This window comes from Nocardioides terrigena (genome assembly GCF_003047265.1).
GTDB lineage: Bacteria > Actinomycetota > Actinomycetes > Propionibacteriales > Nocardioidaceae > Nocardioides > Nocardioides terrigena.
In genome coordinates this window covers 112,982-168,119 of sequence record NZ_PZYY01000003.1, presented here as the reverse complement: position 1 = coordinate 168,119, position 55,138 = coordinate 112,982, and the positions used below count along the sequence as shown (strand labels likewise).

Here is a 55,138-nt window from a genome sequence, read left to right as displayed (position 1 = left end):
CGCATCTTCGTGATGGTCGCCGGGCCGTTGTTCCTCGCCGGCGTGCTGCTCGGCTACCTCACCCTGCCCAAGGGCCTCGAGGTGCTCATCGGCCTCAACCCCGAGGGCGTCACCAACCTCGTGGACTTCAACGAGTACCTCCAGTTCTTCACCCGCACCCTGCTGGTCTTCGGGATCGCCTTCGAGATCCCGGTCTTCGTGGTGATGCTCAACCTCGCGGGCGTCGTGTCGGGCAAGAGCCTGGGCGCGCACCGGCCGTGGATCATCGTCGGCATCTTCATCTTCGCCGCGGTCGCGACCCCGTCGGCGGACCCGTTCACCATGACCTTCATGGCCGTCCCGATGGTGATCCTGTTCCTCATCTCCGAGGTCATCGCCCGGGCCCACGACCGGCGCAAGGCGGCCCGCAGCGCCAACGCCGGCCTCAGCCCCGATGAGCTCTCGCCCATCTGAGGTCTGACAGGCTGGGCGCATGCACGTGCAGCCGCTGGTCGACATCGACCCGTTCGACCTGCCCGACTGGCTGGGCACCGCCCAGGTGGTCTGGCACGCCGACGGCGGGCTGCGCGACGGGCACCTGGTGGCGGGACGGCTCACGAGCGGTGGCCACGACGACCTGGTGTGCGACCTGCTCGGGGTCGACGACGCCTACCCCGTGCCGGTCACCGACGACGCCTCCCGGCTGCGCGCCCACCAGGCCTGGCGCCACGGCCAGGTGTTGCTCGGGCAGTACGACGGGCGGATGACGCTCGCGGTCCCCGGCACCCGCTTCGACGCCGGGCTCGTCCTCGACGCCCTGGGCCGGCTGGCGAAGGCCGTGGGTGCCTCGCCCGACCACTACGCGGCGCTGCTGCGGATCGGCCAGGACAAGTCACGCGGGTCCCGGTGAGGCACTGCCCGTGAGCGGGCCTTCCCGGCGCTAGGGTCGGCCCATGGACGCGGGTGCTGGACCAGTCGCCGGGGCGGGCCTCCACGAGATCGCCCTCCTCACCAACCCGACGGCCGGTGGCGGCAGGGGCGCCCGCTACCGCGACGCTGCGCTGCAGCGGCTGCGCGACAGCGGCCTGGTGGTGCGCAACCTCGAGGGTCGCGACGCTGACGAGGCTGCCGACCTCGCCCGGGCCAGCGTGGCCGACGGCGTCGAGGCCCTGGTGCTGTGCGGTGGCGACGGCCTCGTGCACCTGGGCGTCCAGGCGGTCGCCGGGACGGGCGTCCCGCTCGGGATCATCCCGGCCGGCACCGGCAATGACGTCGCCCGCTACCTCGACCTGCCCCGCAAGGACCCCGTGGCGGCCGCGGACCGCGTCGTCGCGCGGCGTACCCGCACCCTCGACCTGGCCCGCAGCGGCTCGCGCTACTTCGTGACGGTGATGGCGGCCGGCTTCGACGCGATCGTCAACGAGCGCGCCAACGCGATGCGGTGGCCCAAGGGCCAGATGCGCTACAACCTGGCCACCGTGGCCGAGCTGCGCACCTTCCACCCGCTGCCCTACACGCTTGACCTCGACGGGGCCACGCGACGGGTCGACGCGATGCTCGTCGCGGTCGGCAACGGGCCCTCCTTCGGGGGTGGCCTGCGCATCACCGAGGGGGCCCTGCTGGACGACGGTTTGCTCGACGTGGTCATCATCAAGGAGATGTCTCGAGCCAAGCTGGTCCGCACCTATCCCAAGCTCTTCTCCGGCACCCACACCACGGTCGCCGAGTACGAGCACCATCGCGTGCGCCGGGTGACCGTCGCCGCGCCCGGGATCGTGGCCTACGCCGACGGCGAGCGCTTCGGCGAGCTGCCGCTGACCGTCGAGGCCGTGCCCGGTGCCCTGGTGGCGCTCGCATGAGCGGCGACCCGACGCCCGCCGAGCGCTACGCGGCGTACTCCCGGGACAAGGCCTATCCCGCCTTCCGGGACTTCGCGGGCCACTACGACTTCCCGCTCGACGACTTCCAGGTGCGCGCCTGCAAGGAGATCGAGGACGGCCGCGGTGTGCTCGTCGCGGCGCCCACCGGGTCGGGCAAGACGATCGTCGGCGAGTTCGCGGTCCACCTCGCGCTCGCGACCGGTCGCAAGTGCTTCTACACGACGCCCATCAAGGCGCTGTCCAACCAGAAGTACAACGACCTCGTCGCCCGTCACGGCGCCGCCAACGTCGGCCTGCTGACCGGCGACAACGTCGTCAACGGCGAGGCGCCCATCGTCGTGATGACGACCGAGGTGCTGCGCAACATGCTGTACGCCGGGTCGCGCACCCTGCTCGGCCTCGGCTACGTCGTGATGGACGAGGTGCACTACCTCGCCGACCGGATGCGGGGCGCGGTCTGGGAGGAGGTGATCATCCACCTGCCGGAGTCGGTGTCGCTGATCTCGCTCTCGGCCACCGTCTCCAACGCCGAGGAGTTCGGCGAGTGGCTGTCCACCGTCCGCGGTGACACCGCGACCATCCTCGAGGAGCGCCGCCCCGTGCCGCTCTTCCAGCACGTGATGGTCGGCCGGCGCCTGCTCGACCTGTTCGCCTCGTCCGACGTCGACGCCAGCGCCGGCTTCGTGCGCGAGGGGGCGCCCGTCAACGACGAGCTGGTGCGCCTCGCCCGTGACGACTGGGCCAGCTCCCGCCTGATGCGCGACCGGCGCTCGCCGCGCAAGGGCAAGCCCGGGTCCTCGAAGAACCCTCGCCAGGTCGGCAACGGCCGCCGGGTGTGGATCCCCAGCCGCGTCGACGTCATCGAGCGGCTGGACCGCGAGGGGCTGCTGCCCGCCATCGTCTTCATCTTCAGCCGGGTCGGGTGCGACGCCGCGGTCACCCAGTGCCTGTCGGCCAACGTGCGGCTCACCAGCCCGGAGGAGCGCGACGAGATCTACGCGTACGTCGAAGAGAAGTGCCGGCACCTGCCCGACGACGACCTGCACGTGCTGGGCTACCACGAGTTCCTCGACGGGCTGACCCGTGGCGTGGCGGCCCACCACGCGGGCATGCTGCCGACCTTCAAGCAGATCGTGGAGGACCTCTACGTCCGGGGCCTCTGCAAGGTGGTCTTCGCGACCGAGACGCTGGCGCTGGGGATCAACATGCCCGCCCGCACGGTGGTCATCGAGAAGCTGTCGAAGTGGAACGGCGAGACCCACGCCGACATCACGCCGGGGGAGTACACCCAGCTGACCGGTCGTGCCGGTCGTCGCGGGCTCGACGTGGAGGGCCACGGCGTCGTGCTGTGGCAGCCCGGGATGAACCCCCGCGAGGTGGCCGGTCTCGCGTCCACCCGCACCTACCCGCTCCGGTCGTCGTTCCGCCCGTCGTACAACATGGCGGTCAACCTCGTCCACCAGTTCGGTCGCGCGCGCTCCCGCGAGCTGCTCGAGCAGTCCTTCGCGCAGTTCCAGGCCGACCAGGCCGTCGTCGGGCTCGCCCGGCAGCTGCACAAGGCCGAGGAGGCGCTCGACGGGTACGCCGAGGCGGCCACCTGCCACCAGGGCGACTTCATGGAGTACGCCGCGCTGCGTCGCCGGATCAGCGACGTCGAGAAGGGCGCCGTGCGCGAGCGCCGCCAGGACCGTCGCCACGAGGCGATGGAGTCGCTGTCCAAGCTGCGCCCGGGCGACGTGATCATGGTGCCGTCGGGCAAGTTCTCCGGCTTCGCCGTCGTCATCGACCCCGGCCTGTCCGGGCACGAGCCGCGGCCCTACGTCCTCACCCAGGACCGGCAGGCGCGGCGGCTGGCGCCGATGGACTTCCCGACGCCGGTCGAGGCGATCACCCGGATGCGGGTGCCCAAGTCGTTCAACGGACGCAACCCGGCGATGCGGCGCGACCTCGCCTCGGCGCTGCGCTCCAAGACCCACGACTTCACGCCCCCGCCCCGCCGGCGCGAGAGCCGCGACTCCTTCGCCGACTCGCCGGTCGACCGGGAGATCGCCGAGCTGCGCGAACGGCTCAAGAAGCACCCCTGCCACCAGTGCCCCGAGCGCGAGGAGCACGCCCGGTGGGCGGAGCGGTGGTTCAAGCTCTCGCGTGACGCCGAGACCCTCAAGCGGCGGGTCGAGCAGCGCACCAACACGGTCGCGCGCACCTTCGACCGGGTGTGCAACGTGCTGACCGCGCTGGACTACCTCGACGGCGACAAGGTCACCGAGCGGGGCAGCCACCTGCGGCGGATCTACACCGACATGGACCTGGTGGCCGCCGAGTCGCTGCGCGAGGGCCTGTGGGACGACCTCACGCCCTCCGAGCTCGCGGCCGTGCTCTCCGCGCTCGTCTTCGAGGCCCGGCGCCCCGACGACGCGTCCGCCCCCCGGGTGCCCGGGGCACGGATCCAGCGGGTGCTGGGCGAGATGGTCCGCGTGTGGGGGCAGCTCGACGCCCTGGAGCGCGACCACAAGCTCGACTTCCTGCGCGAGCCCGACCTCGGGTTCGCGTGGGCGGCCCACCGCTGGGCCGAGGGCGACGACCTCGACGAGGTGCTCGACGGCACCGACCTCGCAGCCGGGGACTTCGTGCGGTGGATGAAGCAGCTGCTCGACCTCGCCGGACAGGTCGCCGACGCCGCGGGCGGGACACCGCTGCGGGCGACCGCGCGGGAGACCGTGGGGCTGCTCAAGCGTGGGGTGGTGGCCTACTCGGCGCTGACCGAGTAGGACGCGTGCCTGCGTCCGTGCGTGTCGCCCGGTGCCCCGTCAGCGGGCGGCGAGGACGCCGGTGAGGCGCTCGACGGGGCTGGCCAGTCCCCACCGCTCCGCGAGGGCGGCCAGCGCCTCGGCGTCGGCCGGCTCGGCCGGGAGGGCGTGGTCCCGCTCGCCCAGGTCGATGTCGCGGGCGACGGCGACGACGGTCGGCGCCACGTCGAGGTAGTCGGCCGCCGCGATGATCTTGGAACGCGGACCGGGGCCGAGCGCGGAGTCCGGGTCGGCGGCCGCGGCACGGACCCCGGCCAGGTCGCCGTACGACAGGAGCAGCGAGGCGGCGGTCTTGTCGCCCACGCCGGCCACGCCGGGGAGGCCGTCGGAGTTGTCACCGCGCAGCGTCGCGAAGTCGGCGTACTGCTGGGGGAGCACGGCGTACTTCTCCACCACCGTGTGCTCGGTGACCTTCTCGTGCTTGCCGACGCCGCGGGCGGTGTAGAGCACCCGCACCTCGGCGGCGTCGTCGACGAGCTGGAAGAGGTCGCGGTCGCCGGTGACGATGTCGACGGGCATGCCCGCGCCGGTGGCCAGCGCGCCGATGACGTCGTCGGCCTCGTAGTGGTCGGCGCCCACGACGGCGATGCCGAAGGCCTCGAGCACCTCGAGGATGACCGGCACCTGGACCTGGAGCGGATCCGGGACCTCCTCGATGTCGGGGGTGTCGCCGGGGCGCACGGCGACGACGCGGTGCGCCTTGTACGACGGGATCAGGTCGACGCGCCACTGGGGCCGCCAGTCGTTGTCCCAGCAGCACACGAGATGGGTCGGCTGGTACTCGTCGACGAGGCGGGAGATGAAGTCCAACAGCCCGCGGACCGCGTTGACGGGGGTGCCGTCGGGGGCCTGCACGGAGTCGGGGACGCCGAAGAAGGCCCGGAAGTAGAGGGACGCCGTGTCGAGGAGCATGAGTCGCTGTGCGGTCACTCCCCGATCCTTGCACGATCCATCGCTAGCCTGTCGGCGTGACGACCTCAGAGGTGGAGTCCACCGACCGCAAGATCCTCGCGCTCCTGGCCGAGGACGGCCGGATGTCCTTCACCGACCTCGGCAAGGCCACCGGCCTGTCGACCTCGGCGGTGCACCAGCGCGTCAAGCGGCTGGAGAGCAAGGGACTCATCACCGGGTACGCCGCGCTGGTGGACCACGAGCAGCTCGGCCGGCCGCTGACCGCCTTCATCTCGGCCACGCCGATCGACCCCGCCCAGCCCGACGACTACCCCGAGCGGCTGGTCGGCATCACCGAGATCGAGTCCTGCTGGTCGGTCGCGGGGGAGGAGTCCTACATCCTCAAGATCCGGGTCGCCACCCCACGCGCCCTCGAGGACCTGCTCGCCCGCATCCGCTCCGCCGCCAACGTCTCCACCCGCACGACCATCGTGCTCTCCACGGCGTACGAGAACCGCCCGCTGGGCTGAGGGCGTGTCGGGCGCGGCAGAGTCCCCGCTCAGCCGGGGACTCTGTCACCGTGTGACTGTTGCAACCGTCACACGGTGATGGAATCGCCGACACAGTGGCGGGTCAGGCGCCCTTTCGACTGCGGCTCTCCAGGAGAGCCTGGATGCGACGTGCGGTGCGGAGCGGGTTCTCGAGGTCGGGCCAGGTGATCCTGACGCAGGTCCACCCCGTCAACAGGCAGATCTTCTCCTCGCGCTTCTTCTCCCGCATGAGGTAGTCCTCGAGGGTCTCGCCCGGCCGGCGGTACTTCGTGTACCTGATCCTGCCGTCGAACTCGAGGAAGACACCGAGCTCGCGCCACAGGAAGTCGACGATGCCGACGATGCCGACGATCTCGCCCTGCTCGTCCGGGACGGCCACCTGCGGCTCCGGCCGAGGGATGCGCTGCTCGTGGAACAGATGCCAGGTGCGGGCCTCTGCGACGCTCGTGAGTCCAGCGTCAGCGCGTGCCAGGACCAGACGGGCGTTGAGGCTGTTCGGCCAACGCTCGGCGGCCTCATTGGCTGCCAACAGCTGTTCCCGGGAAGCCAGTCCCCGCGAGAGCACCCCGGAGACCGCGACCAGACCGACTTCAGGGGGATGCGTCAGGACGACCTCGAGCGCCGCCCGCGGAGGATTCATCACCGGAATGCCGTTGACCATGCGCCAGTCGTCCGCGTCGAGCCTGGCCCGGTGATGCACGACTCCGGCCTCACGACGCCCGCTCTTCCCGTCGGTGCGGGTCAGGTGTGTCTCAGACAGGTCCACGCCCCACAGTGGCACCTCGTACTCCGACAACGCGTTGTGGTTGGTGAGCACCGAGGTCGCGTGCGCCGTCCGGAGCACGGCGCGTGAGCGGACACGAGCGTGCCCGACCGCGTCCATCTGGGCCATCAGCGCCGCCCGCACGTAGGCGCCGTACCGCACCTTGCACATCTCGCCGGACCGGACGGCGTACGCGATGTCGCGGTCGGTCCAACCCTCCGCCACGAGCTGTCGTCGCAAGTCGATGTCGTCGATGCCGACCGGGAAGTCACCACTCATGCCCGATGGGATGCCCACGTCGACCGCATCAGGAAACTCGCGATCGACATTCTGTGGACAACCTGGGACTGCCGAACTGTGTCGGCGAGTCCGACACTCTGTGACCGTTGCACCCCCCCCAACGGTGACGGAGTCCCCACCTGAGCGGGGACTCCGTCACAGCGGGGACCCCACCTGAGCGGGGACTCCGTCACAGCCGGGACTCCAACGCAGGGCAAACCCCCAGCCCTCACCAGGCCTGGAGCGCCGCCGTACGCCGGGAGGCCTCGGCGACCTCGGCCGCCTTGAGGGCGGACTCGTCGAGGTTGCCGTGCTCGGCCCACCACTGCTGGCCGGCCTCGGGGAGGGTGTGGATCGGGTCGTAGTACTCGTAGGTGCGCGAGAGCGCGTCGTCGGAGGTGGCCTCGATCGAGGTGCGGTAGTTCTTGGTCCAGTAGGAGATGCCGCGCTCGGTGTCGTAGTCGGCGAGCTGGTGCACCCAGCGCTTGCCGACGAACGGGACGTCGCACACGATGCGCGGCGTCGCGAAGCCCGGCAGGTAGCCCATGATGTGGTGCTGCAGCTTCTGGGCGTCCGCGACCGAGACCCGCCAGTGCTCCGAGAACGGGATCATGTCGCACATGTAGAAGTAGTAGGGCATGATCCGGGCGCCGTCGAGGAGGCGGAAGCACAGGTCGAGCAGGGCGTGCGGGTCGGCGTTGACGCCGTTGAGGAGCACGCCCTGGTTGCGTACGTCGCGCAGGCCGGCGTCGAGCATCGCGCCCGCCGCCTCGGCCACGATCGGCGTGATGGAGTTCGCGTGGTTGGCGTGCGTGTGCATGGCCAGGGAGACCCCGCGAGCGTTGGCCAGCGTGGCGACGCGGCGTACGCCCTCGACGACGTCGGGCTGCAGCCAGTGCTGCGGCAGGCCGATCAGCGCCTTGGTGGCGAGGCGGATGTCGCGGATGTTGTCGATCTCGAGCAGCCGGGTGAGGAAGTCCTCGAGGCGGGGCCAGGGCATGTTGGCCACGTCGCCGCCGGAGACGACCACGTCGCGGACCTGGGGCGTGCGGCGCAGGTACTCGAACATGGAGTCGAGGCGGTCCACCGGCTTGGCGGTGAACTTGAGCTTCTCGATCACCGGGGTGGAGTTGCCCACGAGGTCCATGCGGGTGCAGTGGCCGCAGTACTGCGGGCAGGTGGGCAGGAGCTCGGCCAGCACCTTGGTGGGGTAGCGGTGGGTCAGCCCCTCGGCCACCCACATGTCGTGCTCGTGCAGCGAGTCGCGGGTCGCGTGCGGGTGCGAGGACCAGTCGGTGCGACGGTCGCTGAAGACCGGGATCATGTAGTGGCGGACCGGGTCGGCGTAGAACGCCTCGGTCATGGAGCCGGCGCCACCGGGGGAGAAGGTCGGCACCATCGTGTTCATCATCTGCGGCGGCACGAGCATCGACATCGTGGCCCGCTCGGCCTGGTCGCGCTCGAGGTCGGCGTAGAAGCGCTCGTCGAGCAGGTCACCCATGAGCTCGCGCAGCTGCTTGAGGTTCTTGATGCAGTGGGCGCGCTGCCACTGGACGGAGGCCCAGTCGTCGGCCGTGACCGACGCCCAGCCCGGGAAGCGGGTCCAGTCCGGCTCGACGAGCTCGACGCGCTCGTACGGGTACGGCTGACCGGTGGTCAGGCCGATCGCGGTCTCGATGCTCATGGGAGGTGCTCCTGGTGCGGGCGGGTGCGGGCGGACGGCAGCGGCGCGTCGGTTGTGTGACGTGCGGCTCCTCTGTCAGAGTAGGCGGAGATCCTCCGGTGCGTCCAATGGCGCGCCGCAAGATATCCCGTCATATGCTCCAAGCAGCGAAGGAAACAGCGGTCATGTCGACCTCGCCGACCATCACCACCAGTGACCCCACGGGGCTCCACCGGGTCCTCGACGAGCAGACGGTGCTCCCGCAGGCGGCGCAGCGCCTGGACACGCGTCGGGACCTGTGGCCCGACGAGGTGCGGATCCGCATCGAGCGGCTCAACCTCGACGCCGCGTCGTTCCGGCAGCTCGAGCGCACGCACGACGACGGCGACGGCGTACGCCGCGCGGTCCTCGACATCGTCGCGACCCGCGGCAAGATGCAGAACCCCGAGACCGGCTCCGGCGGCATGCTGGTCGGCACCGTCGAGGAGGTCGGCCCCGAGTCACCCCTCGGCCTCGCGGTGGGCGACCGGGTCGCCACCCTGGTCAGCCTCACCCTGACCCCGCTGGTGATCGAGGACGGGCTCGCCGCCTGGAGCGGCACCACCGAGCAGGTCCCGTGCGACGGCTACGCCATCCTCTTCGGCCGCTCCATCGCGGCCGTCCTGCCCGACGACCTCACCCCCGAGCTCAGCCTGAGCGTCATGGACGTCTGCGGCGCCCCGGCACTCACCCGCCGTGTGGTCGAGGAGTGGTCGCGACTGCGTCCCGGCGGCGAGGGCGGACCGACCGTCGCGGTGGTCGGGGGAGCGGGCAAGTCCGGCTCGCTCAGCCTCGCGGCCGCCCGTGACGCCGGCGCCGCCCGCACCATCGGCGTCGTCCCCCACGAGGCCGAGGCCGACCTGCTCCGCGGTGCCGGGCTCGCGGACGCCGTCGCCGTCGCCGACGCCCGCGACCCGATCGCCCTGCGCGACGCCGTCACCGCCGCCGGGGGACCGGCCGACGTCACCGTCGTCTGCGTGGACGTCCCCGGCTGCGAGGGGGGCGCGATCCTCGCGACCGCCGACGGCGGCACCGTCGTCTTCTTCTCCATGGCCACCTCCTTCAGCGCGGCCGCCCTGGGCGCCGAGGGGCTGGCCGCCGACGTCCGGATGATCGTCGGCAACGGCTACGTCCCCGGCCACGCGGCGTACGCCCTGGACCTGCTGCGAGCCCACGAGGGCGTGCGCGGGCTCTTCGAGCGGAGGCTCTGATGGGCAAGCTCACCCTCGACGCCGCAGACGTACGACGCGCGCGCACCCTCGCGCGCCAGGTCGGGCGCCCGATCGTCAAGACCGCCCAGCGGCACACGACCGTCAGCGTGGAGCGCGCGACCCTGCGCCTCGCCGGGCTCAGCGGGGCCGACGCCGAGGGCACCCCCTGGGTCAACCGGCTCTCCGACGTGGTCCGTGCCGACGTGGGGCTCGAGCACGGCGTCTCGGCGCCGGTGTGGGACGCCCTGCTCCGCGGCGAGGCCGAGGACCTCGTGACCCTCGCCCAGAAGGCCAGCGCCGGGTCGGTGACCTTCCGCCTGCCGGAGGGGCGCGACCTCACCCGGGCCCGCACCGCCGCACGCAAGGCGGTCGGCAAGGGCATCACGCAGATCGACCGTCGCCGCGTCGAGCGGGAGCGGATGATCGCCAAGGTCGGCGACGCGCCCCGCAAGCCGTGGATCTACCTCATCGTCGCGACCGGCGACATCTACGAGGACATCCCGCAGGCGCAGGCGGCCGCCCGTGAGGGCGCCGACGTCATCGCGGTCATCCGCAGCACCGGCCAGTCCCTGCTCGACTTCGTGCCCGAGGGCGCCACCCGTGAGGGCTTCGCCGGCACCTACGCCACCCAGGAGAACTTCCGCCTGATGCGGGCCGCGCTCGACGAGACCAGCCGCGAGCTGGGCCGCTACGTGCGCCTGACCAACTACGCGTCCGGCCTGTGCATGCCGGAGATCGCCGCCCTGGCCGGTCTCGAGCGGCTCGACATGATGCTCAACGACTCGATGTACGGGATCCTCTTCCGCGACATCAACCCGATCCGCACCTTCGTGGACCAGCGCTTCAGCCGCCAGGTCCACGCCCGCGCGGGGATCATCATCAACACCGGCGAGGACAACTACCTCACCACCGCCGACGCGGTCGAGGCTGCTCACACGGTGACGACCAGCCAGCTCCTCAACGAGTACTTCGCCAAGGAGGCCGGTCTCGAGGACTGGCAGCTCGGCCTGGGCCACGCCTTCGAGATCGACCCGGCCGTCCCGGACTCGTTCCGCCTCGAGCTGGCCCACGCGCTGCTGGCCCGCCAGCTCTTCCCCAAGGCGCCGCTCAAGTGGATGCCGCCGACGAGGCACATGACCGGCGACGTCTTCCGCGGCTACCTCCTCGACGGCTTCTTCAACCTCGTCGGCGCGCTCACCGACCAGGGCATCCTGCTCGTCGGGATGATGACCGAGGCGGTGGTGACGCCGTGGATCTCCGACCGTGACCTGGCTCTGCAGAACGTCCGCTACGTCATGGACTCCGCCGGCAAGCTGCACGAGGACTTCCACCCGGCGCCCGGCGGGTTCATCAACCTGCGCGCCCGCGAGGTGCTGGGGGAGTCCATCGGCCTGCTCGAGGACATCAAGGCCCACGACAACGGCCTCCTCGACGCGATCGCCGACGGCACCTTCGGCCTGATGAAGCGTCCCGCCGACAAGGGCCGGGGCCTCGAGGGCGTCGCCCGCAAGGCCGCCGACTACTACAACCCCGCGACCGAGATCCTGGAGGGCGACCCCGCATGAGCATCGTCCGCCCCTATGGCGACACCACCGGCGACGGCATGGTGCAGCTGTCCTTCACCCTGCCGATCAAGCACTCCAAGGTCGCCGAGGGCGCGGCCGCCCAGCTGGCCAACAAGATGGGCATGGACCCGGCCCTGGTCGTGCACGCCAAGCCGATGGGCGACGGGTTCACGTTCTTCGTCGTCTACGGCCGGGTCAACCACCTCGTCGACACCGACCAGGTCGAGGTGGTCGAGCGCGACTACCCGCTGCTGACGCCCAAGGAGGCCAACGCGGCGATCAAGCGCTCGCTGCGCCGCCGGATGGTCGTGGTGGGCGGGTGCATCGGCACCGATGCCCACACGGTCGGCATCGACGCGATCCTCAACATCAAGGGGTTCGCGGGGGAGAAGGGGCTGGAGTACTACCGCGAGGTCAAGGTGGTCAACCTCGGCGCCCAGGTGAGCGTCCCCCAGCTCGTCGACGCCGCGATCACCGAGAAGGCCGATGCGGTCCTGGTCTCCCAGGTCGTCACCCAGCGCGACGCCCACCTGCTCAACACCCGCGAGATGTCGGCCGCATTCCGCGAGTCCTACCCGGCCGCCAAGCGTCCGCTCCTGGTGGTCGGCGGCCCGCGGTTCGACGAGACGATGGCCGACGAGCTCGGCGTCGACCGCGTCTTCAGCCGGGGTACGACGCCCGGCGAGGTCGCGTCCTACCTCGTCCACCGCCTCACCACCCGGAAGGCCTCATGACCACCCCCGAGACCCGTGTCGGCACCGTCGTCACCCACCGCCGCTACGTCCCCTACAGCCACGCGCACTACGCCGGCAACCTCGTCGACGGCGCCTACTCGCTGGGGCTGTTCGGCGACGTGGCGACCGAGCTGTGCATCCTGCTCGACGGCGACGAGGGCCTGTTCGCGTCGTACTCCGACGTGCAGTTCGTCGCCCCCGTCCGGGCCGGGGACGTCCTCGAGATCACGGCGACGCTGGTCCGGGAGGGCACCCGCAGCCGGGTGATGGACTTCGCGGTCCACGTCGTCGCCCGCGGTGCCGCGACCCTCGACGCACCGGGTGCGGCGACGCCGCTGGACCCCCCGGAGGTGGCCACCACGGCGACCGGCACGGTCGTCGTACCGCCCCGTCGAGCCTGACCTCCGGCGTGTCATGTCGCGACACGCCGCGACGCCGTGAAATTTGTTGCCCGATTGTCGGTATCCGTCCCCGCGTTGACCTGCGATTTCTCGCGAACGTGCAGGTCAGGGCCGTGTTGACACCTCCGCCCCGGCGAGACAGGGTTCCACGGTCCGCCTGTGCAGATCGTGGCGAGCGGACCGACGTCCGGGTGGCCGGTTGGCCGGTGTGAAGCCAGCATCTGAGCCAACTTGTCCACGGAGGTCGGTCTCGCACCACGAGGGCGGATACGGGGGGCCTGCTGGCTCCGTAGACAACTTCCCACTGCCGGCAGCCGGTCGGTCGTGGGTTGGTCCGAAGGGTCAGCGTGCCCCCCGTCCCCCTGCAAGCACCCCGCGCGTGGTCGCGCCGGATAGCGTGGGGCCGTGATGCTCCGCTGCCTCGCCGCCTTCTTGGGCGGCGTCGTGCTCTCCCTGGCCTTCGAGCCCGTCGGTGTCGCCGCGCTGATGCCGGTGGCGCTGGCCGTCCTCGTGCTCTCGGTCCGCGGGCTGACGGTCGGGCGAGGGGCGTTGGTGGGCTGGCTGTTCGGCCTGGGCTTCATGGCCACCCTGCTGTGGTGGATGCGCGCGGTCGGCACCGATGCATGGCTCGCGCTGACGTTCTTCCAGGCCCTCTACCTCGCGCCCCTGGGCATGGTGCTGGCGCTGGTGACGCGACTGCGCGCCTGGCCGGTGTGGGCGGCCTTCGCGTGGGTCGCCGTCGAGACCTGGCGGGGCGCCTGGCCGTTCGGTGGGCTGCCGTGGGGTCGCCTGACCTATGCCACCGCCGACACCCTCTGGCAGCCGGTCGTCCCGTGGCTCGGCATGACGGGCACGAGCCTGCTCATCGCGCTCTCCGGCACGACGCTGGCCTGGCTGGTCACCAGCCGCCTGCGACGCCCGGTGGCCGCGCTGCTGGCCGTCGGCGGCCTCGCCGCGCTCACCCTGCTCCCGCTCGCCGGCTCGTACGACGCCGTCCCCGGCGTGAGCAGCCGGGGCGAGGACCTCACGGTGGCGGCCGTCCAGGGCGACGTCCCCGGCGACGGCACCGACGTGCCGGCCGTGCACCGCGAGATCACCGCCAACCACGTGGCCCTGACCGAGCAGCTCGCCGACGACGTCGAGGCGGGCACCGTCCCGCGCCCCGACCTCGTGGTGTGGCCGGAGAACTCCACCGCCGTCGACCCCTTCACCGACGCCGAGGTCAACGCCGGGATCGTCGCGGCCTCGGACGCCATCGGCGTGCCCATCCTGGTGGGCGGCATGGCGGACTCACCCCGCGAGGGCGAGGTGCTCAACCAGGGGATCGTGTGGCGCCCCCGTCTCGGCGGGGGAGACCGCTACACCAAGCGGCACCCGGTGCCCTACGGCGAGTACATCCCCTTCCGCGGCTCGATCCTGCCCGACACCTACGGCCAGCTCGCCCTCATCCCGCGCGACATGGCCCGCGGCACCAGCCTCGAGCCGCTGCGGGTCGGTGACGCGCTGGTGGCCGACGCCATCTGCTTCGACGTCGCCTACGACGACGTCATCCACGGTCAGCTGGCCAACGGGGGAGAGCTGGTCACCGTGCAGACCAGCAACGCCATGTTCATCAACACCGCCCAGATCGACCAGCAGTTCGAGATCAGCCGGCTCCGGGCCGTCGAGACGGGCCGGTACGTCGTCGTCGCCGCGATCAACGGGGTCTCCGGGATCGTCGCCCCCGACGGCACCGTGGTCGAGAGCGCCGCGCCCCGCACCCAGGACGTCCTCGTCGCCGAGGTCCCCCTCGCGCACGGGCTGACCCCCGGCGTCTGGATGGGGCCGTGGCCCGGACGCGTCAGCGTGGCGATCACCGTTCTTGGCCTCGCATTCATCCTGGTTCCGTATCGTCGTCCCACACAGCACGACAGCGACACGACGACCGGGAGGTCACGGACCATGACGCGGGTCTCCGCATGAGCACCCCGAGGAGCACGCCCGGGCTGGGCCGCGTCGTGATGGTCGTCCCGACCTACAACGAGGTCGACAACCTCGAGTGGATCGTGGGTCGGCTGCGCGCCGCGCAGCCCACGGTCGACCTCCTGGTGGTCGACGACGGGTCACCCGACGGCACCGGCGCGGTGGCCGACCGGCTCGCGGCGGCGGACCCCGCCGTGACGGTGCTGCACCGCAGCGAGAAGGCCGGCCTGGGCGCCGCCTACCTGCACGGCTTCCGGGTGGCCCTCGACGAGGGCTACGACGTCATCGGGGAGATGGACGCCGACGGGTCCCACCAGCCCGAGCAGCTCCACCGGCTGCTGGACGCGCTCCACGACGCCGACCTGGTGATCGGGTCGCGCTACGTCCCGGGCGGGTCTGTGGTCAACTGGCCGCTCTCGCGTCAGGCGCTGTCCCGCGGCGGCAACCTCTACGTCCGGCTCCTCCTCGGGATCCACGTCCGGGACGCGACGGCGGGCTTCCGCCTCTTCCGGCGCGAGGCGCTCGACAAGATCGACCTGGCCAGCGTGCAGAGCACCGGCTACGTCTTCCAGACCGACCTCGCCTACCGCGCCGTGCGGGCCGGGCTGCGGGTCGTCGAGGTGCCCATCGAGTTCGTCGAGCGGGTCCGCGGCGACTCCAAGATGAGCGGGCCGGTCGCCTCGGAGTCGCTGCGTCGCATCACCCGCTGGGGCCTGCGCGAGCGTCGTACGCAGCTCGCCCACGCGCGGCAGGGACGGAGGGCCCGATGAGGCGCGTGCGCATCCCCGGCTGGCTGCTCCTGGTGGCCTTCGTGGTCGTGCCGTTGGTCGAGATCTTCGTGCTCATCCAGGTCGGCCAGGTGATCGGCCCGTGGTGGACGATCCTGCTCCTCATCGGCGCCAGCGTCCTGGGCACCTGGCTGATCAGGCGGGAGGGTTCGCGGTCCTGGGCTGCCCTCCAGGAGGCGCTGCAGACGGGACGGATGCCCGCCCGCGAGCTCGCGGACGCCGGTCTCATCCTCATCGGCGGCACCCTGATGCTCACGCCGGGCTTCGTCAGCGACATCGTCGGCGTCCTGCTGATCCTGCCCCTCACCCGACCGATCGCACGGGGCGTGCTGACCAAGGTGGTCGCCGGGCGGCTGCTGGGCCCCCTGGGTGGCGGGCTGGCGGGACCGGGAGGCGGACCCGGAAATGCACGACGCCCCGGACCGGGCCCCGAGGGGCCCGTGGTCCAGGGCGAAGTGGTCGACGACTGAGTCGTCGGCTGCCGGTCAGGCGGCCTGGTCGGACAGTGCCGATCAGGCAGTCGCCTTGCGCTTCTTGGCATTGGCGCGGTGCAGGTGCGCCGGGCCGATCTCGCCGCCGCGGAGCAGCTCGAGACGCTCCTTGAGGATGTCCTCGAGCTCCTTCTCCGAGCGTCGCTCCAGGAGCATGTCCCAGTGCGTGCGAGCCGGCTTCTCAGCCTTCTCCTCGGGCTTGATGCCCGCCGTGCTGAGTGCCTTCGCCCCACAGCGCGGGCACTCCCAGATGGCCGGGATGTCGGCCTCGACCGACATCGTGACCTCGAACTCGTGACCCTGCTCGCAGCGGTAGCCGACCTGCTGTCGGGCTGCGAACTCGATCCCGCGCTCGTCTTCGAAACTCTGGCCGCCGAGCCGTGCGCCACGTAGCGTGCGCTCCGCCATTGAGCCACCTCCAGATGATGTGTGCTGACCCCGAGTGAGTCGGGAGTGGGACGATCGGAGTGTGCATCCGTGACGCCATTTCGGGAGCGTCGCTCGTCCCCTGTTCCTTCCAAGGTAGCGGGGAACGCCAAGGTTCAACCAATCACGCGGTCGTGGACCACCCGATCGGGTGCAGTGCACGGAGAACGGGTCAGACCACGGCGGGCAGGGCGTTGCCGGCGTCGCGGATGCCGCGCTCGGTGTCGACGCGGGTGAGCAGGTAGCCGCCGACGAGGAAGAACACGATGAGCGCGAAGACCGCCGGCCGGTAGGAGCCGGTGAACTGGAACGTGAGGCCGAACACCAGGGTCCCGAACCACGACGTGCCGCGGTCCATCGCGTGGTAGAAGCTGAAGTACTCGGCCTCCTTGCCCCGCGGGATCAGCAGCGAGAAGTACGACCGCGCCAGTGCCTGGGTGCCGCCGAGCACGATGCCCACCGCGACGCCGAAGACCATGAAGAGGGCCACGTTGCCGGCCGGCAGGAACAGGGCCGCCGTCACGATGACCATCCAGATGACCAGGCCCATGAGGATCGTCTTCTTGGCGCCCTGCCGCTGGGCGAGGCGACCGAAGAGCAGCGCCCCGAAGAACGCGACGAACTGCACGAGCAGGATGGTGCCGATGAGGACCGACTGCCCGTGGCCGAGCTCCTCGGAGCCGTACGTCGAGGAGCTGGCGATGACGGTCTGGATGCCGTCGTTGAAGAAGAGGTAGGCCAGCAGGAAGGTCAGCGCCATCGGGTAGTTGCGCATGTCACGCAGGGTCGCGACGAGCTGTCCGAAGCTGCGGGCGACGACGTTGCCCTCGGCCGGCTCCACGTTGGCCGGCGGGTGGTTGCTGAGCCGCACGAACGGGATGATGGTGAAGCCCGCCCACCAGATCGCGGCGGAGAGCATGCAGATGCGCGCCGCCTCCCCGGTGGTCAGCCCGAAGGGCAGCAGCGTGACGATCGCGAGGTTGACGGCGAGCAGCAGGCCGCCCCCCAGGTAGCCGAAGGCCCACCCGCGCGAGGACACCCGGTCGCGGTTGGCCTCGTCGGAGATGAGCGGCAGGATCGAGTCGTTGACGACCATCGACGCAGCCAGGCAGAGGTTGGCGCCGATGACGGCGACCGCGCCGATCTGCCAGTTCTCCCCGCGGGCGAACCACAGCAGCGAGGCGAACGCCGCGCCGGTCCATGCGAAGCCGGCCAGCCACTGCTTCTTCTTCTCGGTGCGGTCCATCATCGCGCCGAGCGGGGGGAGGATCAGCGCGGAGAGGATCGTGGAGAACGTCACGAGGTACGACGGGAGCGAACCGGGCGCCACCGACAGCCCGAGGACGCTGATGCGGTTGTCGACCGCGGCCTCCTCGGCGATCGCGATGAGGTAGGGCGCCAGCAGCACCGTCGCGATGGTGGTGACGTAGGCGCTGTTGGCCCAGTCGTACCAGTACCAGGCCTTCTGCTCCCGGGCCTGCTCGAGGGGCCGCAGGTCGGCGACACCGGCCGGCACGTCAGAGTCCTTCACGATGATTCCTCCCACAGGCCACGGCTGCGCAGCACGTCCCTGAGTATGTCGGTGCGGTCGGTCATCAGGCCGTCGACACCACGGTCGACCAGCACGTGCATCTCGTCGGGGTCGTCGATCGTCCACACGTGGACCTCCACGCCGTTGGCGTGCGCCCGGCGCACCAGGCCGGGGGAGGCCACCACGAGCCGTCCCTGGCGGTGCGGGATCTGCAGGGCCCGCGGGTGGTCGCCGGTGAGCCGCCGGACCAGCCGGGCGCTCGGCACGACGACGTACGCCGCCACCTCGAGGGGGTGCGCCGACGTCGCGACCCGACCACCGGTCAACCGGCGGAAGGCCCGCATCCGGCGGACGGAGAAGGACCCGACCACGACGCGGTCCCACGCCTCGCGCTCGTCGAGGAACGAGGCCAGCGCCGGCACCGACCCGTCCGACTTGAGGTCGATGTTGAAGCGCGCCGCCGGGAACGCGTCGAACAGCTCGGCGAGGGTGGGCACCCGCTCGCGGCCGCCGATCAGGGCCTGCTGCACCTCGGCGTACGACGTCTCGGCGATCGAGCCGACCCGGTCGGTGACCCGGTCGAGGACCGTGTCGTGGAAGGCGAGCAGCACGCCGTCGCGCGTCACGTGGACGTCGGTCTCGAGGTGGCGGTAGCCGAGGGACACCGCGTGGCGGAAGGCCGCCATGGTGTTCTCGAGGCCCTCGACCTCCGGGTGGTAGGCACCACCGCGGTGGGCGAAGGCGAGCACCGTGGGGCGCCTGCGGGACTCGGGCCGTGTCACGCGAGCAGTATGGGCCCCACCGGGAGTACCGTCTGGGAAATGGAGCCCCTCACCTGCCCGCGTTGCGGGACCGAGATGCGCGAGCGCTCAGTGGGCCTCGCCACCGTCAGCCAGTGCCCTGAAGGTCACGGAGTCTTCCTCGACCGTGCCGACCTGGGCACGCTCGTCGAGGCCGAGACCGACTGGCACGCCGGATCGGCCACGCGCACTGCACCCCTGCCCCGCATCACCCCGGACATGACCGCGCCCCCGGCCGCCGCCAAGCGGTCGAGGGCGTGGGTGGAGACACTCTTCGGCTGAGCCGACGGGTCGGGTCGGAGCGTCACATCGGCGCGAGGACCTCGCTCATCGGCTGCACCTCGATGCCGCGCGCCGCGAGGTGGTCGAGGAGACCGCCGAACTTCTCGGTCGTCCAGTCCAGGCCGTCGCCGGTCTCGTCGCCGACGCGGTGGAAGGTCAGCACCAGCCAGTCGCGGGCGTCGACGCTCGCGTCCACGATCCGGATGACGTCCTCGAGGCTCTGGTCGGAGTAGACGTTCAGCGACTTCACGGCGTAGGGGTCGATGTCGCCGACCGGCTGCACGTTCTCGTTGATGGTGCGGCCGACCGAGAAGTAGTCGGCGACGACGCGACGCACCTCCGGGTCGACGGCGCCGTTGGGGTAGGCGTAGAGGTGGCTGCCCCGCGACCCGCGCTCGCGCAACCAGCGCGCCGTGGCCTCCACGTTGTCCTCGAGCGCCTCCGTGCTGAGCTCGGTCAGCGGGATGTCGCTGTGGCCGCCGAGGTCCCACCCGAGATCGTCGAGGGACTCGAGGTCACCCCCGTCAAGGAAGCCCGGCTCGTCCACCAGGGCGGGCACCACGAACGCCGTGCCCCGGAAGTAGTGCTCGCGCATCAGGCGGGCGGCGTCGGCGACCGACTCGTCCCCGTCGTCGAAGGACAGCGTCACGACGCCGGCGCCCGGCGCCGACCGGTCGAGGCGCGGATGGGTCTGGACCTCGTCGACCAGGACGGTCGGCGAGGTCGGCCCGTCCTCGCCGTCGGTGAACCCCCACACGGCGAACGAGACGGCCTCGAGACGGCGCCAGTCGGGCGCGCCGACGGTGAGGAAGTCGGCCCGGGAGAGCTGCACGCGCTGCCACGCGTCGTCCACGAGCGCGGTGCGGGCCGTGCGGTCACGCACGTTGGCGTAGAAGAAGTCGTCGTCGGTGGTGTGCAGCCGGAACTGGATGTTGGCGACCTGGCTCCAGTCCGCGGTCCGCACCGAGAACGACCAGGAGAACGGGGAGCCGTCCCGCAGTGGGACGAGCGCCTTGCGGGCGTTGGCCTGCAGCCCGCCGGGCTCGGCGGTGATCTCGAGGGCGGCCCGGCCGGCCTCGGTCGCGCCCACGTGCCGCATCGACCCGGGGCCGTACCAGTCCGAGAAGCCCGCCGCCGTGCCGACGAACCGGGCCCCGGGACCCGTCTGCACGCTCAACGAGGGCGGCGGGTCGAGCTCGGGCTCACGGGTGAGCGCGCTGCACGAGGCGGCCACGACGGCCACGACGGCGGCAAGGCCGAGCAGCCGCCTCGTCGGCGTGTTCATGATCCCCCCGGATGCTGGTACGCCTGACGTCCGTCAGGCGGCCACTGCGACAGTAGTGAGCGCGGTGCTCAGATGTCGCGGAACGTCTCGATGTTGGCACCCAGCTGGTTGAGCCGCTCGGCCAGGTCCTCGTAGCCGCGGTGGATGACGTACGTCGACCGCAGCACCGAGCTGCCCTTGGCGGCCAGCATGCAGATGAGGATCACGACCGCCGGTCGCAGGGCCGGCGGGCAGACGATCTCGGCGCCGGACCAGTGCGTGGGCCCCTCGACGAGCACCCGGTGCGGGTCGAGCAGCTTGACCTGGGCGCCGAGCTTGTTGAGCTCGGTGAAGTAGATCGCGCGGTTCTCGTAGACCCAGTCGTGCAGCAGCGTCTGTCCGTCGGCCACGGCAGCGATGGCCGCGAAGAACGGCAGGTTGTCGATGTTGAGGCCGGGGAACGGCATCGGGTGGATCTTGTCCAGCGGCGCGCGCAGCGAGCTCGGGTGCGTGGTGATGTCGACCAGGCGGGTGCGGCCGTTGGCCGCGACGTACTCCTCGGAGCTGGTGTAGAGGAAGCCCATCTCCTCGAGGATCGCGAGCTCGAGCTCGAGGAACTCGATCGGCGCGCGCGTGATGGTGATCGACGACTTGGTGACGATGGCGGCGGTCAGCAGCGACATCGCCTCGATCGGGTCCTCGGAGGGGGAGTAGTCCACGTCGACGTCGATCCGCTCGCAGCCGGTCACCCGGAGCGTGGTGGTGCCGATGCCCTCGACGGTCACGCCGAGCTTCTGGAGGTAGAAGCACAGGTCCTGGACCATGTAGTTGGACGAGGCGTTGCGGATCACCGTCGTGGCCGGACGCAGCGCCGCGGCCATCAGGGCGTTCTCGGTCACCGAGTCGCCGCGCTCGGTGAGGACGATCGGACGCTCCGGCTCGATGGTGCGGTTGACCATCGCGTGGTAGCTGCCGTCGGTGGCCTTGACGTCGAGGCCGAAGGGGCGCAGCGCCGACATGTGCGGCTCGACCGTGCGCTCACCGAGGTTGCAGCCGCCGGCGTACGGGAGGTCGAACTCGTCGTAGCGGTGGAGCAGCGGGCCGAGGAACATGATGACCGAGCGGGTTCGCCGCGCGGCGGCCTCGTCGATGTGGGCCAGGTCGAGCTCGGCCGGGGGGATGATCTCGAGGTCGTTCTGGTCGTTGAGCCAGCGGGTCTGCACGCCGAGGGAGCCGAGCACCTCGAGCAGCCGGTTGACCTCCTCGATGCGCGCGACCTTGCGCAGCGTCGTACGGCCCTTGTTGAGCAGCGAGGCGCAGAGCAGCGCGACACCGGCGTTCTTGGAGGTCTTGACCTCGATCGATCCCGACAGCGTCGTCGGGCCGTTGACCCGCAGGTGCGTGGGGCCGGCGCCGAGGGCGACGATCTCGGAGTCGAGCGCGGCACCGATGCGCGCCAGCATCTCGAGCGAGAGGTTCTGGTGGCCCTTCTCGATGCGGTTGATGGCACTCTGGCTGGTGGCCAGCAGCTCGGCGAGCTGGTGCTGGGTGAGGCCCCGGTGCTTGCGGGCGTCCCGGATCAGGTTGCCGATGCGTCCCTTGTAGTCGGTCTCCATGCCGGCCACGGTATCTCAGATATGAGATACGACAACACTTGGCGAACGCCGTGTCGCGCGCCTCCTCCGGGGGCGTGCAAGGATCGCCGACATGCGCGCTACGACCATCCATGCCCCCGGCGACATCCGGGTCGAGGACGTCCCCGACCCGACCATCGAGGCCCCCACGGACGCCATCGTCAAGGTGGCCGCGGGCTGCATCTGCGGCTCCGACCTGTGGCCCTACCGCGGCCACAACGACATCACCGCCGGCGACACCATCGGCCACGAGTGCATCGGGGTCGTGGAGGAGGTCGGCAGCGAGGTCACCGACTTCCGCGCCGGCGACTTCGTCATCGTGCCGTTCGACCACTGCGACAACACCTGCGTGCACTGCCGCGCCGGCGCGCACTCGGGGTGCGTCAACCTCGGCTTCACCTCGAGCGGCCAGGCGGAGTACACCCGGGTCACCCAGGCCAACGGGTCGCTGGTCAAGACCGACGGCCTGCCCGACCGCTCGCTCTACCCCTCGTTGCTCACCCTCTCCGACGTGATGGCCACCGGGTGGCACGCCGCCGTCTCGGCCGGCGTGACGCGGGGGAGCACCGCCGTGGTGGTGGGCGACGGCGCCGTGGGCCTGTGCGGCGTGCTCGCCGCCGCCCAGCTCGGCGCCGAGCGCGTGATCGCCATGTCGCGCCACGAGCCCCGCCAGGAGATCGCCCGTCGCTTCGGGGCCACCGACGTCGTCGCCGAGCGGGGCAAGGAGGGCGCCGAGCGGATCGCCGAGCTGACCGACGGCGTGGGCGCCGACGCCGTGCTCGAGTGCGTCGGCACCGACGAGTCGATCAAGCAGGCCTTCTCGATCGCCCGACCCGGTTCGACGGTGGGCTTCGTGGGCGTGCCGCACGGGGTGGAGCTGCCGGTGCGCCGGATGTTCCAGCGCAACATCGGCCTGGCCGGCGGCATGGCCCCGGTCCGCAAGTACCTCCCCGAGCTGCTCGAGCTCACCCTGAGCGGCGCGATCGACCCCGGGCTGGTCTTCGACATGACCCTGCCGCTCGAGCAGTCCCCGGAGGGCTACCGCGCCATGGACGAGCGTCGGGCCATCAAGGTCCTCCTGGAGCCGTGAGATGACCGCCACCTCGGCCGACCTGGTGGTCGGCCCGCTGCTGCGCCACGTCGACGAGACCTCGGCGTCCGTCTGGGTCGAGACCCGCGACCGCGCCCGGGTCACGGTGACCCGCGACGGCGAGTCCTGGTCGGCGGGCACGTTCGTCGTGCACGGGCACCACTACGCCCTCGTCGAGCTCGACGGCCTCGAGCCGGGTTCGCGGGCGGCGTACACCGTGGCGATCGACGACCGGACGGTGTGGCCGCCGGAGGACTCGGCGCTCCCGGACCCGGTGATCGCGACGCTGGTGCCGGACAAGCCGCTGCGCCTGGCCTTCGGGTCCTGCCGCACCTCGGTCGGGCACGACAAGAAGGGCAACGACACCCACGGCATCGACGCACTGCGCACCTACGCGCTGCGGATGGCCGGTCAGGCCGAGGCGCACGACGCCGACGGCGACACCGACCTCCTCGAGCCGCGGTGGCCCGACCTGGTGCTCTTCCTCGGCGACCAGGTCTACGCCGACGAGACCACCGACGAGATGCGGGAGTTCATCAGCGCCCGCCGCGACATCGAGCAGCCGCCGTGGACCGAGCTCCAGGACTTCCAGGAGTACGCCCACCTCTACTCCCTGGCGTGGACGGACGCCACCAACCGCTGGCTGCTCTCGACGCTGCCGACGGCGATGATCTTCGACGACCACGACATCCGCGACGACTGGAACACCTCGCAGGCCTGGCGCGACGAGATGGAGGCCACCTCGTGGTGGCACGGCCGGATCGTGGCCGGGCTCGCGTCGTACTGGGTCTACCAGCACCTCGGCAACCTGTCGCCCAGCGAGCGCCTCGAGGACGAGATCTGGCAGCGAGTGGTGGAGCACGAGGGCGACGACGAGCTCGACCTCACCGACGTGCTCGACGCCTTCGCCGAGCGGGTGGACCAGGAGCCGACGACCTACCGCTGGAGCTACGCCCGCGAGTACGGCGACCAGGCCCGGCTCGTCGTCGTGGACTCCCGCGCAGCGCGCGTGCTCGAGCCCGACCAGCGGGCGCTGCTCGACCCCGACGAGCTGGCCTGGCTCGACGAGCACATGCGCGGCGACGTCGACCACCTGATCATCGGCACGTCCCTGCCGTTCATGCTGGCCCGCGGGCTGCACCATCTCGAGGCGGCCGGCGAGGCCATGGCCGCGGGGGCGTGGGGCAAGCGCGGCGCCAGCGTGGGGGAGTGGGCCCGTCAGCTCGTCGACCTCGAGCACTGGGCGGCCTTCCAGGACAGCTTCAGCCGGGTGGCGGAGATGGCGATCGAGGTCGCGTCCGGCCAGCGCGGCCGGGCACCCTCCAGCGTCACCTTCCTGTCCGGGGACGTGCACCACAGCTACGTCAGCGAGGCGCGGCTGTCGCGTCGTACGGCACGCCGGAGCCCCGCACTGCAGAGCCGGCTGATCCAGGCGGTCTGCTCGCCGATCCGCAACCCGCTCTCGCGCAACATGCGCTTCGCCACCGCCGTCCTCAGCTACGGCGTGGCGGGGCCGCTCGGTCGGCTGGCGTCGCGGTCGACCAAGGTGCCGACCAGCCCGATCACGTGGAAGTACGCCGAGGGGCCGTGGTTCGACAACAACCTGGCGTTCCTCGAGCTGGCGCCGGGGTCGCTGCGGATGTGGTGGGTGAGCAGCAAGGTGGTCGGCGGTGACCACGACTCGCCGCGCCTGACGAAGGTCGCCGACTACGCCCTCGGCGACTGACACCCGGAGGGGCCAGCGGGCAGCGGGGTCAGCTGGCGGCGGCGAGCATGCGCCCATGGGCGCAGGTGCACGCGTCGGAGCACGGGAGGTAGCTGTGCGCGGCGTGGCCGCAGCCGGTGCACGGCATGTCGTGCGAGAGATGCGTTCCGGTGGTGTCGACGGTGTCCCACATGGTCCTGCTCCTGAGCTTCGTTGCTGTCGGGCGTGTCTTCACCGTGACACGCGAGATGGCCGGTCCTGACGCGATCCCCGCGCAAACACGCCGTATGCGGTATGAAGATGACCCGTTCGGGCCATGCCCCCTGGTCACGCGGGGTGGTACTCACCTCGACGGATCGCCGAGGCCCCGGTCCTGATACGTCCCGCGGCTCAGCTCCAGGCGGGGCCGGTGCCGCCGACGCGCTCGACGAGCCGCGCGGCGACGTGCGTCGCGTGCGCCCGGTGCACCTCGAGCGGCACGGCCGGGAGGTTCTCCTCCCAGTCCAGGAGCGGTGACCCGCGGAGCTGGAGCATCCGGGCCGGGCGGCCGAAGAGGAACAGGTGCAGGTGGGCGCCGCCGTCGCCGTACTTGGCGAGCTGCACGCGACCCACGCCCGGCAGCGACTCGATCGCGGCCGAGACCGCCACCACCAGCCGGCCCATCTCCCCGGCCAGGTCGTCGGGGACGTCGGTGAGGTCACAGTGCTCGCGGGGGAGCAGGTTGACCGCGATCGGCAGGCGCATGGAGGTGTCGAGCGTGAGGATCCAGCGCTCGTTGCTCCAGACCGTCCGCTCCGGGTCGTCGGCCGGCGCCGCGGCACACCAGCAGTCTGCCGGGTCCTCGCCCCGCCGCGGCGGCTCCGCGTCCGCGAGCGGCTGCAGCGGCTTGATGCGCAGCGAGTCGATCTCGAAGGGGAAGATGTCCCACCCCGGCATCTCGGTGACGGCGACCGGCAGCCGCCCCTCGGCGTCGGTCGCCGCCGCGACGCGGGCGTGGAACTCCTCGGGTGTCTCCAGGTGGTCGCTCATGCGACCCATTACAGCGTGACGGTGTCGTTGTCCCCGAGGTCGGGCTCGGCGTCGCTGACCAGGCCCTTCGCCAGGCCGATCGCCATCGACACCTTGCCCGGGGACTCCCAGTACTCGGCGGTCACGCCGCTGACCTCGAGCAGCACGTTGCCCTCGTCGTCGGGACCACCGGACATGAAGATGCCGGCCGAGGCGTCCCACAGCTCGCGGAGCTTGGCGCGGTCCTCGTTGACCCGGGCGGTGCCGGTCAGGGACACCCAGCCCGACTTGCTCGAGTAGGAGACGTTGACGCGGGGGTCGGCCGTGATCGCGTGCACCTTGTCGGTGTCGCGCTCGGTGATGAACCACACCGTCGACGGGGTCTCGAAGTCCTGGGTCCCCATCGGGGTGGACACCAGGGTGCCCTCGGCGGAGTGGTAGGTCAGCACCGCGATCCGGGTGTCGCGCATGATCTCGGTGACGGTGCCGAGCTGGTCGTCGTGGCTTGTCATGGCCCGACCCTGTCACCCGGGACCGACGCTCGCCTCACCCCTGGGAGGCGGACGCTGCGTCAGGGCGTCGTACGACGTCCGGCGCGGGTGACGAGGAGCACGAGACCACCGATGACCAGCGCCCAGAAGGCCGGGCTGACGCCGGCGAAGGAGAGCCCGGAGGCGGCCACCAGGAAGGTGACCGCCCCGGCCTCGCGGTGCAGCGGATCGGCCAGCGCCGCGGTCGCCGATGCGGCGAACGTCCCGAGCAGGGCCACCCCGGCGACCGCGGTGATGATGCCCGCGGGAGCCGCCGCGCTGAGGGCGGTGACGAGCACGGAGAGGGGCGCGAGGCAGAGGTACGCCGCCCCGCAGGCGACGCCGGCGATCCAGCGGCGGTCCCGGTCGGGACCGGCCTCGGGGCCGGCCGCCAGCGCGGCCGAGATCGCGGCCAGGTTGATGCTGTAACCGCCCGCGGGCGCCGTGGCGACGGTGGCCACACCGGCCCACCCGAGCGCGGGACGCAGCGGGGCGCGGTAGCCGAAGGACTCGAGCACGGCCACACCGGGGATGTTCTGCCCGGTCATGGTGACGAGGTAGAGGGGCAGCCCGATCGCGACCACGGCACCCCAGTCGAGCACCGGCGTGGTCCAGGTCAGGGCAGGCAGCAGCGACCCCTCCGGCAGCGGCTGACCGGCCACGGCGATCACCACGCCGGCAGCCAGCAGGGCGCCCGGGACGGCCCAGCGCCGCGCCACCCGCAGCAGGACCAGCCAGGTGAGCAGCACCGGCGCGATCGTCGCGGGGTCGTCGGCCAGCGCCCGGAAGGGCGCCACGCAGAGGGTGAGGAGCACCCCGGCCAGCATGCCGCTCGCGATGGGGGCGGGGATCCGGCTCACCCAGGTGCCCAGGGGCCGGACGACGGCCGTGAGCAGGTAGAGCAGTCCCGCGAACGCGAAGGCCCCCACGGCGCCGGCCCACCCCGCAGCCGGGACGGCGGCCCCGGCGAGTAGCGCGGCTCCCGGCGTCGACCACGCCATGGTCACCGGGATCCGGTGGCGCAGCGACAGCAGCAGGCAGCCGAGCCCCATGGTCACCGACACCACCGCCAGTCCCGACGCGGCCTGCTGGCGGTCGGCACCGACAACGGTCAGCCCCGTCAGCACCACCGCGAAGGACGACGTGAACCCCACGAGGGCGGTGACCACGCCGGCAACGACGGCGTCCGACGTGCCCGCGTTGGTCGTCGTACCGCTCATGCGTGGAGGCTAGGGGGCCCGGGCTCCCGGCTGGTGCGCGGTCCGCGCGACGGGACCGGGAAGATCCTCGGCGCCCCGGTGTTGTACCCGGCATGAAGAAGATCGGGTTCCTCAACTTCGGCCACTGGTCCGACACGCCGCACTCGCAGGTCCGCACCGCGTCGGACACGCTGCTCCAGTCCATCGAGCTGGCCGAGGCCGCCGAGGAGCTCGGGGTCGACGGGGCCTACTTCCGTGTGCACCACTTCGCGCGGCAGCTGGCCAGCCCGTTCCCGCTGCTGGCGGCCGTCGGGGCCCGCACCAGCCGGATCGAGATCGGCACCGGCGTCATCGACATGCGCTACGAGAACCCGCTCTACATGGCCGAGGACGCGGGCGCCGCGGACCTCATCTCGGAGGGTCGGCTGCAGCTCGGCATCAGCCGCGGATCACCGGAGCAGGTGATCGACGGGTGGAGGCTCTTCGGCCACGAGCCGGAGGAGGGGGAGACCGACGCGGACATGGCGCGACGGCACACCGAGGTCTTCCTGCGGATGCTCTCGGGAGCCGGGTTCGCCCGACCCAACCCGCGCCCGATGTTCCCCAACCCGCCCGGCCTGCTGCCCCTGGAGCCCTACTCCGAGGGCCTCCGCGAGCGCATCTGGTGGGGAGCCGGCTCCGACTCGACCGCCCGGTGGGCCGGCCGGATGGGCATGCACCTGATGAGCTCGACCCTCAAGCAGGACGAGAGCGGGGAACCCTTCCACGTGCAGCAGCGCAAGCAGGTCGAGGCCTTCCGCGACAGCTGGAAGGATGCGGGTCACGACGGCGAGCCGCGGGTGTCGGTGAGCCGCTCGATCATGCCCATCACCACCGACCTCGACCGGGCCTACTTCGGCCACCAGGGCGACAGCACCGACCAGGTCGGGCAGATCGAGCCGCAGATGCGGGCGATCTTCGGCCGGACGTACGCCGCCGAGCCCGACGTGCTCGTGCAGCAGCTGGCCCAGGACGAGGCGGTGGCGACCGCCGACACCGTGCTGCTGACGGTCCCCAACCAGCTCGGCGTCGACTACAACGCCCACCTCCTCGAGACGGTGCTGCGGGACGTCGCCCCCGGTCTGGGCTGGCGCTGAGGACTGCCCCTGTCCGCGATCTCTGGTTGGATCGGGACCACACGGAGGGGTGACCGCGGGGCGGTCGGACGCACGGAGGGACGCTGAGACATGGCCACGACCGGGGCGCACGCCGCCGACAGCCACGACCTGATCCGCGTGCAGGGCGCGCGGGAGAACAACCTCAAGGACATCAGCGTCGAGCTGCCCAAGCGGCGGCTGACCGTCTTCACCGGGGTGTCCGGGTCCGGCAAGAGCTCGCTGGTCTTCGCGACCATCGCCGCCGAGTCCCAGCGGATGATCAACGAGACCTACAGCGCCTTCGTGCAGGGCTTCATGCCCAGCCTCGCCCGGCCCGAGGTGGACTTCCTCGAGGGACTCACGACGGCGATCATCGTCGACCAGGAGCGGATGGGGGCCAACCCGCGCTCGACGGTCGGGACCGCCACCGACGCCAACGCGATGCTGCGGATCCTCTTCAGCCGCCTCGGCACGCCCCACGTCGGCCCGCCCACGGCCTACTCCTTCAACGTCCCGACCCGCAAGGCGAGCGGCGTCATGTCCACCGACAAGGGCGGGCGCACCGAGAAGAGCGTGGTCAAGGACGCCGTCTACCTCGGCGGCATGTGCCCGCGCTGCGAGGGCATGGGCAACGTGAGCGACATCGACCTCACCGCGCTGTACGACGACTCCAAGTCGCTGAGCGAGGGTGCCCTGACGATCCCGGGCTACTCGATGGACGGGTGGTACGGCCGGCTCTTCGAGGGCGTCGGGCTGCCGATGGACAAGCCCATCTCGTCGTTCACCAAGAAGCAGCTCGACACGATGCTCTACGCCGAGCCGACCAAGATCAAGGTCGAGGGCATCAACCTCACCTTCGACGGCATCATCCCCAAGATCCAGAAGTCCATGCTGTCCAAGGACCCGGAGGCGATGCAGCCGCACGTACGCCGCTTCGTCGAGCGCGCGGTGACCTTCCAGCCCTGCCCCGAGTGCGAGGGCACCCGGCTGACCCGGGAGGCGTTGTCGTCCAGGGTCGAGGGCAAGAACATCGCCGAGCTCTGCCAGATGCAGATCAGCGACCTGGCCGACTGGGTCCGCGAGCTCGACGAGCCGTCGATCGCCCCGCTGCTCAAGGGGCTGCAGCACCTGCTCGACTCGTTCACCGAGATCGGTTTGGGCTACCTCTCGCTGGACCGGCCTGCCGGCACGCTGTCCGGGGGAGAGGCGCAGCGCACCAAGATGATCCGCCACCTCGGTTCGTCGCTCACCGACGTCACCTACGTCTTCGACGAGCCGACCATCGGGCTCCACCCGCACGACATCGAGCGGATGAACCAGCTGCTCCTCCAGCTGCGCGACAAGGGCAACACGGTGCTCGTGGTCGAGCACAAGCCGGAGACGATCGCCATCGCCGACCACGTCGTCGACCTCGGGCCTGCGGCCGGGACGGCCGGCGGGGAGGTCTGCTTCGAGGGCACCGTCGAGGGGCTGCGGGGGAGCGACACCGTGACCGGACGGCACCTCGACGACCGGGCGACCCTCAAGGACACCCTGCGCGAGGCCTCCGGGCGGCTCGCGGTCAAGGGTGCGTCGACCCACAACCTCAAGGACGTCAGCGTCGACATCCCGCTCGGCATGCTGTGCGTCGTCACCGGCGTAGCCGGCTCGGGCAAGAGCTCGCTCATCCACGGCTCCGTCGCTGGCCGGGACGGTGTGGTCGTCGTCGACCAGGGGGCCATCAAGGGCTCGCGCCGCAGCAACCCCGCGACGTACACCGGGCTCCTCGAGCCGATCCGCAAGGCCTTCGCCAAGGCCAACGGGGTCAAGCCCGCGCTCTTCAGCTCCAACTCCGAGGGCGCCTGCCCGACCTGCAACGGCGCCGGAGTGATCTTCACCGAGCTCGGGGTGATGGCCACCGTGGAGTCGCCCTGCGAGGAGTGCGAGGGCCGGCGCTTCCAGGCCGCGGTGCTCGAGTACACCCTCGGCGGCAAGAACATCGCCGAGGTGCTGGCCATGTCCGTCCTGGAGGCGGAGGAGTTCTTCTCCGACGGCGAGGCGAGGACGCCTGCGGCGCACAAGGTGCTCGACCGGCTCCGCGACGTCGGCCTGGGCTACCTCAGCCTCGGGCAGCCGCTCACCACGCTGTCAGGCGGCGAGCGCCAGCGGCTCAAGCTCGCCACCCAGATGGCCGAGAAGGGCGACGTCTACATCCTCGACGAGCCCACGACAGGCCTCCACCTCGCCGACGTGCAGAACCTCCTCGGCCTGCTTGACCGCCTGGTCGAGTCGGGCAAGTCGGTGATCGTGATCGAGCACCACCAGGCCGTGATGGCCCACGCCGACTGGATCATCGACCTGGGCCCGGGCGCCGGCCACGACGGCGGCCTCGTCGTCTTCGAGGGCACTCCCGCCGACCTCGTCGCGAAGCGTCCGACCCTCACCGGCCAGCACCTTGCGGCGTACGTCGGGGCCTGAGCCCGGGAGACGGCGGCCTCAGCCGGTGGCGTGCGAGCGTCGCCGTGCCTCGGGACCGGGACCCGGCTGGCAGCGGGGACACCACCACGTCCGTCGGTTGCCGGCGTCACCCGGGATCTCGGCGACCACCCGGACCGCGGTGCCGCAGCGCAGGCAGCCGCGTCGCTGGCGGCCGGTGACCCAGTGGTCCGTGCCGGGCCACATCGACCCGGTCGTCACCTGGTAGGCCTGCGGCACGGTGGCCGAGTGGTGCAGCATGGTCGCCGCCCGCTCGACCAGTCGTCGTACGTCGACGTCGCCGACGGGCGTCCAGGGGCTCACCCCGGTGAGGAACGCCAGCTCGTTGGCCCAGAGGTTGCCGAGCCCGGCCACCAGCCGCTGGTCGAGCAGCGCACTCACCAGTGGGAGCGTCGGATCGGCGCACAGCCGGCGGACCGCCTCGTCGGCGTCCCAGTCGTCGCGCAACGGGTCCGGGCCGAGGTGGCCGACCAGGCGGGACTCGTCCGCGGTCGGCACCAGCTCGAGGTCGTGCAGCTTGATCCCGTGGGTCGTCTGCCCGTCGTCGAGGGCCAGCACCAGCCTGACGTCTGCCATCACCCGGGCCGGGAGGCGCTTGCCCGGTCCGGTCGTGGTCCACGACCCGTCCATGCGCAGGTGGCTGTGCAGGGACCGGCGGGGAGTCGTCGAGCCCGCCCAGCCGGGTGAGCAGGTGCTTGCCGTGCGTGGCGTGCCCCGCCACGGTCCTGCCGGACACGTCGCGGGTCGCGAGCCGCGGCGTACGGAAGTCGGAGCGCAGCACCGTGCGGCCGGTCAGCTGGCGGTCGAGCCGTCGGGCAAGCTTCCAGACGCTGTCTCCCTCGGGCACGCGTCCATCCTGCCCGCCGGGCGGTCACCACGTGGCAGGGTCGAGGCATGACGGGGGAGAGACGCTTCGTGCTCCACGACCACCGCAGGCCAAGCCCGCACTTCGACCTGCGGCTCGAGGAGGACGGCGTGCTCCGGAGCTGGGCGGTGCCCAAGGGCCTGCCCGACGACTCCGCCCACGACCGGCTGGCGATCGCGGTCGACGACCACGAGCTCGAGCACGCCGGTTACGAGGACGAGCACAAGACCATCGCCGACGACGGCACGTGGGAGGAGCTGGACCGCACCGAGCGCCGGCTCCTTTTCGCGCTGCACGGTCGCCACGGCGTACGCCGGTATGCGCTGATCCACACCGGCGGCACGCAGTGGCTGCTGCACCTCACCCGGGACCAGCGGGGGACGGACGGATGAGCGGTGCGTTGGTCGGCACCGCGATGATGGGGACGTGTTCCACCGTCATCCCTTCCTGAGCCTGCTCACCTTCGCCTACCTCGGCTTCGTCGGCCTGGTGACCCTGACCCCGGCCTCCGAGCAACCGGACTACTCGGCCCTGGCGGCGCGGGTGCTGGCCCGGCTGGAGCGGTATCCCGACCTCGACCCCGTCACGGCGCGACTCAGCGTGGATCGGGTGGAGTTCCTCGCCAACATCGGTCTGTTCGTCCCCGTGGGTGTGTTCGTGCTGCTGCTGTTCGGCTCACGGCTGTGGTGGGTGGCCGTGGCGGGCAGCATCGCCCTCACCTCGGCCATCGAGACCGCGCAGCGCTCCATCCCGGGCCGCGTCCCGGACCCCCGCGACGTCGTGGCCAACTCCATCGGGGCTGTCATCGGTGTCGCGCTCGCCCTCATCCTGACCCTGCCGAGCACGCTGCGCCGTCGTCGGCGCCGCACCGCACGGGTCCCGGCGCCGACCTAGGGGACGGTCAGGACCACTAGCCGCTGGGTGGCGCGTGTCATCGCGACGTACCGGTCCACGGCCCCCTCGATGCCGGTGCCGAACGCCTCGGGATCGACGAGCACGACCAGGTCGAACTCGAGCCCCTTGGCGAGCACGGGGGAGAGCGACCGGACCCGGTCCGTCGCGGCGTACGACGGGTCGCCGATGACGCAGGCCGTGCCCTCGGGGTGCTCCCTGAGCCACTGCTCGACCACGGCGTGCAGCTCGGAGACCGACCCGCGGTGGACGGGCACCCCGGTGCTGCGGACCGAGGTGGGGACGTTGGCATCGAGCAGGGCGGCGCGGATCACCGGCTCGGCCTCCGCCATGACCTCCTCGGGCGTGCGGTAGTTGAGGGTGAGGGACGCGAGGCGCACCCGGTCGAGTCCGACGCGCTCGAGCCGTTCCTCCCACGACTCCGCGAACCCGTGGCGGGCCTGGGCACGGTCGCCGACGATGGTGAGGCTCCCGGACGGGCACCGTTGGAGGAGCATCTGCCACTCGGCGTCGGTCAGCTCCTGCGCCTCGTCGACCACCACGTGGGCGAAGGGCCCGGCGAGCTGGTCGCGCTCGCCGCCGGGCAGCGCAGCGTCGTCGACGAGGGCGTCGCGGATGCCACCCTGCGTCAGCTGCGCCATGAGCCCCTCCTCGTCGTCGAGCTGCAGGAGCTCGTCGACGACCCGGTCCATCCGGGCCCTCTCGGCGGCGACGGCCGCCTCGTGTCGACGTCGTCGCCGCGAGGCCTCCGGGTCGCCGAGTCGCCGGCGGGCCGCGTCGAGGAGCGGCAGGTCGGACACGGTCCACGCGCGAGCGTCCGTGCGCTGCAGGGCACGGACCTCCTCGGGCGAGAGCCAGGGCGCGCACATGCGCAGGTAGGCCGGCACCTCCCACAGGTCACCCACGAGGTCCGTCGCCTCGATGAGAGGCCATGCCCGGTTGAAGGCGGTGGCCAGGTCGGCGTCCTGCCTCAGCGACCGGCGTACGAGGTCGGGGGAGACGTCCTCGTCGGCCTCGTGCTTGTCCACGAGGATGGTCAGCAGCTCCTCCCAGACCTCGTCGCGGGCCTCGTTGTGGGGAGTGCCCGGGGCAGGTGTCTCGAAGGCCTCGGCCCAGTCGCTCGGGCTGAGCCAGACGTCACCCCAGGGGGTCTCCAGCTCCATACCGGTGGTGGGCGGTTCCTCGTACAACCGGACGGCCGGCTCGATCGCCCGGACCATGTCGGCCGAGGACTTCAGCCGGGCCACCGCGGGGTCGGTCTCGGGCACGGCCGTCGCGCCCTCGGGCAGCAGGTCCAGGAGGGTGCTGGTCCGCACGTCCTCCTCACCGAGGCTGGGCAGGACGTCACCGACGTACGTGAGGTAGGGCTGGTGCGGGCCGACGAAGAGCACACCGCCACGGCGATCGCCGAGCCGAGGGTCCGAGTAGAGCAGGTACGCCGTGCGGTGCAGCGCGACGACGGTCTTGCCCGTGCCGGGCCCGCCGTCGACGACGAGCACACCACGCGATCCGGCCCTGATGATGGCGTCCTGGTCGGCCTGGATCGTGCCGAGCACGTCGCGCATCTGTGCAGAGCGGCTGCTGCCCAGGGTGGCGATGAAGGCGGACTGGTCGTCGAGTGCCGCGTGCCCCTCGAGCCCGTCGGACGTGAAGACCTCGTCCCAGTAGTCGGTGACCCGGCCACGCGTCCAGCGGTACCGCCGGCGGCTCGCGAGGCCCATCGGGCGGGCGTGGGTGGCTCCGAAGAAGGGTTCGGCCGCGGGGGAGCGCCAGTCGACGAGCAGCCGCTGCCCGTCGCCACCGGTGAGGCCGAGGCGCCCGATGTAGAGGGTCTCGCCGTCCGTGCCGACGACGCGACCCAGGCACAGGTCGAGGGAGTAGCGGCTCAGGGTGCGCAGCCGGACGGAGATGCGGTGCACCTCCTCGTCGCGGTCCATGGCCGCCTGGTCGGTGCCACCCGGGAGCCTCAGCGCGGCGTCGCGGCGGTCCGCCAGGTCGGCGAGGGAGAGCTGGAGGCTGTCGGCGATGGCCGCGAAGTGGGCCTCGTCGGCGGCGATGAGTCGTGGGTCGGCCTTGGCCGGGTGCTCGGCCAGGGAGAAGACGTCGGTGGTCTGGTGTGTCACAGGTGGTGGCTCCGGTGGTTCTGTACGGCGGGCTGGAGCCGGGATTCTGGGCCATGACCAGGGTCTTGCGGCAAGCCCCGTGGTGGGTTATACCTTGAACACGGAGGGCGTGACATCGACCGCCCGCCACATGGCTGACGGACGCGGGGTGCCTTCATGGGCAAGGACGACGAGCGGGTTGTCGGCGAGATCGCAGAGCATGACGGCGTCAGCCCTCGCGAGTCCTTGGTCCGGCCAGACTCCTGTGCGTCACCCGGGCGTCTGTACGAGACCGATGTGCGCGAGCTGTCGGCCCAAGCACGCGACAGGTACGACGAGGTGTTGCGACGTCTGGGCGAGTGAGCGACCACTCGATCCCATGGTCACGCCCTGTCGTACCGTGACCGACGTGTTGCCCGCTGCCACACCCCGGCTCCGATTTCGAGAGATGACCGAGGCAGACCTCCCCGACATCGCGACCTTGGAGATCGGCGGCTCCCGCGGCGCGACGGGCTGGATCGAGTGGAATCTCAACAACTACGCCGACCACGAATTCGGGCTCTGGATCATCGAGACCCACTCCGGCGAGTTCGTCGGCGACTGCGGGCTGACCATGCAGGAGGTGGAGGGCCAGTGGCTGGTCGAGGCCGGCTGGCACGTGCGATCCTCGCTCCGTCGTCAGGGATACGCCGCCGAAGCGGCTGCAGCGGTCCGCGAGGCCGCCGGCGATGCGGGCATCGATCACCTGATCGCGATCATCCGGCCCGACAACGTCGCCTCCCAGGGGGTGGCAGCGAAGATCGGGCTGGCGCTCGAGCGTGAGATTCACAAGAACGGGGGCCCGGCGTTGGTCTTCGGCGCCGACCTCACGACGAGCGTCGGCCATTGAGCAGCGAGTTGACCTGAAGCAACGAGTTCGTGGTCGAGGAACGGGAGTAATCCCACCTACGTCTACTCAGGTCCGGACATCGCCGATAACTGACATTATGTCAACACACGTCGATCCGGGCACGACACCGGTGTCATTCGACCCTCCCCGCAGCCATCTCCTCTCAGACTGCCTCGAGGACGAAGAAGAGGAAACAGAGGAACGACGTGCGGTCACCCAGGTCGGGCGGCAGCAGCTCACGCGGTGTGTCCGGCGAGAACGGCGGCTCGCTGATGACCGCGATCCGGAAACCGGCCCGGGTGAACGCGTCGGTCATCGCGTGCAACGGCCGGTGCCAGAACGTGAGGTCCACGGTGTGCCCGTCGAAGGTGTAGTCCTCGGTGTACGACGACGTCACGAAGTAGTCCTCGTCCGGGTAGACGACCGGGCGGATCACCGGATGGTTCACCGCGAGGATCAGCCGCCCGCCCGCCCTCACCACCCGGCGCAGCTCCGCCAGGGGGCCCGACCAGTCCTCGAGGTAGTGCAGCACCAGAGACACGACCGCGTCGTCGAACTCCCCCGTGGCGAACGGCAGCTGCTCGGCGAGGTCGGCCACGAGCACGTCGGTGCCCGTCCCGAGGCGCCGCCGCGCCAGCTCCACCATCGCCGGGCTCGAGTCGAAGCCGGTGATCTCCGCGCCTCGATCACGCAGGGCCGCCGCGAGGGGTCCCGCGCCGCAGCCGGCGTCCAGGATGCGCCGTCCGGCGACCTCCCCGGCGAGGTCGAGCATCGCGGGCTGCGCGTAGTGGGCGTTGAACAGGCCCGTCTCGTTCTGCCGCGCGTAGGCCTCGGCAAACCCGTCGTAATGATCCGCTTCCATGACGATCCCCCTCGTCGGACTGTGACGTAGGACCCTAGATCAGCACGGGCGCGGCCAGCCGGAGGCACACGGGCAGCCCGCTGCCCTGGAGCCGAACTACACCGATGTCATTCGGGGTTTCCGTCCTCGGCGCACCGGATGGCGGCGAGCCGGTCGTGCACGCCCAGAGTGCGGTAGATCTGTTCCAGGTGCTTCTCGACCGTCCGCGTCGAGCAGCCCAGCCTCCTCCCGATCGCGTCCTGGGTGAGGCCCTGGCACAGCAGCGACAGCACTGCCCGCGCGAGCGGCCTCGCCGTTGAGCCGGTCGAGCAGCACCAGCAGAGCCTGGACCTGGTGCGCCAGGAGGAGGTCCTCCGGTCCGCGGGTCCGATCGCCTCCTCGGGACACCACGAAGGCTCCTCGCCCGGTCCCTCGGACCCGAACCGGGATCACCAGCTCCTGGCTCGTTCCTCTGTCCGCCTCGCGCAGCGAGGAGACCGGCAGTCGGCAGCCGTCGGACTCGGGCCCGGTCGTCCACCGCACCGGGCCGCCGTACGTCTCGCGCAAGAGCTGCTGGATGTCCAGCACGGGGAACGGGTCACCGGCACCGCGAGCCCGCTCGACCACGAAGACCGCCCAGCGCTCCAGAGGGTCCTGCAGTGACTCCACCCTTCTCCTCCCGGACAGCGTCCCCACTCTCCATGGTCACCGGGGCGGCAGCACGAACCCGGTCCGGGCAACGCCTTTACCGACAATTCGGGCCGGACGGACCGACGCGGCGACCGGTCCGCAGTACGGGGTTTCCCGTATTCCGGTGCGGTCCCTGCGGCGCGAGACTCGACAGTGGACACATCCAGGAGGCGATGCACCGTGAGCCGACACCGCCGCGTGCGAGCCGCGGTGATGGCGACCCTGCTGGCGCTCGCCATGCTCGGCCCGTCCGGTCCCGCCCCCTCGGTAGCCGAGGCTCCCCCACCACCGGCCCGTGCCGCCGCCGCGCTCACCGGGACGAACGTGTTCATCTACCACCTCGACGACCTGCGCGACGCCTTCCCCGGCAGCATCGACCCGTTGCAGTACATGCCCAAGGCCCGCCAGTGGATGAACACCGGGCGGCGCTACACCCAGTCCTTCGTCAACGACCCGTCCTGCTGCCCGTCCCGCGCCTCGATGATGACCGGTCGCTATCCCCACAACAACGGCGTGCTCGACCAGCAGGCGGGCCCGCAGTTCCCGTCGCAGTACTCACTGGCCTGCTACTTCGATCGCGCGGGCTACGCGACGTACATCGCGGGCAAGTTCCTCACCACCTGGCCCAAGACCCAGCGACCCCCCTGCTTCGACCACTCGACGGTGATCTGGGGTGGCTACAACAACGTCGCGAGCCGGGTCGACGGGGTGGCGGGCACCCTGACGGGCTACAACACCACGTCGCTGGGCGCCCGCGGCCGCGAGTACCTCACGACGTCGCTCAACCGCGCCGAGCCGTTCCTCCTCTACGAGACCCCGCAGGCTCCGCACTGGGTCAACGTCACGACCAACGGCACCACGACCCAGCGGGCCGTCCCGGAGACGAAGTACGCCTCCTCCCCCGTGGGCACCTGCTCCGGTGTCCCGGAGCCGGACCGCAGCGACAAGCCGGCGTACGTCCGCCAGATGAACTACTCGACGGCGAAGGCACAGACGATGTGCGCCAGCCAGATGCGGGCGATCATGTCCGCCGACGACCAGTTCGACGCCACGATGCAGCTGCTGTCCAACCGCGGCGTGCTCTCGAACACCCTGGTCGTCCTCTCGTCCGACAACGGGTTCCTGTGGGGCGAGCACGGCCGGTGGGAGAAGTTCACGCCCTACGAGCCGTCCATCCGGACGCCGCTCCTCGTCCGCTGGCCGGGACACGTCACCGCCGGGACCGACACCACCCGGCTCGTCACGCTCGTGGACATCCTGCCCACCGTGCTGGCGGCCGCGGGCATCACCGTCCCGGCTGCCGCGCCCCGGCTCGACGGCGAGTCCCTGCTCTCCCCCTCGGCCCGGACCACCGTCTACGCCGAGTACGACGTCGACGAGAGCGCCAACCCCAACATCCCGTCCTGGCGGATGATCCGCACCAGGACCGTCAAGTACGTGCACACCTACAACGCGCAGGGCGCGATCATCGCCCGGGAGTACTACAACCTGACCAACGACCCCAACGAGCACACCAACCTGCTCGGGGACGCGAGCACGGCCAACAACCCTCCGGCCGCCACCCTCACCAACCTCGCGTCCCGGCTCAACGCCTTCGCCACGTGCGTCGGGACCGGCTGCGTCCAGTAGGCCGCGCCCTTCCCGAGGCAGGTGCTTCCTGCGTACTCTCGACGGATGGCACAGAAGTCGTGGTCCGAGCTCAGCCCGTCGCAGCAGCGCACGATCATCGTGGTCGGTGCCGTCGAGGTCGTCCTGACCCTGGCCGCCTGGCGCGACCTGGCCTCGCGGCCGGCGTCGGGGGTCCGCGGCCCCAAGGCGGCGTGGGCGCTCGCGACCCTGGTCCAGCCGGTCGGCCCCGTGGCCTACTTCGCCCTGGGTCGCCGCTAGTCGCTGAGCACCCTTGGTCCTCTCCTTGGTGGCCGTTCGGCCCTGACGCCGGCCGGACCGGCGGGAGGAGGCTCGGAGACACCCCGCCAGGCGCCGCAGCCGGCGCCGGGCAGCCCCCGAGCTCCCCAGGAGAAGACCATGAAGGCTGCAGTCGTCCCCACCCTCGGCGCCCCGCTGGAGATCCGCGACGTGCCCGTGCCCGAGGCCGGCCCCGGCCAGGTGCTGGTCCGCATCGAGACGTGCGGCCTGTGCCACACGGACATCCACGCGGCTCGGGGTGAGTGGCCGGTCAAGCCCAAGGACCAGCTCATCCCGGGCCACGAGGGCGTCGGGATCATCGAGGCCGTCGGGGAGGGGGACCTCCCCGTCGCCGTGGGCCAGCGCGTCGCGCTGCCGTGGCTCGGCCACGCGTGCGGCAGCTGCCGCTACTGCGTGGACGGGTGGGAGACCTACTGCACCAGCCCGGCCTACATGGGCTACACGATGGACGGCAGCTACGCCGAGTACGCCGTCGCGTGGGCCAGCCACGTGGTGCCCGTCCCCGACGCGGTCGCCTCCATCGACGCCTCTCCCCTGACCTGCGCCGGCGTCACGACGTACAAGGCGCTCAAGGTGGCGCACCCGCAGCCCGGCGAGACCGCGATGGTGGTCGGCATCGGAGGGCTGGGCCACCTCGGCCTGCAGTACGCCCGCGTCTTCGGCACGCGCACCGTCGCGGTCGACGTCCACGACGACAAGCTGCAGCTCGCCAAGGACCTCGGCGCCGACCACGTCGTCGACGCCCGCGGCGACCAGCAGGCGCAGCTCGAGGCCCTCGGCGGCGTCGACATCGCCCTCGTCACGGTGCCCTCCCCCGCCGCCATGCGCGCCGCCCACGCGGCCCTCAACCCCAACGGTCGGCTGGTCATCGTGGGACTGCCGGCGGACAACCGGCTCGAGCTGCCCGTCTTCGAGACGGTCCTCAAGGGCATCTCGGTGATCGGCTCCCTCGTCGGGACCCGCAACGACCTGGCGACCTGCTTCGACCTCCACGCCCGCGGGCTCACCCGGGTCGTCACGGAGAGTCGCCGGCTCGACGACGTCAACGAGTGCTTCGACGAGGTGCTGTCCGGCGAGGTCCCCGCACGGCTGGTCTTCGAGATGGGGTCCGCCTCGTCGTGACCGGCACCGTCCGGCTCGGCGTGCTCTGCGCCGGCCTGGTGGTGTTCGCCGTGGGAGTCGGGCTGGGCCCGCGCCACCACGCCGCGGAGGGGCTCGGACCCGGGGCCCTCACGGGCTACCTGCTCCTGGCGGGTGGTCTGGTCGCCGCCCTGTGGGCGGCAGGACGCATCCTGGGGGCGACCCGGCGCCGGTGGTGGGCGCCGGTCGTCGCGCTCCTGCTGGTGGCGACCGCACTGGCCCTCTGGACCCTCGGCCAGGCCGTGGCGGCGTCGTTCCCTCCGCGCCCCGCGCTCGATGGCCGGACACCCGCGGACGTCGGGCTGGTCTACTCGGACGTCACGTTCCCCAGCAGTGACGGCACCGCGCTGGCCGGTTGGTACGTCCCTTCCCGCAACGGCGCCGCCGTCGTCCTCATGCACGGGGCAGGCTCCACGCGGTCCGCAGTCCTGGACCATGCCCGGGTGCTGGCCGACCACGGCTACGGGGTCCTGCTGTTCGACGCGCGCGGCCACGGGCAGAGCGCCGGTCGGGGCATGGACTTCGGCTGGTTCGGCGAGTCCGACGCGTCCGGTGCCGTGGACTTCCTGGCAGCGCGGCCGGACGTGGAGTCCGCTCGCATCGGGCTCGTCGGAATGTCCATGGGAGGCGAGCAGGCCATCGGGGCGGCCGGCGCGGACGAGCGGGTCCGTGCCGTGGTGGCGGAGGGCGCGACGCACCGGGTGGCGGCCGACAAGGGCTACCTCGACGCGTACGGCGTGCGCGGCGAGCTTCAGCAGCGCGTCGACCGGGTCACCTACGGCCTCGCCGGTCTGCTGACCAGCGCCCCGGAGCCCGTCCCCCTCCGACGCTCCGTGTCGGTCGCCACGCGACGACCCGATCCCGCGGCCTTCCTCCTCGTCACGGCCGGCGACGTGCCCAACGAGTCGCTCGCCGCCGACCACGTGAGGGAAGGCAGCACCACCGGTGTGACGACGTGGAATGTGGCCGGTGCCGGCCACACGCAGGGTCTGGCGACGGCACCCGACGCGTGGGAGGAACACGTGGTCGCCTTCCTCGACGACGCGCTGGGCCGCTAGGCCGGTGTGCCCGTACGGGAGGACCTTCGACTCCTGCGCGAGCGCGCGGCCCGGGTCGATGCTGGTGGTCCCACCCGATCGAGGAGGTCCACGTGGCCGACAACAACGCCGGAGCCGCCGGTGGCGGCGCGATCTACGGACTGGGCGTCTTCGGGGCGCTCGTCTTCTTCTGGCAGCAGGCGGACGGCTTCTGGGAGCACGTGCTGTCGCTCTTCCAGGGCCTCTTCTGGCCCGCGTTCATGGTCTTCCAGGCGTTCGAGGCGCTGGCGGGCTGAGGCACGGGACGTAGGGCCCGCTGACAGCAGACCCTCTCCCCTGTCCCCCGTCGGACTCCCGCGCGAGGCTCGAGATGACGACCCCCGGGGTCGATGAGGAGGCGACGTGTTCGCCGTACGAATCCACGGCAGGGGCGGCCAGGGAGCCGTCACCGCGGCCGAGCTGCTCTCGGTCGCGGCCTTCGACGAGGGCCGGCACGCCCAGGCCTTCCCGACCTTCGGCTCGGAGCGCACCGGCGCACCGGTGGTCGCCTTCTGCCGCATCGACGACCGCCCGATCCGCCTGCGGGAGCCCGTCACCGACCCCGACGCGCTCGTCGTGCAGGACCCGACGCTCCTGCACCAGGTGGACCTGTTCGCCGGTCTGGGTCCCGACGGCTTCCTCGTGGTCAACACCTCCTCCTCGTTCGAGCAGATGGGGCTGTCCGAGCTCATCGGCCGACTGTCCCCCGAGCGCGCGGTGACCGTGCCGGCCACCGAGATCGCGCGGCAGCACCTCGGGCGCCCGCTGCCCAACGCAGCGCTCCTCGGCGCCCTGGCCGCACTCACCGGCCAGGTCTCGCTCAAGGCGCTCTGCCACGCGATCAGGGACCGCTTCCCCGGCGACGTCGGTGAGGGCAACGCCCACGCCGCGGAGGCGGCGTACGAGCACGTGCTGGAGACGATGAGGAGGACGACGGATGCGTAGCCAGATCGAGGGCTCCCAGGCGGTGGCCCGTGCCGTGACTCTGTGCCGGCCGCAGGTGATCGCGGCGTACCCCATCTCTCCGCAGACCCATATCGTGGAGTCGCTCTCCGACCGGGTGCGCACCGGTGAGCTGGCGGGCTGCGAATACATGCTGGTGGAGTCGGAGTTCGGTGCCATGTCGGCCTGCATCGGGGCCTCGGCGGCCGGGGTCCGGACCTACACCGCGACCTCCAGCCAGGGCCTGCTCTTCATGGCCGAGGCGCTCTTCAACGCCTCCGGGATCGGGCTGCCGATCGTGATGACGGTGGCCAACCGCGCGATCGGTGCGCCCATCAACATCTGGAACGACCACTCCGACTCCATGGCGATGCGTGACTCCGGCTGGATCCAGCTCTTCGCGGAGTCCAACCAGGAGGCCGTGGACCTGCACGTCCAGGCCTTCCGGCTCGCGGAGTCACTGTCGGTGCCGGTGATGGTCTGCATGGACGGCTTCATCCTGACCCACGCCTTCGAGGAGGTGGACCTTCCCGACCAGGCACAGGTCGACGCCTTCCTGGCGCCGTTCGTCCCCCAGCAGCAGCTCGACCCCGACGAGCCGGTGACCATCGGCGCGATGGTCGGTCCGGAGGCGTTCGCCGAGGTGAAGTACCTGATGCACGCCAAGCAGATGACGGCCCTCGACGAGATCCCGGAGATCGCCGCCGACTTCCGGCGTGCGTTCGGACGGGACTCCGGGGGGCTTCTCAAGACCTACCGGCTGGACGACGCGGAGACTGTCGTGGTCGCCCTCGGCTCGGTGCTCGGGACCATCGAGGACGTCGTCGACTCGATGCGCGACGCAGGCGTGCCGATCGGTGTCCTGGGCATCACCTGCTTCCGCCCGTGGCCCGCCGCAGAGGTGCGTGCCGCGCTCGCCCACGCCAGGCGGGTGGTCGTCGTGGAGAAGGCCTTCGCCGTCGGGGCCGGCGGCATCGTCGGCCAGAACACCCGCGACGCCACCCGGGACCTCCCGCTCGTCGTGCTCGACGTCGTCGCCGGCCTGGGAGGGCGACCCGTCACCCGGGCGTCCCTGCGCGGGCTCCTCGACGACGTGGTCGAGGACCGCCTCGACCCGACCCGGTTGCACTTCCTCGACCTCGACCTCGCGCTCGTCGAGCGCGAGCTGGAGCGCTCCCGGCACGGCCGGAGGCCGGGCCCGCACGCCGAGCACATGCTGCGCGACCTCGGCACCGTCGCCTCCGGCGCCTTCGACTAGGAGTCAGCCATGGCCTTCCAGGAGATCAAGCTCTACCAGACCGGCACCTTCGTGGTCGGCAACCGGTTGCTCGACCCCGAGCAACGCACCGTGCAGGCCCGGACGGGGCGGTCCAACTCGCTCACGTCGGGCCACCGCGCCTGCCAGGGCTGCGGCGAGGCGCTGGGCGCCCGCTACGTGCTCGACGCCGCCATGCGCGCCACCGACGGCAAGCTGGTCGCGGTCAACTCGACCGGCTGCCTGGAGGTCTTCTCCACGCCCTACCCGGAGTCGTCGTGGCAGCTGCCCTGGCTGCACTCGCTCTTCGGCAACGGCCCCGCCGTCGCCTCCGGCGTCGCCGCCGCCCTGCGGGCCAGCGGCCGCGACGACATCCGCGTCGTGGGACAGGCCGGTGACGGCGGCACCGTCGACATCGGCTTCGGAGCGCTGTCGGGGATGTTCGAGCGCAACGACGACGTGCTCTTCGTCTGCTACGACAACGAGGGCTACATGAACACCGGCGTGCAGCGCTCGGGCGCGACACCACCGGCGGCCGTCACCGCCACCACCAAGGCCGTCGGGCCCGAGCCGGGCAACGTGTTCGGGCAGGGCAAGTCCGTGCCGCTGATCGCGATGGCCCACGAGATCCCGTACGTCGCCACGGCCACCGTCGCGGACCTGCACGACCTCGAGCACAAGGTGGAGCGGGCGATGAGCTTCCGGGGTGCGCGCTACCTGCACGTCTTCGTGCCCTGCCCGCTCGGCTGGCGGGCGGCGTCCGCCGACACGATCCGGCTCGCCCGGCTGGCGAAGGAGAGCGGCGTCTTCCCCGTCTTCGAGGCCGAGGCCGGTGAGGTGACCGCAGTGTCACGGATCCGCCGGCAGGTCCCCGTCGAGGACTACCTGCGTCCGCAGGGGCGCTACGCGCACCTCTTCGGCGACCACCCGCGCCCCGACATCGTCGCGCGGATCCAGGCCCGGGCGGACCGCAACATCGCCCGCTTCGGGCTGCTCCCGGAAGGGGACGAGTGATGGACAAGCCGTTCGCGATCACCCTGGACGTCGGCACCAGCCGGGCCAACAAGACGGGCTCCTGGCGCACCGAGCGTGCCGTCTACACGAACCGGATGCCGCCCTGCAACGACGCCTGCCCCGCGGGTGAGGACATCCAGGGCTGGCTCTACGAGGCCGAGGAGGGTGGTGCCGGTTACGAGCGTGCCTGGCGCCGGATCATGGAGGACAACCCGTTCCCCGCCGTCATGGGCCGCGTCTGCTACCACCCCTGCGAGACGGCCTGCAACCGCGGACAGCTCGACGAGGCGGTCGGCATCAACTCGGTCGAGCGCTTCGTCGGCGACGCCGCCATCGAGCAGGGCTGGACGGTGTCCGTGACCGCACCTGCCTCGGGCAGGCGGGTGCTCGTCGTCGGCGCAGGCCCGTCCGGGCTCGCTGCGGCCTACCACCTCGCCCTGGCCGGCCACGACGTGACCGTCAAGGAGGCGGGGCCGATGGCCGGCGGCATGATGCGCTTCGGCATCCCCCGCTACCGCCTCTCCCGCGACGTGCTGGACGCCGAGGTGCAGCGCATCCTCGACCTCGGGGTCACCCTCGAGCTCGACACCAAGGTCACCGACCTCGACGCGATCCGCGGCGAGTACGACGCGGTCTTCCTCGCCGTCGGCGCCCAGCTCGGCAAACGGGCCTACATCCCGGCCGGCTCGGCCTCCCACGTGCTCGACGCCGTGGACATGCTGCGCGACGTCGAGGCGGGCGAGAAGCCGCTGCTGGGCAGGCGGGTGGCGGTCTACGGCGGGGGCAACACCGCGATGGACGCGGCACGGACCGCCAAGCGGCTCGGCGCGTCCGAGGCGATCGTGGTCTACCGCAGGACCAAGGACCGGATGCCCGCCCACGAGTCCGAGATCGCCGAGGCGGAGGACGAGGGCGTGCTCTTCACCTGGCTGACCACGATCAAGCAGGTCGACGCCGGGCGGCTCGTCGTCGAGCGGATGGAGCTCGACGAGGACGGCTTCCCGCGGCCGACGGGTGAGCTCGACGAGCTCGACGCGGACTCCCTCGTCCTCGCCCTCGGCCAGGACACCGACCTCACGCTGCTCGAGGGCGTGCCCGGCCTGGTCGTCGAGGACGGCGTGGTCGCCGTCGGTCCCGACCTGATGACGGGGTGCCCGGGCGTCTTCGCCGGCGGTGACATGGTGCCCTTCGAGCGCTCGGTCACGGTGGCGGTCGGGCACGGCAAGCGGGCCGCCCGGCACATCGACGCCTGGCTGTCGGGAGCGGCGCCCGAACCCGCCGTACGCCCGGCGCTGGCGACGTTCGACACCCTCAACACCTGGTACTACGCCGACGCGCCACGAGCCCACCGGCCGCTCCTCGACCGTGCGCGGCGCGAGTCCACCTTCGACGAGGTGGTCCTCGGCCATGACGAGGCGACCGCCCTGCTGGAGGCCCGCCGATGCCTGTCGTGCGGCAACTGCTTCGGCTGCGACAACTGCTACGGCGTGTGCCCCGACAACGCCGTGCTCAAGCCGGGCGGGTCCGGTCCGGACTACCTGATCGACCTCGACTACTGCAAGGGCTGCGGCATCTGCGTCGCCGAGTGCCCGTCGGGGGCCATCCAGATGTTCCCCGAGGAGATCTGAGCCGTGCGGGAGGTCAGGGTCGACCCCCTCGACCTGGACAAGCTGGCGCGCATCCTGCCGCCCGAGCGGGCCGACTCACTGCGCACCCGGGCCGCCGACGCGGCGGACCGGCTGCGCGGTCGGGTCGTGTGGAACGTCAACGCCACCGCGACCGGAGGTGGTGTCGCCGAGATGCTGCAGGTCCTGCTGGCCTACGGCCGCGGAGCGGGCGTCGACACCCGGTGGCTGGTGCTCGACGGGGATGCCGAGTTCTTCACCGCGACCAAGCGGCTCCACAACGTCCTGCACGGGTCGGCGGGCGACGGCAAGGGCCTGGGCGACGACGTGCGGGCCCACTACGAGGCCGTGCTGGCCCTCAACCTGCGCGACATGCGGCGGCTGGTGCGCCCCGGGGACATCGTGCTGCTCCACGACCCCCAGACCGCGGGTCTCGCCGAGGGGCTGATGGGGAGCGGCGTTGCGGTGGCCTGGCGCTGCCACATCGGGCTCGACGAGCCGGACGAGATCGCCGACCTCGGCTGGGCGTTCCTGCGTCCGTACGTCGAGCAGGCCGACGCCTTCGTCTTCTCGCGGCGCGCCTACGCGCCCGCCTGGGTCCCGCCCGACCGCCTCCGGGTGGTGCCACCGTCCCTCGACCCGTTCAGCGCCAAGAACGCGGTGCTCAGCGTGCACGACGTCCGGGCGACCCTCCAGGTGGCGGGGCTGGTCAGCACCGGCGCAGACGGCGGCGGCACGGCGTTCGGCCGGCGCACCGACGGCCCCGGCCGGGTCCGGGCGCGCGACAGCCTGATGGTGGACGACTCCCCCGTCCCCGGGGACGCCCGGATCGTCCTCCAGGTGAGCCGGTGGGACCGGCTCAAGGACATGGAGGGCGTGCTCCGGGGCTTCGTCGACCACCTCGGGGAGCTGCCCGCCGACGCACACCTCGTGCTGGCGGGCCCCGACGTGGCCGGGGTGAGCGACGACCCCGAGGGCGCCGAGGTCTTCGCGTCCTGCCGGGAGCTCCGGGCCTCGCTGCCGAGCGGGACCAGGGACCGGGTCCACCTCACCGCGCTGCCCATGGACGACGGCGACGAGAACGCCCACCTCGTCAACGCCCTCCAGCGCCACGCCTCGGTCGTCGTGCAGAAGAGCCTGGTCGAGGGCTTCGGCCTCACCGTGACCGAGCCGATGTGGAAGGGACGCCCGGTGGTCGCCTCGGCGGTCGGAGGCATCAACGACCAGGTGGAGCACGGCACGAGTGGCCTCCTGCTCGACGATCCTCGCGACCTGGCCGCCATGGCCGGTGCCGTCGACACTCTGCTGCGCGACCCCGCGCTGGCCCGGCGCCTGGGCGCGGGGGCCCACCTCCGGGTGCTCGACCGGTTCCTGGCCGACCGTCACCTCATCCAGTACGCCGACATGTTCTCCGAGATGCTCGGTCGCTGACCCGCGCGGGCGTCAGGACTCCGCCCGGCGGCGTCCCATCAGGTCGTCCAGCACCGCGGCCTCGTCACTGATGATGCCGGTCACCCCGATGGCCAGCGCGGCGTCGAGCGCCCGGGACGTGTTCACCGGCCAGGTCATCACCAGGTCCACCTCCTGGTGGAGGGCCGCCACCACGTGGGAGTCCAGGAGCGTCCGGTGGACCGACACCCCGTGGACCGGCGGCCCCACCTCCAGGCGGCGGCGCAGACGAGTGAGCTCACCGCGGGTCCGGGCCGACAGCACCGGTCGCACGAACGGGAGCTCGGCCACCGTCTCGACCGACGGCCACCAGCGTCCGCACACCAGCACCGGCGCGTGGTGACCGCCGTGGTGGAGGAACCGCGCCACCGAGCGGGCCGCCGACGTACGACGCCCCTTGAGGTCGAGCATGAACGTGGTGCCGTGCTCGTCCGCCCGCATCAGCTCGTCGAGACCGAGCCGTGGTGCCGACGCGGGCGCGAGCTCCCACCGGTCCCAGAGCAGGGGCAGCGGACCGGCCGTCTTGAGGTGCCTGACCTCCAGCCGGCCCCGGTGCTCGTGGACGTCGCACTCGATGACGTCGACACCGAGCTCGTTGGCGGCGTGCAGGCCCGCCAGCGAGTTGCCGGCGCGGTGGGCGATGGCCAGGACGGACACTCAGACCACGCTCCGCGCTGCCCGCCGTCGCTCCAGCCACAGGGCGACCGCGTGTCCCACCAGCGCGAGCGCCACGCCCGCGACCACGTCGACGATGTAGTGGTTGGCCGTCGCGACCACGGCGAACGCCATCAGCACGGGCATCGCGAACCCGACCACCTTCAGCGCGAGGGTCGAGGCCGCCGAGATGATCGCCATGCCCACCAGCAGGTCCCATCCCGAGTGCAGGCTGGGCATCGCGGCGTACTGGTTGACGAAGGCCGGCGGCTGCAGGACGCGGTAGGCCTCGGACTGCTGGGTGACCGTGTCGGCCAGCCCGAGTCCGGCGAGTCTCGGCGGGGTGACGGGGTAGCTCATGAAGACCACCAGGCCCAGCGCACCCGACACCATCATCGCGTCCCGGAGGCGCAGGAACTCGACGCGGTGGCGCCAGGCGAGCCACAGCATCGTGACGATGATGACGGGCCAGTGACCCCAGACGTAGATCCAGTTGGCGAAGGTCTGCAGCGACCCGGACGGCGCCACGAGGTCCTGCAGTCCGGCCTCGACATTGATGCCCAGGGACCGCTCGAGGCGCACGATGTCGCGGGCGTGCTCGTTCGCGAGGTCGACCGAGCCCTCGGTGAGCCCGCGGACGCGGAAGTAGACGAAGACGCCCAGGGCCACCAGGCCGGCCTGCCACAGGACGAAGCCGGCTCGGCCCAGCCTCGGATCAACCCTCGTCACCCGACCCTGGATCTCCAGCATGTGGGTGCACGCTCCCGCCGTGGACGCTCGACTGTCCCGTCCATGGTCACCCCTCGGGGCGCCGAGCGCTGGGGCCGAAAGTCCCGAAGCTGCCCCCCGTGGGCGGAGTACGTCGTCAGGCGGGCTGGGGTGCGGCGCGCAGTGCCCGACGCGTCAGGAGCAGGCTGGTCCCGCCCAGCACGAGCGCCGGCGCCCAGGCCAGCGCCGCCTTGAGCGTCACAGCGGCCGTGGCCGCCACCCACGGGACGCCGGTCGCGACCAGCGCTACGACCAGGGCCGCGTCACGTGGGCTCGCGCCGTTGGGCCCGGGGATGGCGCCGGCCAGCTGGCTCGCCCCGAAGGCGCCCATGACGGCGAGCGGTGACACCGAGTGCCCGGTCGCGGCCACGGTCCCGAGCAGCAGTCCCGCGATGGAGACCTGGTAGCCCGCGGACAGCGCGAGGGCGTGGGCCAGCTGGCGGGGACGCGGCAGGGGTCCGCTGGGCAACCACTCGGGACGGACCCGGCGTACGACGAGGGCGACGGCGACCGCGACGAGGCCCACGGCGAGCGAGACGAGCAGCATCCGCGTCGGCAGCGCCGTCCCCGCGAACCCCACGAACACCGCCAGGCCGATCGCACCGACGAAGCGGTCCGCCCCGACGCTCATCACGGCGTCACCGCGACCCAGGCCGGTGCGGGTGAGCCGGTGCAGCCGCCACACGTCGGCACCGACGTGGCCGGGCGTGACCAGGCCCAGCAGCTCCGACTCGGCGTACGCGCGCATGTGCCACCGCCGGGTGAGACCGGCGCCGGTGAGCACCCGCCAGCGCAACGGGCACAGGACGTACTTCCCCACCACCCACGGGAGGAGGCCGACGAGCACCGGCCAGAGGGTCACGTGCGGGAGGCGCGGCAGCGTCATGGCGGGCACCAGGAGGCTCACGACGACCCCGAGGACGAGCACGGGACGGGAGTGCAGGACGGAACGCCAGGTCACAGGGGTCCTTCAGCGGGGGGCGGGGGGAAGGGACGGCTGACCCCATGGTAAAAGACCCCGCGCGCATGTGCTGAATGCTGGGACACCACAACCCGCTGCACCGGCGGGTCAGCTGCAGTAGTCGTCCTTGGACGCACCGTGCTCGTTGCTGACCGAGATGCAGTAGCCCGTGTCGTCGTCGACCCCGGTCACCACGATCGACACGCCCTCCGACGCGACGAACTCCTGCTCGCCGATCTCGGCCGTCTCACCTCCCGACAGCTCCACGGGCACGGCGGCACCGGTGGTGGCGAGACTGGCGTTCTGGATCGTCGCCATCCGGGACAGGTCGGTGTACATCGGCCGGTCACGGTCGATGCTCTCGTCGAGGCGCAGCGCGAGCGGCAGGCACGCCAGCAGGAGCACGAAGGCGGCGATGGTGATGAGCACCGACGCGTTGTCGACCTTGAAGAACCCGTCTCGCTGCACGCCGCCATCCTAGGCACACGACGCGGTCCCACCGGTGCTTGCGTACGATCCGACGCATGCTGAAGCGACTGCTGCCCGCCACCGCCGCCCTCCTGGCGCTCTCCCTGCTCGCTGCCTGCGGCAACGAGGCCGACAACGACGAGGCGGTCGACCCCTCCACGGGTGCCTCGACGCCCGCCGACAGCGAGAGCGACGAGGCGGCCGCAGCGACGGCGTGCGACTACCCCGAGGACGGTTCCGAGCCTGCCAAGCCGGTCGAGCCTCCCCCGGCGGAGGCGACCACCACGGGCACCGTGAGCGGCACCATCGCGACCAACGTCGGGGACATCGCGATCGAGCTCGACGCCGGCCGGACCCCGTGCACCGTCGCCAACTTCCTCTCCCTCGCCGAGCAGGGCTACTTCGACGACACCCAGTGCCACCGCCTCACCACCGAGGGCATCTACGTCCTCCAGTGCGGCGACCCGACCGCGAGCGGCATGGGCGGCCCCGGCTACACGATCCCCGACGAGGTCGACGGGACCGAGAAGTACGGCCCCGGCGTCCTCGCGATGGCCAAGACCAGCGAGCCCGACTCCGGCGGCTCGCAGTTCTTCCTGGTGTACGCCGACTCCGGCGTCCTCGATCCGGTCTACACCGAGTTCGGCACCTTCGACGAGGCCGGGGTCGCGCTGCTCGAGGAGGTCGCCGCGAAGGGCACCGCCGAGGGCGGACCGGACGGCTCCCCCGCGGACGAGATCACGATCTCGGGCGTCACCGTCGAGTGATCCGACGGGCCTCCGGTACCTGAGTACTAGGACCATCGGACACTCGCAGCCTGCACCGCCTCCTCCCTAGCGTGGTTGCTACCACCAGCGGACCCGATCGGGTCCGTCCCCCCGAGGAGAGGAACCCGTCATGGCCTTCAGCGCCTACAGCCTCAGCACCCGTCGCCGCCGCGGTCGCGGTCGTGGACGTCACGGCACCGGCACCGGCACGCACACCCGCACCGGAGGGACCAGCGGGGGCACCAGCACCCGGACCCGCACCGGCCACTGAGCCCACCGTCCCCCCGGCACGAGGGCGGGTCAGCGTCGTCACGACGACGCCGACCCGCCCTCGTCGCCTCTCCACGAGGAGAAGCCATGCCACTGCTGCCTGCGCACGCCCCGGCCGTGCCGCTGCGTGAGGTCGTCCGCACGTTCTGGCCGTACGCCGCGCCGCGCCAGCGCTGGATGGTGCTCGCGCTCGTCCTGGCCGCCGTCTCCCCCGCGCTCGCGTGGTGCGAGATCTGGCTCTTCAAGATCGTGGTCGACGACGTGCTGGTCCCCCGGGACTTCGCGGCCTTCCTGCCCGTCGCCGCGGCGTACGTCGTGCTCACCGTCGTGCAGGGCCTGCTCGGCGGTGCCGAGCGCATGCTCGGCACGTGGCTGAGCCAGCACTTCCTGGTCGACCTGCGGAGGGCGCTCCTGAGCCACCTCGGCCGCCTCCCCCTCGACTTCTTCTCGCGCAGCACCGTCGGCGACCTCCTGTCACGGGTGTCCGGCGACGTGGCGGCCATCGAGGGCTTCCTCGTCACCGGCACCACCCGGGCGCTCACCCAGGTGCTCGAGCTCGTCGTCTTCACGGCGGCGCTGTTCTGGATCGAGCCGACGCTCGCCCTGGTCTCGCTGGCCGTCGCTCCCCTCTTCTGGACGACGTCACGCTGGTTCAGCACCCGGATGCGCGCCGTGTCCCGCGAGCGGCAGCGCCGCTCCGGCTCCATCACCACCGCGGTCGAGCGCACCCTCGGGACCATGCCGCTGGTCCAGGCCTACGACCGCATGGACGCCGAGGTGGACCGCTACGGCGTCGAGGCCGACGCCAAGCTGCGCGCCGAGATGTCCTCGTCGCGGCTGCGCTCCTGGTACGTCCCGGTCGTCGACCTCATCGAGCTCATGGGCGCGCTGGTGGTCATCGGGCTGGGTGCCTGGATGCTGTCGCAGGGCCGCCTCACCGTGGGTGAGCTGCTCGCCTTCCTCACCTTCCTGAGCCGGCTGTACGGTCCCGTCCGCGGCCTCGGCAGCTCCCTGACCGCGGCCTACTCGGCAGCGGCCGGCGCCGAGCGTGTGATCGAGCTGCTCCGCCAGACCCCGCTCCCCCCGGACCGGCCCGGGGCCGTCGCCCTGACCCGGGTCACCGGGGACGTCGAGCTCGACCGGGTCGGCTACACCTACCCGGGCGCCGGCCGCCCCGCCCTGGCCGACGTCACTCTCCGGGTGCGTCCCGGCGAGCTGGTCGCGGTCGTCGGCGAGAGCGGCGCCGGGAAGTCCACGCTGGCCCGGCTGCTCACGAGGAGCATCGATCCCACCGTCGGCCGGGTCACCCTCGACGGGCACGACCTGCGCGACGTCACCCGGGCCAGCCTGCGCGCCCAGACCGCCGTCGTGCTGCAGGAGACGCTGCTGCACGACGGGACCGTGCACGACAACATCGCGTTCGGGCTGCCGGGCGCCGACGATGCCGCGATCGAGCGGGCCGCCCGACTCGCCGACGCGCACGGCTTCGTGGCCGACCTGCCGGACGGCTACCTGACCCAGGTGGGCGACCGCGGGCGGCGGCTCTCCGGCGGGCAGGCCCAGCGCATCGCGATCGCCCGCGCCCTGCTCCGCGACGCCCCGGTGCTGCTGCTGGACGAGCCGACCGCAGGCCTCGACGCCGGCAGCGCCGACCGGGTCACGGCCCCCCTGCGCCGGCTCGTCCGAGGCCGAGCGACCCTGATGATCTCCCATGACCTGTCGGTCACCCGGCACGCCACCCGCATCGTCGTGCTGGACGCCGGACGGGTCGTCGAGACGGGGACGCACGACGAGCTCCTGGACGCCGGGGGCCACTACGCCCGGCTCTGGGCCCTGAGCCACCCGGACGCGGCAGCACACCGCGAGGGAGTCCCCGCATGAGCGCCCCCGCGATCGTCGAGCCGCCGGTCCTCGGGGCCGGGGCGGAGCTCGCCCCGGGATACCGGGTCGTCGAGCTCGTCTCCCGCGGGGTCGCCCTGGACGTCTACGAGGTGTTCTCCGAGGAGCGCCTGTGCCACTGCATCGCCAAGTCCGTCCGCCCGGACCGGCCCGAGCAGCGTGTCAGGGACCGCCTGCTCCTCGAGGGACGGCTGCTGGAACGACTCGCGCATCCCCACCTGGCCCGCGCGCTCGACACGGTCACGGACTCCTCGGGCGCCCCGGTCGTGGTCCTCGAGATGATCCTGGGTCCGACCCTGGAGGAGCTCATCGACTCCCGCACCCGGCGCTTCGCGGCCGCCGATCTCGCCCACCTGGGCCAGCACCTCGCGTCCGCCCTCCACCACGTGCACGGGGCCGGCTTCCTCCACCTCGACGTACGTCCTGCCAACGTCGTGGCCCGCGCCGGCATCGCGACCCTGATCGACCTGAGCATCGCCCGTCCCCCGGGCCCGGTGCGCCGCGGCCTCGGGTCCCGTGAGTACCTGTCGCCGGAGCAGGCGCGCGGCACCGTCGCCTCGGCGGCCACCGACGTCTGGGGGCTGGGCGCCACGCTCTACGAGGCCGCGACCGGCACGGCGCCCTTCGCCCCGCACGACGACGAGGAGCGGACCACCTGGGAGGCCGGCCAGCCCCTCCAGCTCGCCGTCGCGCCGCGGGACCCCCGGACGCTGCGACCCCGGCTCCGCCGGGACCTGGCCGCCCTCGTGCGCGAGATGCTGGACCCCGTCCCCCGTCGTCGACCGGTACTGGTCGAGGTGCACCAGCGGCTGGGGCGGCTGGTCGAGGAGTGATCCGCGCGCCGGGTCAGGTCCGTCCCTCGAGGACGGCGCGGAGCCGGGCGAGGTCCTTGGTGGTCGCGCGGCGCATGGCCCGCTCCATCACCGGCGCGGCCACCCGGGCGAATCCCGACGGTTCTCCGGTGTTGGTGAGCGTCATCCGGGTCCCCCCGGCCGCCGGCTCCCACGTGTAGGTCGTCCGCATGGGGAAGGGACCCTGCGCGGTGGCCATCACCAACCGCTCCCCGGGGACCAGCTCGACCACTTCGTAGGTGTAGGCGAGACGACGTCCGAGGAAGTGAGTGACGAAGTCCATCCGGGACCCTACGGCCACCGGCGGCGGGGTCTGCCACTGCACCGAGCGGATGTTGGCGTACCACTCCGGGGCATGGCCGGGATCCGCGGCGTAGGCCGCCACCTCGTCCACGGGACGGGCGATCACAGTCTCGACGGTCACGTCCACCGCCACACCCGGCAGCGTAGTGCCGGGTCGTCGGCTCAGCGCTGCTCGTAGGTGACGTCGGCACCCAGCTGGACGGTGCGGCTCACCGAGCACAGCCGGTCGCGCGACTGCGCGATCGCCCGCGGGAGTGCCTCGCGGGCGGCGTCACCCTCGGGACCCTCGGGGAACTGCACGTCGAAGCTCAGGCGCAGGCCGGTCACGTGGTTGCCCTGCTCGTCACGGACCTTGTGCCCCTCCGAGGTCAGCTCGAAGGTGGTGCT

General features: G+C 71.7%; 57 protein-coding genes (2 of these 57 cut by a window edge). 35 read left to right on the top strand and 22 right to left on the bottom strand.

Going from position 1 to position 55,138, the window contains the following annotated elements:
* The 4 genes in view from tatC to DAE25_RS07520 are tightly spaced (at most 43 nt apart) and all read left to right on the top strand, a layout consistent with a single transcriptional unit that may run on beyond the window.
* Positions 1–453, top strand: partial view of a twin-arginine translocase subunit TatC gene (gene tatC, locus DAE25_RS07535; protein WP_234410912.1) — the 3' portion only. The gene continues 384 nt to the left of window position 1, outside the view; 453 of the gene's 837 nt are visible here — the last part of the coding sequence; its start codon lies off the left edge, out of view; its stop codon occupies positions 451–453.
* Between the two features lie 19 nt (positions 454–472).
* Positions 473–889, top strand: coding sequence for a hypothetical protein (locus tag DAE25_RS07530; RefSeq protein WP_107765605.1), 417 nt, complete (start codon positions 473–475; stop codon positions 887–889).
* A 43-nt stretch (positions 890–932) separates the two neighbouring features.
* Positions 933–1,838, top strand: a complete 906-nt coding sequence (locus tag DAE25_RS07525) for a diacylglycerol kinase (protein WP_107765604.1) — start codon at positions 933–935, stop codon at positions 1,836–1,838.
* The gene (locus DAE25_RS07520) at positions 1,835–4,627 is read left to right on the top strand and encodes a DEAD/DEAH box helicase (protein ID WP_107765603.1); all 2,793 of its coding nucleotides are present in this window, start codon (positions 1,835–1,837) and stop codon (positions 4,625–4,627) included. Before DAE25_RS07525 ends, DAE25_RS07520 begins: the two co-directional genes overlap by 4 nt.
* 39 nt (positions 4,628–4,666) lie before the next feature.
* Here DAE25_RS07520 and DAE25_RS07515 read toward each other — a convergent pair whose 3' ends face one another.
* The gene (locus tag DAE25_RS07515) at positions 4,667–5,578 is read right to left on the bottom strand and encodes a 5'-3' exonuclease (RefSeq protein WP_107765902.1); all 912 of its coding nucleotides are present in this window, start codon (positions 5,576–5,578) and stop codon (positions 4,667–4,669) included.
* Positions 5,579–5,634: 56 nt separating this feature from the next.
* Here DAE25_RS07515 and DAE25_RS07510 point away from each other — a divergent pair, with 56 nt between their 5' ends.
* Positions 5,635–6,087, top strand: coding sequence for an Lrp/AsnC family transcriptional regulator (locus DAE25_RS07510; protein WP_267895246.1), 453 nt, complete (start codon positions 5,635–5,637; stop codon positions 6,085–6,087).
* A gap of 103 nt (positions 6,088–6,190) precedes the next feature.
* On the opposite strand, the gene DAE25_RS07505 is transcribed toward DAE25_RS07510, so the two are convergent.
* Together DAE25_RS07505 and DAE25_RS07500 are read right to left on the bottom strand one after the other, a co-directional pair.
* Positions 6,191–7,150 carry a hypothetical protein gene (locus tag DAE25_RS07505; protein ID WP_107765601.1) on the bottom strand — a complete coding sequence of 320 codons (960 nt, stop codon included), beginning with the start codon at positions 7,148–7,150 and terminating at the stop codon, positions 6,191–6,193.
* 229 nt (positions 7,151–7,379) lie between these two features.
* Positions 7,380–8,834 carry a KamA family radical SAM protein gene (locus tag DAE25_RS07500; RefSeq protein WP_056889125.1) on the bottom strand — a complete coding sequence of 485 codons (1,455 nt, stop codon included), beginning with the start codon at positions 8,832–8,834 and terminating at the stop codon, positions 7,380–7,382.
* Between the two features lie 164 nt (positions 8,835–8,998).
* Here DAE25_RS07500 and kdd point away from each other — a divergent pair, with 164 nt between their 5' ends.
* The 7 genes from kdd (at position 8,999) to DAE25_RS07465 (ending at position 15,983) form a co-directional block, all read left to right on the top strand.
* The gene (kdd, locus tag DAE25_RS07495; RefSeq protein WP_107765600.1) at positions 8,999–10,063 is read left to right on the top strand and encodes an L-erythro-3,5-diaminohexanoate dehydrogenase; all 1,065 of its coding nucleotides are present in this window, start codon (positions 8,999–9,001) and stop codon (positions 10,061–10,063) included.
* On the top strand, positions 10,063–11,628 hold the full coding sequence (gene kamD / locus DAE25_RS07490; RefSeq protein WP_107765599.1) for a lysine 5,6-aminomutase subunit alpha: 1,566 nt from the start codon (positions 10,063–10,065) through the stop codon (positions 11,626–11,628). The genes kdd and kamD overlap by 1 nt, the downstream gene beginning before the upstream one ends.
* Positions 11,625–12,362: a lysine 5,6-aminomutase subunit beta gene (kamE, locus tag DAE25_RS07485; RefSeq protein ID WP_056889128.1), complete on the top strand. Its 738-nt coding sequence runs from the start codon at positions 11,625–11,627 to the stop codon at positions 12,360–12,362. Before kamD ends, kamE begins: the two co-directional genes overlap by 4 nt.
* The gene (gene kal, locus DAE25_RS07480; RefSeq protein WP_107765598.1) at positions 12,359–12,763 is read left to right on the top strand and encodes a 3-aminobutyryl-CoA ammonia lyase; all 405 of its coding nucleotides are present in this window, start codon (positions 12,359–12,361) and stop codon (positions 12,761–12,763) included. The genes kamE and kal overlap by 4 nt, the downstream gene beginning before the upstream one ends.
* Before the next feature lie 408 nt (positions 12,764–13,171).
* Entirely contained in the window at positions 13,172–14,725 is a 1,554-nt protein-coding gene (lnt, locus tag DAE25_RS07475) for an apolipoprotein N-acyltransferase (RefSeq protein ID WP_234410944.1), read from the top strand.
* Entirely contained in the window at positions 14,722–15,495 is a 774-nt protein-coding gene (locus DAE25_RS07470) for a polyprenol monophosphomannose synthase (RefSeq protein WP_107765596.1), read from the top strand. The genes lnt and DAE25_RS07470 overlap by 4 nt, the downstream gene beginning before the upstream one ends.
* Complete coding sequence (locus tag DAE25_RS07465) at positions 15,492–15,983, top strand: FxsA family protein (RefSeq protein WP_056889131.1); 492 nt, start codon at positions 15,492–15,494, stop codon at positions 15,981–15,983. Before DAE25_RS07470 ends, DAE25_RS07465 begins: the two co-directional genes overlap by 4 nt.
* A 42-nt stretch (positions 15,984–16,025) precedes the next feature.
* On the opposite strand, the gene DAE25_RS07460 is transcribed toward DAE25_RS07465, so the two are convergent.
* The 3 genes from DAE25_RS07460 to DAE25_RS07450 all read right to left on the bottom strand — a co-directional run bounded on the left by DAE25_RS07460 (position 16,026) and on the right by DAE25_RS07450 (position 18,743).
* Positions 16,026–16,412 carry an RNA polymerase-binding protein RbpA gene (locus tag DAE25_RS07460; protein WP_056889132.1) on the bottom strand — a complete coding sequence of 129 codons (387 nt, stop codon included), beginning with the start codon at positions 16,410–16,412 and terminating at the stop codon, positions 16,026–16,028.
* A 190-nt stretch (positions 16,413–16,602) separates the two neighbouring features.
* Positions 16,603–17,961, bottom strand: coding sequence for an MFS transporter (locus DAE25_RS07455; RefSeq protein ID WP_234410911.1), 1,359 nt, complete (start codon positions 17,959–17,961; stop codon positions 16,603–16,605).
* Complete coding sequence (locus DAE25_RS07450; protein ID WP_234410910.1) at positions 17,958–18,743, bottom strand: glycerophosphodiester phosphodiesterase; 786 nt, start codon at positions 18,741–18,743, stop codon at positions 17,958–17,960. Before DAE25_RS07450 ends, DAE25_RS07455 begins: the two co-directional genes overlap by 4 nt.
* 39 nt (positions 18,744–18,782) lie before the next feature.
* Here DAE25_RS07450 and DAE25_RS07445 point away from each other — a divergent pair, with 39 nt between their 5' ends.
* On the top strand, positions 18,783–19,043 hold the full coding sequence (locus DAE25_RS07445) for a TFIIB-type zinc ribbon-containing protein (protein ID WP_159083629.1): 261 nt from the start codon (positions 18,783–18,785) through the stop codon (positions 19,041–19,043).
* Positions 19,044–19,065: 22 nt separating this feature from the next.
* Here the strand turns inward: DAE25_RS07445 and DAE25_RS07440 are convergent, their stop codons facing one another.
* Together DAE25_RS07440 and DAE25_RS07435 are read right to left on the bottom strand one after the other, a co-directional pair.
* The gene (locus tag DAE25_RS07440; protein WP_107765592.1) at positions 19,066–20,328 is read right to left on the bottom strand and encodes a polysaccharide deacetylase family protein; all 1,263 of its coding nucleotides are present in this window, start codon (positions 20,326–20,328) and stop codon (positions 19,066–19,068) included.
* Positions 20,329–20,396: 68 nt separating this feature from the next.
* Positions 20,397–21,923: a helix-turn-helix domain-containing protein gene (locus tag DAE25_RS07435; protein WP_107765591.1), complete on the bottom strand. Its 1,527-nt coding sequence runs from the start codon at positions 21,921–21,923 to the stop codon at positions 20,397–20,399.
* A gap of 91 nt (positions 21,924–22,014) precedes the next feature.
* On the opposite strand from DAE25_RS07435, the gene DAE25_RS07430 reads away from it, so the two are divergent.
* Together DAE25_RS07430 and DAE25_RS07425 are read left to right on the top strand one after the other, a co-directional pair.
* The gene (locus tag DAE25_RS07430; RefSeq protein ID WP_107765590.1) at positions 22,015–23,031 is read left to right on the top strand and encodes a zinc-dependent alcohol dehydrogenase family protein; all 1,017 of its coding nucleotides are present in this window, start codon (positions 22,015–22,017) and stop codon (positions 23,029–23,031) included.
* A 1-nt stretch (position 23,032) separates the two neighbouring features.
* Complete coding sequence (locus DAE25_RS07425; RefSeq protein WP_107765589.1) at positions 23,033–24,757, top strand: alkaline phosphatase D family protein; 1,725 nt, start codon at positions 23,033–23,035, stop codon at positions 24,755–24,757.
* 28 nt (positions 24,758–24,785) lie between these two features.
* Here DAE25_RS07425 and DAE25_RS23495 read toward each other — a convergent pair whose 3' ends face one another.
* From DAE25_RS23495 to DAE25_RS07410, 4 genes are all read right to left on the bottom strand, one after another.
* Complete coding sequence (locus DAE25_RS23495; RefSeq protein WP_199907479.1) at positions 24,786–24,929, bottom strand: hypothetical protein; 144 nt, start codon at positions 24,927–24,929, stop codon at positions 24,786–24,788.
* Between the two features lie 197 nt (positions 24,930–25,126).
* Complete coding sequence (locus tag DAE25_RS07420) at positions 25,127–25,765, bottom strand: hypothetical protein (RefSeq protein ID WP_107765901.1); 639 nt, start codon at positions 25,763–25,765, stop codon at positions 25,127–25,129.
* An 8-nt stretch (positions 25,766–25,773) separates the two neighbouring features.
* Positions 25,774–26,256: a pyridoxamine 5'-phosphate oxidase family protein gene (locus DAE25_RS07415; protein WP_107765588.1), complete on the bottom strand. Its 483-nt coding sequence runs from the start codon at positions 26,254–26,256 to the stop codon at positions 25,774–25,776.
* 59 nt (positions 26,257–26,315) lie between these two features.
* Positions 26,316–27,494, bottom strand: coding sequence for a benzoate/H(+) symporter BenE family transporter (locus DAE25_RS07410; RefSeq protein WP_107765587.1), 1,179 nt, complete (start codon positions 27,492–27,494; stop codon positions 26,316–26,318).
* 92 nt (positions 27,495–27,586) lie between these two features.
* Here DAE25_RS07410 and DAE25_RS07405 point away from each other — a divergent pair, with 92 nt between their 5' ends.
* A complete protein-coding gene (locus DAE25_RS07405; protein ID WP_107765586.1) occupies positions 27,587–28,609 on the top strand; it encodes an LLM class flavin-dependent oxidoreductase in 1,023 nt (340 codons plus the stop codon).
* A 90-nt stretch (positions 28,610–28,699) separates the two neighbouring features.
* Positions 28,700–31,066, top strand: a complete 2,367-nt coding sequence (locus tag DAE25_RS07400; RefSeq protein ID WP_107765585.1) for an ATP-binding cassette domain-containing protein — start codon at positions 28,700–28,702, stop codon at positions 31,064–31,066.
* An 18-nt stretch (positions 31,067–31,084) separates the two neighbouring features.
* On the opposite strand, the gene DAE25_RS07395 is transcribed toward DAE25_RS07400, so the two are convergent.
* On the bottom strand, positions 31,085–31,714 hold the full coding sequence (locus DAE25_RS07395; RefSeq protein WP_199907478.1) for an Fpg/Nei family DNA glycosylase: 630 nt from the start codon (positions 31,712–31,714) through the stop codon (positions 31,085–31,087).
* 264 nt (positions 31,715–31,978) lie between these two features.
* On the opposite strand from DAE25_RS07395, the gene DAE25_RS07390 reads away from it, so the two are divergent.
* Together DAE25_RS07390 and DAE25_RS07385 are read left to right on the top strand one after the other, a co-directional pair.
* Positions 31,979–32,341: a DNA polymerase ligase N-terminal domain-containing protein gene (locus DAE25_RS07390; RefSeq protein ID WP_107765584.1), complete on the top strand. Its 363-nt coding sequence runs from the start codon at positions 31,979–31,981 to the stop codon at positions 32,339–32,341.
* A gap of 34 nt (positions 32,342–32,375) precedes the next feature.
* Positions 32,376–32,843 (top strand): VanZ family protein, encoded by a 468-nt coding sequence (locus DAE25_RS07385; protein WP_107765583.1) that lies wholly within the window; start codon positions 32,376–32,378, stop codon positions 32,841–32,843.
* Here the strand turns inward: DAE25_RS07385 and helR are convergent.
* Entirely contained in the window at positions 32,840–34,984 is a 2,145-nt protein-coding gene (gene helR / locus DAE25_RS07380; protein ID WP_107765582.1) for an RNA polymerase recycling motor ATPase HelR, read from the bottom strand. The genes DAE25_RS07385 and helR overlap by 4 nt on opposite strands.
* Before the next feature lie 156 nt (positions 34,985–35,140).
* On the opposite strand from helR, the gene DAE25_RS07375 reads away from it, so the two are divergent.
* Together DAE25_RS07375 and DAE25_RS07370 are read left to right on the top strand one after the other, a co-directional pair.
* Entirely contained in the window at positions 35,141–35,326 is a 186-nt protein-coding gene (locus DAE25_RS07375) for a CopG family transcriptional regulator (RefSeq protein ID WP_107765581.1), read from the top strand.
* Entirely contained in the window at positions 35,259–35,852 is a 594-nt protein-coding gene (locus DAE25_RS07370) for a GNAT family N-acetyltransferase (protein ID WP_407669338.1), read from the top strand. Before DAE25_RS07375 ends, DAE25_RS07370 begins: the two co-directional genes overlap by 68 nt.
* Before the next feature lie 163 nt (positions 35,853–36,015).
* On the opposite strand, the gene DAE25_RS07365 is transcribed toward DAE25_RS07370, so the two are convergent.
* Both DAE25_RS07365 and DAE25_RS23490 read right to left on the bottom strand, forming a co-directional pair.
* Positions 36,016–36,714 carry a class I SAM-dependent methyltransferase gene (locus DAE25_RS07365; protein ID WP_107765579.1) on the bottom strand — a complete coding sequence of 233 codons (699 nt, stop codon included), beginning with the start codon at positions 36,712–36,714 and terminating at the stop codon, positions 36,016–36,018.
* Positions 36,715–36,821: 107 nt separating this feature from the next.
* Positions 36,822–36,986, bottom strand: coding sequence for a helix-turn-helix domain-containing protein (locus DAE25_RS23490; protein WP_199907476.1), 165 nt, complete (start codon positions 36,984–36,986; stop codon positions 36,822–36,824).
* A 577-nt stretch (positions 36,987–37,563) separates the two neighbouring features.
* Between DAE25_RS23490 and DAE25_RS07355 the strand changes: the two genes are divergently transcribed.
* From DAE25_RS07355 to DAE25_RS07310, 10 genes are all read left to right on the top strand, one after another.
* Positions 37,564–39,012: a sulfatase-like hydrolase/transferase gene (locus tag DAE25_RS07355; protein WP_159083628.1), complete on the top strand. Its 1,449-nt coding sequence runs from the start codon at positions 37,564–37,566 to the stop codon at positions 39,010–39,012.
* Positions 39,013–39,057: 45 nt separating this feature from the next.
* Positions 39,058–39,270 (top strand): PLD nuclease N-terminal domain-containing protein, encoded by a 213-nt coding sequence (locus DAE25_RS07350; RefSeq protein WP_107765576.1) that lies wholly within the window; start codon positions 39,058–39,060, stop codon positions 39,268–39,270.
* A 138-nt stretch (positions 39,271–39,408) separates the two neighbouring features.
* On the top strand, positions 39,409–40,431 hold the full coding sequence (locus DAE25_RS07345) for a zinc-dependent alcohol dehydrogenase (RefSeq protein ID WP_107765575.1): 1,023 nt from the start codon (positions 39,409–39,411) through the stop codon (positions 40,429–40,431).
* On the top strand, positions 40,428–41,507 hold the full coding sequence (locus DAE25_RS07340) for an alpha/beta hydrolase (protein WP_107765574.1): 1,080 nt from the start codon (positions 40,428–40,430) through the stop codon (positions 41,505–41,507). Before DAE25_RS07345 ends, DAE25_RS07340 begins: the two co-directional genes overlap by 4 nt.
* Positions 41,508–41,599: 92 nt before the next feature.
* Positions 41,600–41,782: a hypothetical protein gene (locus DAE25_RS07335; protein ID WP_107765573.1), complete on the top strand. Its 183-nt coding sequence runs from the start codon at positions 41,600–41,602 to the stop codon at positions 41,780–41,782.
* A 106-nt stretch (positions 41,783–41,888) separates the two neighbouring features.
* A complete protein-coding gene (locus DAE25_RS07330; protein WP_107765572.1) occupies positions 41,889–42,470 on the top strand; it encodes a 2-oxoacid:acceptor oxidoreductase family protein in 582 nt (193 codons plus the stop codon).
* A complete protein-coding gene (gene porA / locus DAE25_RS07325; protein ID WP_107765571.1) occupies positions 42,463–43,725 on the top strand; it encodes a pyruvate ferredoxin oxidoreductase in 1,263 nt (420 codons plus the stop codon). Before DAE25_RS07330 ends, porA begins: the two co-directional genes overlap by 8 nt.
* Before the next feature lie 9 nt (positions 43,726–43,734).
* Positions 43,735–44,736 (top strand): thiamine pyrophosphate-dependent enzyme, encoded by a 1,002-nt coding sequence (locus DAE25_RS07320; protein WP_107765570.1) that lies wholly within the window; start codon positions 43,735–43,737, stop codon positions 44,734–44,736.
* Positions 44,736–46,364, top strand: a complete 1,629-nt coding sequence (locus tag DAE25_RS07315; RefSeq protein ID WP_199907475.1) for an NAD(P)-binding protein — start codon at positions 44,736–44,738, stop codon at positions 46,362–46,364. Before DAE25_RS07320 ends, DAE25_RS07315 begins: the two co-directional genes overlap by 1 nt.
* A gap of 3 nt (positions 46,365–46,367) precedes the next feature.
* The gene (locus DAE25_RS07310; RefSeq protein WP_107765568.1) at positions 46,368–47,792 is read left to right on the top strand and encodes a glycosyltransferase; all 1,425 of its coding nucleotides are present in this window, start codon (positions 46,368–46,370) and stop codon (positions 47,790–47,792) included.
* A 12-nt stretch (positions 47,793–47,804) separates the two neighbouring features.
* On the opposite strand, the gene DAE25_RS07305 is transcribed toward DAE25_RS07310, so the two are convergent.
* The 4 genes from DAE25_RS07305 to DAE25_RS07290 form a co-directional block, all read right to left on the bottom strand.
* Positions 47,805–48,467, bottom strand: a complete 663-nt coding sequence (locus tag DAE25_RS07305) for a glycerophosphodiester phosphodiesterase (protein ID WP_107765567.1) — start codon at positions 48,465–48,467, stop codon at positions 47,805–47,807.
* Positions 48,468–49,214, bottom strand: a complete 747-nt coding sequence (locus DAE25_RS07300; RefSeq protein WP_107765566.1) for a phosphatase PAP2 family protein — start codon at positions 49,212–49,214, stop codon at positions 48,468–48,470. It abuts the gene before it with no gap.
* Between the two features lie 115 nt (positions 49,215–49,329).
* Positions 49,330–50,193 (bottom strand): lysylphosphatidylglycerol synthase transmembrane domain-containing protein, encoded by an 864-nt coding sequence (locus DAE25_RS07295; RefSeq protein WP_107765565.1) that lies wholly within the window; start codon positions 50,191–50,193, stop codon positions 49,330–49,332.
* Between the two features lie 108 nt (positions 50,194–50,301).
* Positions 50,302–50,661 (bottom strand): hypothetical protein, encoded by a 360-nt coding sequence (locus tag DAE25_RS07290; protein WP_107765564.1) that lies wholly within the window; start codon positions 50,659–50,661, stop codon positions 50,302–50,304.
* Positions 50,662–50,717: 56 nt separating this feature from the next.
* Here DAE25_RS07290 and DAE25_RS07285 point away from each other — a divergent pair, with 56 nt between their 5' ends.
* From DAE25_RS07285 to DAE25_RS07275, 4 genes are all read left to right on the top strand, one after another.
* Positions 50,718–51,428: a peptidylprolyl isomerase gene (locus DAE25_RS07285; RefSeq protein ID WP_107765563.1), complete on the top strand. Its 711-nt coding sequence runs from the start codon at positions 50,718–50,720 to the stop codon at positions 51,426–51,428.
* Positions 51,429–51,558: 130 nt separating this feature from the next.
* Entirely contained in the window at positions 51,559–51,699 is a 141-nt protein-coding gene (locus tag DAE25_RS23080; RefSeq protein WP_159083627.1) for a hypothetical protein, read from the top strand.
* 86 nt (positions 51,700–51,785) lie between these two features.
* Positions 51,786–53,579, top strand: a complete 1,794-nt coding sequence (locus DAE25_RS07280) for an ABC transporter ATP-binding protein (protein WP_107765562.1) — start codon at positions 51,786–51,788, stop codon at positions 53,577–53,579.
* Positions 53,576–54,430: a protein kinase domain-containing protein gene (locus DAE25_RS07275; RefSeq protein WP_107765561.1), complete on the top strand. Its 855-nt coding sequence runs from the start codon at positions 53,576–53,578 to the stop codon at positions 54,428–54,430. Before DAE25_RS07280 ends, DAE25_RS07275 begins: the two co-directional genes overlap by 4 nt.
* A gap of 13 nt (positions 54,431–54,443) precedes the next feature.
* Here DAE25_RS07275 and DAE25_RS07270 read toward each other — a convergent pair whose 3' ends face one another.
* Complete coding sequence (locus DAE25_RS07270; RefSeq protein ID WP_234410908.1) at positions 54,444–54,872, bottom strand: SRPBCC family protein; 429 nt, start codon at positions 54,870–54,872, stop codon at positions 54,444–54,446.
* 41 nt (positions 54,873–54,913) lie between these two features.
* Positions 54,914–55,138, bottom strand: the 3' end of a protein-coding gene (locus DAE25_RS07265; protein WP_107765559.1) for an OsmC family protein. 231 nt of this gene lie beyond the right edge of the window; 225 of the gene's 456 nt are visible here — the last part of the coding sequence; its start codon lies off the right edge, out of view; it ends in the stop codon at positions 54,914–54,916.

Coding starts and splice junctions, on each gene's coding strand:
- DAE25_RS07530 (WP_107765605.1), top strand. CDS start 473: ATGCACGTGCAGCCGCTGGTCGACATCGACCCGTTCGACCTGCCCGAC.
- DAE25_RS07525 (WP_107765604.1), top strand. CDS start 933: ATGGACGCGGGTGCTGGACCAGTCGCCGGGGCGGGCCTCCACGAGATC.
- DAE25_RS07520 (WP_107765603.1), top strand. CDS start 1,835: ATGAGCGGCGACCCGACGCCCGCCGAGCGCTACGCGGCGTACTCCCGG.
- DAE25_RS07515 (WP_107765902.1), bottom strand. CDS start 5,578: ATGCTCCTCGACACGGCGTCCCTCTACTTCCGGGCCTTCTTCGGCGTC.
- DAE25_RS07505 (WP_107765601.1), bottom strand. CDS start 7,150: ATGAGTGGTGACTTCCCGGTCGGCATCGACGACATCGACTTGCGACGA.
- DAE25_RS07500 (WP_056889125.1), bottom strand. CDS start 8,834: ATGAGCATCGAGACCGCGATCGGCCTGACCACCGGTCAGCCGTACCCG.
- kdd (WP_107765600.1), top strand. CDS start 8,999: ATGTCGACCTCGCCGACCATCACCACCAGTGACCCCACGGGGCTCCAC.
- kamD (WP_107765599.1), top strand. CDS start 10,063: ATGGGCAAGCTCACCCTCGACGCCGCAGACGTACGACGCGCGCGCACC.
- kamE (WP_056889128.1), top strand. CDS start 11,625: ATGAGCATCGTCCGCCCCTATGGCGACACCACCGGCGACGGCATGGTG.
- kal (WP_107765598.1), top strand. CDS start 12,359: ATGACCACCCCCGAGACCCGTGTCGGCACCGTCGTCACCCACCGCCGC.
- lnt (WP_234410944.1), top strand. CDS start 13,172: ATGCTCCGCTGCCTCGCCGCCTTCTTGGGCGGCGTCGTGCTCTCCCTG.
- DAE25_RS07470 (WP_107765596.1), top strand. CDS start 14,722: ATGAGCACCCCGAGGAGCACGCCCGGGCTGGGCCGCGTCGTGATGGTC.
- DAE25_RS07465 (WP_056889131.1), top strand. CDS start 15,492: ATGAGGCGCGTGCGCATCCCCGGCTGGCTGCTCCTGGTGGCCTTCGTG.
- DAE25_RS07460 (WP_056889132.1), bottom strand. CDS start 16,412: ATGGCGGAGCGCACGCTACGTGGCGCACGGCTCGGCGGCCAGAGTTTC.
- DAE25_RS07445 (WP_159083629.1), top strand. CDS start 18,783: ATGGAGCCCCTCACCTGCCCGCGTTGCGGGACCGAGATGCGCGAGCGC.
- DAE25_RS07440 (WP_107765592.1), bottom strand. CDS start 20,328: ATGAACACGCCGACGAGGCGGCTGCTCGGCCTTGCCGCCGTCGTGGCC.
- DAE25_RS07435 (WP_107765591.1), bottom strand. CDS start 21,923: ATGGAGACCGACTACAAGGGACGCATCGGCAACCTGATCCGGGACGCC.
- DAE25_RS07430 (WP_107765590.1), top strand. CDS start 22,015: ATGCGCGCTACGACCATCCATGCCCCCGGCGACATCCGGGTCGAGGAC.
- DAE25_RS07425 (WP_107765589.1), top strand. CDS start 23,033: ATGACCGCCACCTCGGCCGACCTGGTGGTCGGCCCGCTGCTGCGCCAC.
- DAE25_RS23495 (WP_199907479.1), bottom strand. CDS start 24,929: ATGTGGGACACCGTCGACACCACCGGAACGCATCTCTCGCACGACATG.
- DAE25_RS07420 (WP_107765901.1), bottom strand. CDS start 25,765: ATGAGCGACCACCTGGAGACACCCGAGGAGTTCCACGCCCGCGTCGCG.
- DAE25_RS07415 (WP_107765588.1), bottom strand. CDS start 26,256: ATGACAAGCCACGACGACCAGCTCGGCACCGTCACCGAGATCATGCGC.
- DAE25_RS07410 (WP_107765587.1), bottom strand. CDS start 27,494: ATGAGCGGTACGACGACCAACGCGGGCACGTCGGACGCCGTCGTTGCC.
- DAE25_RS07405 (WP_107765586.1), top strand. CDS start 27,587: ATGAAGAAGATCGGGTTCCTCAACTTCGGCCACTGGTCCGACACGCCG.
- DAE25_RS07400 (WP_107765585.1), top strand. CDS start 28,700: ATGGCCACGACCGGGGCGCACGCCGCCGACAGCCACGACCTGATCCGC.
- DAE25_RS07395 (WP_199907478.1), bottom strand. CDS start 31,714: ATGGACGGGTCGTGGACCACGACCGGACCGGGCAAGCGCCTCCCGGCC.
- DAE25_RS07390 (WP_107765584.1), top strand. CDS start 31,979: ATGACGGGGGAGAGACGCTTCGTGCTCCACGACCACCGCAGGCCAAGC.
- DAE25_RS07375 (WP_107765581.1), top strand. CDS start 35,141: ATGGGCAAGGACGACGAGCGGGTTGTCGGCGAGATCGCAGAGCATGAC.
- DAE25_RS07370 (WP_407669338.1), top strand. CDS start 35,259: ATGTGCGCGAGCTGTCGGCCCAAGCACGCGACAGGTACGACGAGGTGT.
- DAE25_RS07365 (WP_107765579.1), bottom strand. CDS start 36,714: ATGGAAGCGGATCATTACGACGGGTTTGCCGAGGCCTACGCGCGGCAG.
- DAE25_RS07350 (WP_107765576.1), top strand. CDS start 39,058: ATGGCACAGAAGTCGTGGTCCGAGCTCAGCCCGTCGCAGCAGCGCACG.
- DAE25_RS07345 (WP_107765575.1), top strand. CDS start 39,409: ATGAAGGCTGCAGTCGTCCCCACCCTCGGCGCCCCGCTGGAGATCCGC.
- porA (WP_107765571.1), top strand. CDS start 42,463: ATGCGTAGCCAGATCGAGGGCTCCCAGGCGGTGGCCCGTGCCGTGACT.
- DAE25_RS07320 (WP_107765570.1), top strand. CDS start 43,735: ATGGCCTTCCAGGAGATCAAGCTCTACCAGACCGGCACCTTCGTGGTC.
- DAE25_RS07315 (WP_199907475.1), top strand. CDS start 44,736: ATGGACAAGCCGTTCGCGATCACCCTGGACGTCGGCACCAGCCGGGCC.
- DAE25_RS07300 (WP_107765566.1), bottom strand. CDS start 49,214: ATGCTGGAGATCCAGGGTCGGGTGACGAGGGTTGATCCGAGGCTGGGC.
- DAE25_RS07285 (WP_107765563.1), top strand. CDS start 50,718: ATGCTGAAGCGACTGCTGCCCGCCACCGCCGCCCTCCTGGCGCTCTCC.
- DAE25_RS23080 (WP_159083627.1), top strand. CDS start 51,559: ATGGCCTTCAGCGCCTACAGCCTCAGCACCCGTCGCCGCCGCGGTCGC.
- DAE25_RS07280 (WP_107765562.1), top strand. CDS start 51,786: ATGCCACTGCTGCCTGCGCACGCCCCGGCCGTGCCGCTGCGTGAGGTC.
- DAE25_RS07275 (WP_107765561.1), top strand. CDS start 53,576: ATGAGCGCCCCCGCGATCGTCGAGCCGCCGGTCCTCGGGGCCGGGGCG.